Source organism: Leptolyngbya boryana PCC 6306 (genome assembly GCF_000353285.1).
Classification (GTDB): domain Bacteria; phylum Cyanobacteriota; class Cyanobacteriia; order Leptolyngbyales; family Leptolyngbyaceae; genus Leptolyngbya; species Leptolyngbya boryana.
Genome location: NZ_KB731324.1, coordinates 1,051,624 through 1,109,294 on the forward strand (window position 1 = coordinate 1,051,624; position 57,671 = coordinate 1,109,294).

The 57,671-nt window shown below is 47.0% G+C and carries 54 protein-coding genes and 1 tRNA gene (2 of these 55 only partly in view); 21 read left to right on the forward strand and 34 right to left on the reverse strand.

Annotated features, from left to right (window positions below):
* Nucleotides 1–761, forward strand: the 3' portion of a protein-coding gene (locus tag LEPBO_RS36190; RefSeq protein WP_017286420.1) for a GspE/PulE/PilB domain-containing protein. 316 nt of this gene lie to the left of the window's left edge; the window shows 761 of its 1,077 coding nt (coding positions 317–1,077); its start codon lies off the left edge, out of view; it ends in the stop codon at nt 759–761.
* Here the strand turns inward: LEPBO_RS36190 and LEPBO_RS0104895 are convergent.
* Both LEPBO_RS0104895 and LEPBO_RS0104900 read right to left on the reverse strand, forming a co-directional pair.
* A complete protein-coding gene (locus LEPBO_RS0104895; protein WP_017286421.1) occupies nt 752–1,060 on the reverse strand; it encodes a P-II family nitrogen regulator in 309 nt (102 codons plus the stop codon). The two genes, LEPBO_RS36190 and LEPBO_RS0104895, sit on opposite strands and share 10 nt — an antisense overlap.
* 4 nt (nt 1,061–1,064) lie before the next feature.
* Complete coding sequence (locus LEPBO_RS0104900) at nt 1,065–2,036, reverse strand: sodium-dependent bicarbonate transport family permease (RefSeq protein WP_017286422.1); 972 nt, start codon at nt 2,034–2,036, stop codon at nt 1,065–1,067.
* 142 nt (nt 2,037–2,178) lie between these two features.
* Here LEPBO_RS0104900 and LEPBO_RS0104905 point away from each other — a divergent pair, with 142 nt between their 5' ends.
* Entirely contained in the window at nt 2,179–2,478 is a 300-nt protein-coding gene (locus LEPBO_RS0104905) for a DUF6464 family protein (protein WP_017286423.1), read from the forward strand.
* A complete protein-coding gene (locus LEPBO_RS0104910; RefSeq protein WP_017286424.1) occupies nt 2,462–3,523 on the forward strand; it encodes a tocopherol cyclase family protein in 1,062 nt (353 codons plus the stop codon). Before LEPBO_RS0104905 ends, LEPBO_RS0104910 begins: the two co-directional genes overlap by 17 nt.
* A 146-nt stretch (nt 3,524–3,669) precedes the next feature.
* Here the strand turns inward: LEPBO_RS0104910 and LEPBO_RS45255 are convergent, their stop codons facing one another.
* Together LEPBO_RS45255 and LEPBO_RS0104920 are read right to left on the reverse strand one after the other, a co-directional pair.
* On the reverse strand, nt 3,670–4,134 hold the full coding sequence (locus tag LEPBO_RS45255; RefSeq protein WP_071596142.1) for an HNH endonuclease signature motif containing protein: 465 nt from the start codon (nt 4,132–4,134) through the stop codon (nt 3,670–3,672).
* Nucleotides 4,135–4,318: 184 nt separating this feature from the next.
* On the reverse strand, nt 4,319–6,175 hold the full coding sequence (locus tag LEPBO_RS0104920) for a hypothetical protein (RefSeq protein ID WP_017286426.1): 1,857 nt from the start codon (nt 6,173–6,175) through the stop codon (nt 4,319–4,321).
* A 235-nt stretch (nt 6,176–6,410) separates the two neighbouring features.
* Here LEPBO_RS0104920 and LEPBO_RS0104925 point away from each other — a divergent pair, with 235 nt between their 5' ends.
* A complete protein-coding gene (locus LEPBO_RS0104925) occupies nt 6,411–7,559 on the forward strand; it encodes a protein kinase family protein (RefSeq protein ID WP_017286427.1) in 1,149 nt (382 codons plus the stop codon).
* Nucleotides 7,560–7,669: 110 nt separating this feature from the next.
* Here the strand turns inward: LEPBO_RS0104925 and LEPBO_RS0104930 are convergent, their stop codons facing one another.
* On the reverse strand, nt 7,670–8,449 hold the full coding sequence (locus tag LEPBO_RS0104930; RefSeq protein ID WP_017286428.1) for a TIGR01548 family HAD-type hydrolase: 780 nt from the start codon (nt 8,447–8,449) through the stop codon (nt 7,670–7,672).
* Nucleotides 8,450–8,504: 55 nt separating this feature from the next.
* Here LEPBO_RS0104930 and LEPBO_RS0104935 point away from each other — a divergent pair, with 55 nt between their 5' ends.
* Entirely contained in the window at nt 8,505–8,852 is a 348-nt protein-coding gene (locus tag LEPBO_RS0104935) for a 30S ribosomal protein PSRP-3 (RefSeq protein WP_071596143.1), read from the forward strand.
* Between the two features lie 249 nt (nt 8,853–9,101).
* Nucleotides 9,102–11,390, forward strand: a complete 2,289-nt coding sequence (glgB, locus tag LEPBO_RS0104940) for a 1,4-alpha-glucan branching enzyme (RefSeq protein ID WP_026148429.1) — start codon at nt 9,102–9,104, stop codon at nt 11,388–11,390.
* 8 nt (nt 11,391–11,398) lie between these two features.
* Here glgB and LEPBO_RS0104945 read toward each other — a convergent pair whose 3' ends face one another.
* The 8 genes from LEPBO_RS0104945 to LEPBO_RS0104980 all read right to left on the reverse strand — a co-directional run bounded on the left by LEPBO_RS0104945 (nt 11,399) and on the right by LEPBO_RS0104980 (nt 24,352).
* The gene (locus LEPBO_RS0104945) at nt 11,399–11,941 is read right to left on the reverse strand and encodes a pilus assembly FimT family protein (protein WP_017286431.1); all 543 of its coding nucleotides are present in this window, start codon (nt 11,939–11,941) and stop codon (nt 11,399–11,401) included.
* Between the two features lie 92 nt (nt 11,942–12,033).
* Nucleotides 12,034–12,618: a prepilin-type N-terminal cleavage/methylation domain-containing protein gene (locus LEPBO_RS36195; protein ID WP_172410472.1), complete on the reverse strand. Its 585-nt coding sequence runs from the start codon at nt 12,616–12,618 to the stop codon at nt 12,034–12,036.
* A 31-nt stretch (nt 12,619–12,649) separates the two neighbouring features.
* Nucleotides 12,650–13,720 carry a PilW family protein gene (locus LEPBO_RS0104955; RefSeq protein WP_017286433.1) on the reverse strand — a complete coding sequence of 357 codons (1,071 nt, stop codon included), beginning with the start codon at nt 13,718–13,720 and terminating at the stop codon, nt 12,650–12,652.
* Between the two features lie 27 nt (nt 13,721–13,747).
* Nucleotides 13,748–14,503, reverse strand: a complete 756-nt coding sequence (locus LEPBO_RS0104960; protein WP_148668932.1) for a type IV pilus modification PilV family protein — start codon at nt 14,501–14,503, stop codon at nt 13,748–13,750.
* Nucleotides 14,504–14,629: 126 nt separating this feature from the next.
* The gene (gene hpsA, locus LEPBO_RS0104965) at nt 14,630–20,044 is read right to left on the reverse strand and encodes a hormogonium polysaccharide biosynthesis protein HpsA (RefSeq protein WP_017286435.1); all 5,415 of its coding nucleotides are present in this window, start codon (nt 20,042–20,044) and stop codon (nt 14,630–14,632) included.
* Between the two features lie 588 nt (nt 20,045–20,632).
* A complete protein-coding gene (rpmB, locus tag LEPBO_RS0104970; RefSeq protein ID WP_017286436.1) occupies nt 20,633–20,869 on the reverse strand; it encodes a 50S ribosomal protein L28 in 237 nt (78 codons plus the stop codon).
* A gap of 83 nt (nt 20,870–20,952) precedes the next feature.
* The gene (locus LEPBO_RS0104975; RefSeq protein ID WP_172410471.1) at nt 20,953–22,134 is read right to left on the reverse strand and encodes an aspartate aminotransferase family protein; all 1,182 of its coding nucleotides are present in this window, start codon (nt 22,132–22,134) and stop codon (nt 20,953–20,955) included.
* A 247-nt stretch (nt 22,135–22,381) separates the two neighbouring features.
* Entirely contained in the window at nt 22,382–24,352 is a 1,971-nt protein-coding gene (locus tag LEPBO_RS0104980; RefSeq protein WP_017286438.1) for a bifunctional aldolase/short-chain dehydrogenase, read from the reverse strand.
* A gap of 325 nt (nt 24,353–24,677) precedes the next feature.
* Between LEPBO_RS0104980 and LEPBO_RS0104985 the strand changes: the two genes are divergently transcribed.
* Nucleotides 24,678–24,884, forward strand: a complete 207-nt coding sequence (locus tag LEPBO_RS0104985; RefSeq protein ID WP_017286439.1) for a hypothetical protein — start codon at nt 24,678–24,680, stop codon at nt 24,882–24,884.
* Between the two features lie 466 nt (nt 24,885–25,350).
* Here LEPBO_RS0104985 and LEPBO_RS0104990 read toward each other — a convergent pair.
* Nucleotides 25,351–25,423 (reverse strand) — tRNA-Val (locus LEPBO_RS0104990).
* A 79-nt stretch (nt 25,424–25,502) separates the two neighbouring features.
* Here LEPBO_RS0104990 and LEPBO_RS0104995 point away from each other — a divergent pair.
* Nucleotides 25,503–26,051 carry a metal-binding protein gene (locus LEPBO_RS0104995; RefSeq protein ID WP_017286440.1) on the forward strand — a complete coding sequence of 183 codons (549 nt, stop codon included), beginning with the start codon at nt 25,503–25,505 and terminating at the stop codon, nt 26,049–26,051.
* Between the two features lie 30 nt (nt 26,052–26,081).
* Nucleotides 26,082–26,891, forward strand: a complete 810-nt coding sequence (gene mazG / locus LEPBO_RS0105000) for a nucleoside triphosphate pyrophosphohydrolase (RefSeq protein WP_026148431.1) — start codon at nt 26,082–26,084, stop codon at nt 26,889–26,891.
* Nucleotides 26,892–26,947: 56 nt separating this feature from the next.
* On the opposite strand, the gene LEPBO_RS0105005 is transcribed toward mazG, so the two are convergent.
* The 4 genes from LEPBO_RS0105005 to LEPBO_RS0105020 form a co-directional block, all read right to left on the reverse strand.
* Nucleotides 26,948–27,295: a type II toxin-antitoxin system PemK/MazF family toxin gene (locus LEPBO_RS0105005; protein ID WP_017286442.1), complete on the reverse strand. Its 348-nt coding sequence runs from the start codon at nt 27,293–27,295 to the stop codon at nt 26,948–26,950.
* Nucleotides 27,292–27,537 carry a DUF2281 domain-containing protein gene (locus LEPBO_RS43605; protein WP_017286443.1) on the reverse strand — a complete coding sequence of 82 codons (246 nt, stop codon included), beginning with the start codon at nt 27,535–27,537 and terminating at the stop codon, nt 27,292–27,294. The genes LEPBO_RS0105005 and LEPBO_RS43605 overlap by 4 nt, the downstream gene beginning before the upstream one ends.
* Before the next feature lie 217 nt (nt 27,538–27,754).
* Nucleotides 27,755–28,528, reverse strand: coding sequence for an ABC transporter permease (locus tag LEPBO_RS0105015; protein ID WP_017286444.1), 774 nt, complete (start codon nt 28,526–28,528; stop codon nt 27,755–27,757).
* Nucleotides 28,529–29,437 (reverse strand): ABC transporter ATP-binding protein, encoded by a 909-nt coding sequence (locus LEPBO_RS0105020; RefSeq protein ID WP_017286445.1) that lies wholly within the window; start codon nt 29,435–29,437, stop codon nt 28,529–28,531.
* 185 nt (nt 29,438–29,622) lie between these two features.
* Between LEPBO_RS0105020 and LEPBO_RS0105025 the strand changes: the two genes are divergently transcribed.
* Nucleotides 29,623–30,162 (forward strand): phycobiliprotein lyase, encoded by a 540-nt coding sequence (locus LEPBO_RS0105025; protein ID WP_017286446.1) that lies wholly within the window; start codon nt 29,623–29,625, stop codon nt 30,160–30,162.
* A gap of 21 nt (nt 30,163–30,183) precedes the next feature.
* Here LEPBO_RS0105025 and LEPBO_RS0105030 read toward each other — a convergent pair whose 3' ends face one another.
* Both LEPBO_RS0105030 and LEPBO_RS0105035 read right to left on the reverse strand, forming a co-directional pair.
* Entirely contained in the window at nt 30,184–31,002 is an 819-nt protein-coding gene (locus LEPBO_RS0105030) for a prohibitin family protein (protein ID WP_144056146.1), read from the reverse strand.
* A 98-nt stretch (nt 31,003–31,100) separates the two neighbouring features.
* Nucleotides 31,101–31,919 (reverse strand): TlyA family RNA methyltransferase, encoded by an 819-nt coding sequence (locus LEPBO_RS0105035; RefSeq protein ID WP_017286448.1) that lies wholly within the window; start codon nt 31,917–31,919, stop codon nt 31,101–31,103.
* A gap of 123 nt (nt 31,920–32,042) precedes the next feature.
* Here LEPBO_RS0105035 and LEPBO_RS0105040 point away from each other — a divergent pair, with 123 nt between their 5' ends.
* Complete coding sequence (locus LEPBO_RS0105040; RefSeq protein WP_017286449.1) at nt 32,043–32,663, forward strand: exopolysaccharide biosynthesis protein; 621 nt, start codon at nt 32,043–32,045, stop codon at nt 32,661–32,663.
* Nucleotides 32,664–32,724: 61 nt separating this feature from the next.
* On the opposite strand, the gene LEPBO_RS0105045 is transcribed toward LEPBO_RS0105040, so the two are convergent.
* The 5 genes from LEPBO_RS0105045 to LEPBO_RS0105065 all read right to left on the reverse strand — a co-directional run bounded on the left by LEPBO_RS0105045 (nt 32,725) and on the right by LEPBO_RS0105065 (nt 36,256).
* Nucleotides 32,725–33,147 carry a surface-adhesin E family protein gene (locus LEPBO_RS0105045; protein ID WP_017286450.1) on the reverse strand — a complete coding sequence of 141 codons (423 nt, stop codon included), beginning with the start codon at nt 33,145–33,147 and terminating at the stop codon, nt 32,725–32,727.
* A complete protein-coding gene (locus tag LEPBO_RS43265; protein ID WP_017286451.1) occupies nt 33,147–33,812 on the reverse strand; it encodes a hypothetical protein in 666 nt (221 codons plus the stop codon). The genes LEPBO_RS0105045 and LEPBO_RS43265 overlap by 1 nt, the downstream gene beginning before the upstream one ends.
* 257 nt (nt 33,813–34,069) lie before the next feature.
* A complete protein-coding gene (locus LEPBO_RS0105055) occupies nt 34,070–34,504 on the reverse strand; it encodes a CAAD domain-containing protein (RefSeq protein WP_017286452.1) in 435 nt (144 codons plus the stop codon).
* A gap of 344 nt (nt 34,505–34,848) precedes the next feature.
* Nucleotides 34,849–35,511 (reverse strand): YqiA/YcfP family alpha/beta fold hydrolase, encoded by a 663-nt coding sequence (locus LEPBO_RS0105060; protein ID WP_017286453.1) that lies wholly within the window; start codon nt 35,509–35,511, stop codon nt 34,849–34,851.
* Nucleotides 35,512–35,524: 13 nt separating this feature from the next.
* A complete protein-coding gene (locus LEPBO_RS0105065; RefSeq protein WP_144056147.1) occupies nt 35,525–36,256 on the reverse strand; it encodes an SIMPL domain-containing protein in 732 nt (243 codons plus the stop codon).
* A 645-nt stretch (nt 36,257–36,901) separates the two neighbouring features.
* Between LEPBO_RS0105065 and LEPBO_RS0105070 the strand changes: the two genes are divergently transcribed.
* Nucleotides 36,902–37,213 (forward strand): DUF6679 family protein, encoded by a 312-nt coding sequence (locus tag LEPBO_RS0105070; protein WP_017286455.1) that lies wholly within the window; start codon nt 36,902–36,904, stop codon nt 37,211–37,213.
* A gap of 125 nt (nt 37,214–37,338) precedes the next feature.
* Here the strand turns inward: LEPBO_RS0105070 and LEPBO_RS0105075 are convergent, their stop codons facing one another.
* Nucleotides 37,339–37,620, reverse strand: coding sequence for a hypothetical protein (locus LEPBO_RS0105075; RefSeq protein ID WP_017286456.1), 282 nt, complete (start codon nt 37,618–37,620; stop codon nt 37,339–37,341).
* A gap of 125 nt (nt 37,621–37,745) precedes the next feature.
* Between LEPBO_RS0105075 and LEPBO_RS0105080 the strand changes: the two genes are divergently transcribed.
* From LEPBO_RS0105080 to LEPBO_RS0105115, 8 genes are all read left to right on the forward strand, one after another.
* Nucleotides 37,746–39,218: an HlyD family efflux transporter periplasmic adaptor subunit gene (locus LEPBO_RS0105080; RefSeq protein WP_017286457.1), complete on the forward strand. Its 1,473-nt coding sequence runs from the start codon at nt 37,746–37,748 to the stop codon at nt 39,216–39,218.
* Between the two features lie 278 nt (nt 39,219–39,496).
* A complete protein-coding gene (gene rimO / locus LEPBO_RS0105085; protein WP_017286458.1) occupies nt 39,497–40,849 on the forward strand; it encodes a 30S ribosomal protein S12 methylthiotransferase RimO in 1,353 nt (450 codons plus the stop codon).
* 234 nt (nt 40,850–41,083) lie between these two features.
* Complete coding sequence (locus LEPBO_RS0105090) at nt 41,084–42,532, forward strand: DEAD/DEAH box helicase (RefSeq protein ID WP_036045359.1); 1,449 nt, start codon at nt 41,084–41,086, stop codon at nt 42,530–42,532.
* Between the two features lie 77 nt (nt 42,533–42,609).
* Nucleotides 42,610–43,392 (forward strand): 3'-5' exonuclease, encoded by a 783-nt coding sequence (locus LEPBO_RS0105095; RefSeq protein WP_017286460.1) that lies wholly within the window; start codon nt 42,610–42,612, stop codon nt 43,390–43,392.
* Nucleotides 43,393–43,510: 118 nt separating this feature from the next.
* On the forward strand, nt 43,511–44,437 hold the full coding sequence (locus tag LEPBO_RS0105100) for a LysR family transcriptional regulator (RefSeq protein WP_017286461.1): 927 nt from the start codon (nt 43,511–43,513) through the stop codon (nt 44,435–44,437).
* 82 nt (nt 44,438–44,519) lie between these two features.
* Complete coding sequence (locus LEPBO_RS0105105) at nt 44,520–45,581, forward strand: anthranilate phosphoribosyltransferase family protein (RefSeq protein ID WP_017286462.1); 1,062 nt, start codon at nt 44,520–44,522, stop codon at nt 45,579–45,581.
* A gap of 161 nt (nt 45,582–45,742) precedes the next feature.
* A complete protein-coding gene (locus tag LEPBO_RS0105110; RefSeq protein WP_017286463.1) occupies nt 45,743–46,051 on the forward strand; it encodes a 2TM domain-containing protein in 309 nt (102 codons plus the stop codon).
* A 57-nt stretch (nt 46,052–46,108) separates the two neighbouring features.
* Nucleotides 46,109–46,420: a DUF3181 family protein gene (locus tag LEPBO_RS0105115; protein WP_017286464.1), complete on the forward strand. Its 312-nt coding sequence runs from the start codon at nt 46,109–46,111 to the stop codon at nt 46,418–46,420.
* Nucleotides 46,421–46,515: 95 nt separating this feature from the next.
* On the opposite strand, the gene LEPBO_RS39785 is transcribed toward LEPBO_RS0105115, so the two are convergent.
* From LEPBO_RS39785 to LEPBO_RS0105140, 5 genes are all read right to left on the reverse strand, one after another.
* Complete coding sequence (locus LEPBO_RS39785; protein ID WP_017286465.1) at nt 46,516–48,186, reverse strand: sensor histidine kinase; 1,671 nt, start codon at nt 48,184–48,186, stop codon at nt 46,516–46,518.
* Between the two features lie 100 nt (nt 48,187–48,286).
* Complete coding sequence (ruvX, locus tag LEPBO_RS0105125) at nt 48,287–48,718, reverse strand: Holliday junction resolvase RuvX (RefSeq protein ID WP_017286466.1); 432 nt, start codon at nt 48,716–48,718, stop codon at nt 48,287–48,289.
* Complete coding sequence (locus LEPBO_RS0105130; RefSeq protein WP_017286467.1) at nt 48,719–49,969, reverse strand: GNAT family N-acetyltransferase; 1,251 nt, start codon at nt 49,967–49,969, stop codon at nt 48,719–48,721.
* Nucleotides 49,970–50,050: 81 nt separating this feature from the next.
* A complete protein-coding gene (locus LEPBO_RS0105135; protein ID WP_197693288.1) occupies nt 50,051–51,259 on the reverse strand; it encodes a F420-0:Gamma-glutamyl ligase in 1,209 nt (402 codons plus the stop codon).
* Nucleotides 51,260–51,332: 73 nt separating this feature from the next.
* Nucleotides 51,333–52,280 carry a DNA-methyltransferase gene (locus LEPBO_RS0105140; RefSeq protein ID WP_017286469.1) on the reverse strand — a complete coding sequence of 316 codons (948 nt, stop codon included), beginning with the start codon at nt 52,278–52,280 and terminating at the stop codon, nt 51,333–51,335.
* A 61-nt stretch (nt 52,281–52,341) separates the two neighbouring features.
* On the opposite strand from LEPBO_RS0105140, the gene LEPBO_RS36210 reads away from it, so the two are divergent.
* Nucleotides 52,342–52,821 carry a methylmalonic aciduria and homocystinuria type D protein gene (locus LEPBO_RS36210; protein ID WP_017286470.1) on the forward strand — a complete coding sequence of 160 codons (480 nt, stop codon included), beginning with the start codon at nt 52,342–52,344 and terminating at the stop codon, nt 52,819–52,821.
* Here the strand turns inward: LEPBO_RS36210 and LEPBO_RS40830 are convergent.
* The 3 genes from LEPBO_RS40830 to smc form a co-directional block, all read right to left on the reverse strand.
* Nucleotides 52,728–53,132, reverse strand: a complete 405-nt coding sequence (locus LEPBO_RS40830) for a hypothetical protein (protein WP_071596144.1) — start codon at nt 53,130–53,132, stop codon at nt 52,728–52,730. The genes LEPBO_RS36210 and LEPBO_RS40830 overlap by 94 nt on opposite strands.
* An 89-nt stretch (nt 53,133–53,221) precedes the next feature.
* Nucleotides 53,222–54,364, reverse strand: a complete 1,143-nt coding sequence (locus tag LEPBO_RS0105155; protein WP_017286471.1) for a PRC-barrel domain-containing protein — start codon at nt 54,362–54,364, stop codon at nt 53,222–53,224.
* A 92-nt stretch (nt 54,365–54,456) separates the two neighbouring features.
* Nucleotides 54,457–57,671, reverse strand: partial view of a chromosome segregation protein SMC gene (gene smc, locus LEPBO_RS0105160; RefSeq protein WP_017286472.1) — the 3' portion only. Its footprint extends 490 nt past the window's final position; the window shows 3,215 of its 3,705 coding nt (coding positions 491–3,705); its start codon lies beyond the right edge, outside the window — the gene reads right to left on this strand; the stop codon is at nt 54,457–54,459.

A 57,671-nucleotide genomic window follows, 5' to 3' on the forward strand; every position in this document is an offset into this window, starting at 1 on the left:
AACCGCTCCCCACTCCAGTGCTAGAACTCGAAAAGCCAAATCTTCACGAGAAAGAAACGCTAGTGCTTGAAGAAGATCCGGCTGAATTTGAAACCGAGCCGGAACCGAGCCAAGTTCCTATTTCTAATCTTTCCTCGAATCCATTGCCTGATTTAGCCGTCAGTACTCGATATTCAGAAGAACCGATCGCGCTGCTTAGCCAGCTTCCGCCCGCACGGCTGTTACAAGAATTACTTGGACGAGTGTTGTGTGAAGGTATTGGACGGCTGTACTTTGAGCGACAAGCAAGACATGGGCGCATTCTTTGGAGCCAAAATGGAATTTTACAGGCTTCGATCGAGGGTGTTCCTCTTCCCAAATTCCAAGCTTTATTAGACGAATTGAAAGAATTAACCCACCTTCCCCCGAAATTGGTGACTCAAGTTCGAGAAGTGGAAATTGAACGGCTCTATCAGCGCGATCGCGTTTTGCTACGACTGCGGCTGATGCCAACTGAAATGGGAGAGCAAGCAACCCTACAAGTATTACGTGGAGCCGCTTTGAAATTCCATCAACGCCAACAGGTCACGAACTTTAACCGCGACGCTCACACGATCGCTCAAAAACTCTACGAGAAAATGGATGAGTTGCTCAATGCTCAAGCGGCAAGTTCATTCATAACCGATCAATCTCAGTCCGATGTTGTGCCTGCACTCGATCAAGCGTTGCAAATCGTAGAGCAGCACCTCAGTCAACTCCGTACTCAAAATGGTCATAGATGAGCAGTACAGTTGAGCGATCGCACTTCCATCGCATCAGAAACATAGCAAGATCCGCCGAATCGATTCAAGATGGGTCGGATTTTTTCGATCGCGCCTTTCACCTGTTCCGGCGTACAAAATGCAATGATATACGCCATATCAATTAGAGTGGCATCAGTTTCATTTGTGCCAGAAACCCCACTACTTTCAACATTTCGGATCACAGTGTAGCGATGAATTTCTGACTGTTTCAGGCTTTTGAGGATTTTAGGAAGCTCGATCGAATCTGAAAGAATCTCAATCCGTTTGACAGCGTGCATAGGTTTACCAAAGTAATGTAATTCCGTATTCGTACAGGGGAATGCCGAGCAAAATATTAAATGGAAATGTGATTGCAAGCGCAGCAGAAATGTAAAAGCTAGGATTCGCTTCAGGAACCGTGAGTCGCATCGCTGCGGGAACTGCAATATAAGATGCACTGGCACAAAGAACGGCAAATAAAAGTGCATCACCCGCAGAAAGCGCGATCGCTTTTGCTAAGAAAAGCCCGATCGTGGCATTCAACAAAGGAATCAACACGCCAAACGAAACCAGAAAGAAGCCCGACTTCTGTAAATCCTGGATTCGCTTTGCGGCGACCAATCCCATATCCAATAAGAAAAACGTCAGCACTCCGTAAAACATATCTTGAGTAAAAGGCTTCAACGTGTGCCAGCCCTGTTCGCCCGTGATAAACCCGATCGCAACACTGCCAATTAACAGAAAAACTGAGCCATTCAAGAATGCTTCTTGTAGGACTTCCGACCATTGAATCGATTCCGAATCCCCGCTGCGATCGGTAAACACATTCACTAAGATTAATCCAATAATGATTGCTGGCGACTCCATTAATGCTAACGCTGCAACCATATAGCCATCATATGGAATCTGCAATTGATCCAAAAATGAACCAGCCGTAATAAAAGTAACGGCGCTAATCGAACCATAAGTGGCTGCGATCGCGGCTGCATTGTAAGGATCTAAACGAGTTCTTAAAATAAAAAACGTATAGATCGGAACCAGAATTGACATCGCGATCGCGGCTGCCAATGTGATCACAATTGGCTGTGTAATTCCGCTTCTCGCTAGCTCGACACCGCCTTTAAACCCGATTGACAACAGCAAATAAAGCGAAAATAACTTTGGAATCGGTGCTGGAATGTCGAGGTCAGATTTCACCAACACTGCCAGCATTCCTAGAAAAAAGAACAAAACAGGCGGGTTGAGAAAATTGGAAATGATCAGGCTAAAATCCATTCAATTTTTCGATTGGGGTTGCCCGTATAGAATACCGCGTCCACTTGTTCCGACATAGACTCTGCCAAAATTTCAGCGATCCTCATCAAAGATTTTATGAAAAGCGCTAGCCGTCTCTAGATTGATCCCTCAGAATAGACTTATGCTTTCAGTCCTCTTGATTCTCGCGATCGCGCTTCTTCCGACGATTCTGACGTTTCTGCTCCGGCATCGACTGGAACTTCAAGCTCAAGAACGTCTCCAAGCCGCAATGGCAGCAGCCGAACGACAGCAGCTTCAATCTCTGCTGCGACTTCCGCCTGATTATCATTATGTTGAAGGTGTGGGCGCGCTGATTGGCGATTTTACCTGCATTTATAATGCTCGATCGCCGTATATTCGCTGCGCGGTCAATCCCACAGGTCCTTGTGAAACATGCCGATTGTATGAATCGAAACTCTAGTCCGCTCCCCACGCCACACAGTGGTTATCACTGGGATGGCAGTTCCCGCCGCTTTTTTGAGGGCTGGTACTACCGTGTAACGCTGCCTGAAATTGGGCAAACGTTTGCCTTTATGTATTCGATCGAAGATCCGCAAGGGGGGCAACCAACTAGCGGCGGCATGGCGCAAATTTTAGGCATTGATGACGAACATCTATGGCGCACTTTCTCGAATCCGCATGATTTCTGGGCAGCAAAAGATTGTCTGGCGCTCGGACATGCGAGACAGCCCACCGGATTGCTAGCTCCAGATCAGTTCGATCGCACGATTTCCGAAGGATATCAAGCGACGAATACCTGGCATCAAGGTCGGCTGAAATCACCGGACGGCAAGTTTGCGGAATGGCAGTATTCAATTTCGCCGATTTACGGTTGGGGCGATCGTCAATCAACTGCCAGTTGGCTCTCTTCACTTCAGATTTTTGAACCGGGCTGGCAGATTCTCATGGCGCATGGGTATGCCACCGGATGGATCAATTGGAATGGGAAAGACTATAAATTTGTCAATGCTCCAGCATATGGAGAGAAGAATTGGGGTGGCGCATTTCCAAGTAAATGGTTTTGGCTAAACTGCAATGCTTTTGATAACGAACTAGATTTAGCACTCACAGCGGGTGGTGGGCGGCGTGGTGTGCTGTGGTGGATGGAGTCGGTTGCAATGGTCGGCATTCACTACCGAGGTCAATTTTACGAATTTGCGCCCTGGAATGCCGAGGTCAATTGGGTAATTCGTCCTTGGGGCTATTGGCGAATGGATGCTCGCACTCGGGATTATCGTGTGACGGTTATTGCGACAACTGATCTACCTGGAACTCCACTCCGCGCACCGACGATCGATGGAATGCAGTTTGTTTGTCGCGATACGATGCGAGGACAAGTGACGATCTCGCTATGGGATAAAAGCGATCGCTTAATTCTAGAAGCAACCAGTTCTCTCGCCGGACTTGAAACGGGCGGCTCACCGTGGGATGAGACTTGGGCTTCGGGATGCGGTCAAGTTTTCTAAAAGATTTCATGTGCATCTCAAAATTATCTTGCTATAATCTCGACTTATCCGGGGCTGTAGCTCAGCTGGATAGAGCGAGCGCCTCCTGAAACATCGGGCACCGTAGAGGAAACTCTGCGCGTGAATGTGGTCAAAGTCGGTGAACCCTAAAGGGTAAGCAAACCGTGGTCAAACTCCCAGTGATGGTTAGGACAGAGAGCCACTAGATTGTTGAGGTCATTGATGATAGCAATAGGTGTGAGGTCTGAAAATTCCTGAATAGGTTTAATGTGGCAAACTTCGTAGTGTTTGTCATATTCACAGACAACACAGCATTTTGGTCTATTAGACTGGCGGTAAATATGTCTAGCGACTTGACGAACCCTAGCGGAATGCTGGTACTTCGCTCTTGCTTTCAGTTCGCTGAGAGTTAAGCGCGTCCAATCTACATATGAAGGGTTACAGTCATCGCAGGTAGTTCTTCTACCGAAAATCTGAATCCTACAATGTTTGCAGCTTTTTGCCTTTGCGGTTTTCTTCTTCGGAAATTTCCGATTGTTGAAGGAAGCAGCACACGAAAGACTACAAAATGCTGGATTGGTAGTTATGCGATCGCAATGTTTGCAATTCATGGGAATACCGAGCCAAGCCTAATCGAAAGTTAGGAAGGTGTAGAGACTAGACGATCACCACCTAAGAGCATTTTTGCTTAAGGTGAAGGTATAGTCCAGAGAGTGGGGAAACTCACACAAATCTGAAGCGCTAGGTCGAGGGTTCGAATCCCGCCAGTCCCGTTACATTTTAGTTCCATTGCATTCAAGGGCTTGCAGTTGGAGAAGCATCAGGTGTTGGAGCGTCAGATGTAGATGGATTTGGGCTGCTTTGTTCAGGTGCAGTATTGTTTGGATCTGGGCTGGATTGAGTGTTTTCTGATTCTGGCGGAGCGGGATCTCCAGAATTAGGACTTGCTTTCGGAACCCGTTGAGGCTGAAACGGAGAGCCAGAACGGAAGGGAGAACGATTGCTAGAACCAACCCCGATCGCGCTCATCACCGCTGACTGGGTGACTCTCTCTCCGGCTGCGTTTTGAGCAGTCAAGGTCACAGTTTTACTTTCTCCTGCACGTAGCGTATAGGAGGTAGAACCACTTGGCTCAACATTTCCCAAACCAGGCAAAAGCTGGACATCGGTGCTCCCTTGAACTGCCCAAGACACAACAATCTGTGCTGATTCTCCTTCTCGCACTGAAAAACTATGTGTAGGTTGACTGGTGGCAGGTACGCCATTGATCGAAAATGCCAGCGAAATTTGTGCAGGCTGTGCAGAGGGAAAGCTCGGTTCAAACTGAGGCTCATTACTTCCTGGCTTAATTGCGATCGCGTTGGTTGTATATTCTGCGATCGGCACTTGAGCATCGGCTGCTGATTTTGAGAACAGCTTCAGCTTATATCTCAAAGTTCCCGCCTGATTTGAGACAAAGGGGATATTCTGACAAGTAATCGTCGTTGGAGTAGGAACTTGCTGGAGAGACGCAAACCACGGCAAATTGGGCAATGGCAACTGCCACAATGCAGAAGAATTATTTTTCGCAGCAGCAGTACGACATCCCTGCTTCGAGTCAGCTTTGACTTTCAACTCTTGCGGAATCGAAGTTGAGAAATCATAGCGAACCATCTGAACTTCTGCCCCTTCATTTAACTGGGAAATGACAACTCTACCGAGCCTTTCAGGATTGTTCAACTTCCAATTTAATCGCACGGTATCACTTTGCCCGGTCGCATTGAAACTCAGGATTTCTGGTGCTGCGATCGCGGGACGATTAAATCGATACAACACACCTAAGGCAAACAGAGCAGTTCCTGCTCCCATCAATGTCAAGAGAGCGAGCACCCATTTCGGTTGCGGGAGCCAAACTAGCTTGGATTGAGTCAAATAGCGAGAACCTGCATCGGCTAACCCATCCACTGGAATTAACGTCACTCCAACAAGTGATCGCACTGGCTTTCCTCGGAGTGGACGCTGCCATGAATGATGAGGAAAAACTTTTAATGTGATCGTCTTCTCTTGACCTGGTGCAAGTTTCAAAACGTTGTCTACTAAATCCGTTTCAACTCGAAATAGGTTGCGTGAATCTTTTACTTCAAGTCTCAAAGTTCGAGTCACATTGCCTCGATTCCGAACCATAAAATTGAAGATGGCAGATTGGTTCGGAATGGTTCGACTTTCAGGAGTCAACCGAATATCGAGATGCGTATCCGGTAACAACTGAATATAAATCACATCCAACATGACCAGATCCGGCGCACCCATTGAGATGAGTTGTAAGGTCGGAAAGTAATTTCCAATGGCTGCATCAGCGGGTGGATGCAATGTGAAGTGAATCTCTCCATTGGCTTGAGGATTCAGCGCCAGCTTCTCAGTCAGTTGAATAATTCCAGGGGCATCCTCAGTCGCTTGGCTTAGATACTCGATCGTGAACCAATTCGTCGGAAGTTCCGAACATTTTAAGAAAATCAGATCTGCACTCGCAGATTGATTCGTGACTTGGATCTTAAAAACGACAGATTTTCCCGGTTGAAGTTGATAGGGTGCTTCAGAAGTTGTTTCAGGCGCGATCGTGAAACTCAAAGCTTGCTTCAGCAGACGATGGCGCTGAGAAGGTTGTCTTTTCATCACGTGATTTCCTCCGTGCTCAACGTCGAATCAGAAGCAATGCGGTTTAACTCTATTCCTACCAAAATCAAGTGAATCTGTCTCAAGAACATGGCATAACACCCGGAAATACGATCGCTAATTCTGTTTACAATAAATAGCCATACCATCAGGAACCATGCTAGGGATTGACATTCCGCACCTGAATTCTGATGACCCGTCTCCAAGCAGTTTCGTCATATAGATCCCACTTGTTATGAGCAACGATAACCTCAACCATTCTCGATCCGCTCCCGTCCAATCTCAAACCGAGCAGATCGAGAATGGTTCCACCTCGCTTGAGGGAAAGATGCTGAGTGGTAGAGAAGGACAATATGCTATTCAGCATCAACTTCAAACTCGTCCTGGCGTGCGAACTTATACAGGTAAAGATTTACAGACACAAACTCCAGTCATTATCAAAGAGTACTACTCCTTCTGGTGGACGATTTCCGACATTCAGCAAATCGAATTACAACTTGAACAGCTAGAAGCGATCGACTTTCACAGTGGGGGCGTTCAAGACTTTCGACTATTGGTTCCTCAAGAAAGTATTGCGTCTTCAAAAGATCATCGTTGCTATTTAGTTCTGAAATCGCCCCAATATCGACCGCGATCGCTGCGAAGTTATCTAGAAACACAAGACTATCTCCCGCCGAAAGTCGTTCACCATTTCCTCTCTCAAGTTTTACAAAGCCTCTGGTTTCTACATAGTCTGCCTCTTTATCTAGAAGACAGTGATGAGGTACAGAAAGGCATCGCTCACGGCAATTTAAACTTAGATAGCATTCTGATTGCGATTGATCCCGCGATTCAGAATACTCAAATCTCGCAGTTTCAAGTGTATCTACAGGATTTACAACTGTGGGAAGCGGCAATTTGGCATACGACTCAACCCCAAAGCCAACCCGCCTTCAAAATCAAAAAACAAAAGGATTTGCAAGATCTGGGTAAAATTGCGGCTCAACTGTTGCTCGGAGAACTTGATCTCCCAGAAGCTTGGAATCCGCTAAACGATCCGCGTTGGCAAGACATCCCCCACGACCCCTTAAAGCAATTCATTCAACAACTGATTGGCTCAGAATCTTCCACTTTCTCTGGTGCAAAAGCTGCACGCAGTTGGCTGCTTTCAATTCCTGTTGACGTTGAAGCTTCTCCCACTCCATTCGAGGCAGATCCATTAACAGAAAGAAATTCGGTTCCCGAACTCGAAGAAGATATAGAAGAATCCGATGCCCCCCCGACTTATTTTAAGGTGGCATTCGCGATCGTCTTCTCTGCCCTCATTCTCAACATTGGTGTTCTCTGGATGAGAGGCGAACCTTTCAAAGCTCCAACGTTCAATCAGGTTGGAACCACCCGCTAATTCTCGATGGCTATTTTTTCTCTCGCCGCCCCTGAAATTGTTCAAAGAGCGGCATAAGACTGCCTAGCTGTTCTGCATCAGCGAGTGGACTGCACATTGTCAGAGTGCGTTCACACTTCACCAACTAACTCCCCTACAACTTCCGGTTTCAAATCCTGAACGTTATCCAAAACGATGTGCGCTCCTGCCTGCCTCAATGTCTTGCGATAATCATTCTTTCGTGTCTCCGTCTCCTGCACATGTGGCGGCAAAACGCCCACGGCAAACCACGATCGCGCATGATCTCTTTCCCTCGCCTGCGAGATCGTGTACATATCCGCCACCGTATCCCCGACATAAATCACCGGGCACTCACCACAATCCAGTCGTTCTAGGGTCAAAAACAACCCCGTCGGATCTGGCTTGCCGGGTGCATCCTCCATCGCAATCAACACAGGCTCTACCAACTCCAATCGCTGCTCAAGCACATACCGAGCCGATCCCTGGGTTGCCCCACTAAAAAACCCCCAAGCGATCCCTGCCTTCGTCAGCGACTCCAAATAAGCGGCTTCTAGCAACAAAGGCTCCCCGCAAATATATCCATTCCAGTTCACCGGATCTGTACCTCGATACCGAGACTGAAAAAATTGCACGATCGTCGAATACGCTAATGTCACTTGCTCGCGCGCCTGTCCTTGCGCCTCAAAATGCCGAAAAATTAACTCTTGTGACGCTTCCCAATCATTATTCCAAACCCCCTCGCCCTTCAGCGCATCAATCTCCTGCGACGATGGACGAAATGCCCCATCGGTAAAATGCTCCACCGTATCTGCCAATGCTCGCCGATACGACCCGCTGACATCTCGCACAACCCCATCAATATCGAATACCACAGCCACCACAGTTTTCATCCCCCAGAATTCTTCTCAAGAGATTTCTTATCATCTATCAAAACAGTACGGTAGAATAGCTGATCGTAGTAATTTACGCTTGGGACTGCGCTGGAGGTCGGATTTGACAAAGTTTATTCTAAAAGTTCTGTGGCTCGACGAAAACGTTGCGCTGGCAGTCGATCAAGTGGTTGGAAAAGGCACAAGCCCGCTCACCTCTTATTTCTTCTGGCCCCGGAACGACGCATGGGAACAACTCAAGACTGAATTAGAGAAAAAGCACTGGATCTCAGAAGTCGATCGCGTTGAATTGCTGAATAAAGCAACTGAAGTGATCAACTACTGGCAAGAAGAAGGCAAAAACCGCCCCATGGCGGAAGCCCAATCGAAATTCCCAGAAGTCACCTTCACGGGTAGCGCCTGAGCTGAGCTATCTCTAAACCTAGCTTTGTAAGAAAATAACTCCTAACTTCAATTTCGCAAGTTAGGAGTTATTTTTAGAAATCGCCGCAAATGCAACAATTCTGTCTATGATTCAGAAGAAGCTTGTGACAAAAGAATTGTGAGTTTTACAATGATTTGCTACCGTTTATTACAGAACCTTTACATATAGAGTTTCACAGCGCTGATTTCTCACGGTTATACACAATTTTAATTTAAGGCAGGTAGCTTCATGTCAATGACGATCGCCCCAGACCAGGTAGAGCGGATTGTATGGAACCAGCATCACGACCCCTTCGAGGTGCTTGGTCCTCATGCGATTGAGCAAGATGGTAAAACCGTCTGGGTCGTGAGAGCCTATCAGCCGAATGCAGATTCTGTTTCAGTCATCCTGCCTGAATCTCGCACCGAATACCCGATGCAATCGCTGCATCATCCGCATTTTTTTGAATGTACGATCGATGTGCCCGAACTCGTCAACTATCAGCTTCGCCTCAAATCCAGCGAGCACGATCGCGTCATCTACGATCCCTACGCCTTCCGCTCTCCTTTCTTGACTGAATTCGACCTTCACCTCTTCACCGAAGGCAATCACCACCGCATCTACGAAAAACTCGGCGCACACCTGACGACCCAAAATGGGATCGCTGGAGTCTACTTTGCCGTCTGGGCACCTAACGCCCGCAACGTCTCTGTTCTCGGCGACTTCAACAACTGGGACGGACGACAACATCAAATGCGTCGTGGCTCCACAGGAGTATGGGAACTCTTCATTCCCGAACTGACTGTTGGCGCTCACTACAAGTACGAGATCAAAAACCAAAACGGTCACATCTACGAAAAATCCGATCCTCACGGTTTCCAACAAGAAGTCCGTCCCAAAACTGCCTCGATCGTGACTGATCTCGATGACTACACCTGGCACGACGAAGACTGGCTCGAAAAACGTCGCCACACTGACCCCTTAACCAACCCAATCTCCGTCTACGAAGTGCATCTCGGCTCTTGGCTCCATGCCTCCTCTGCCGAACCTGCTCTTTTACCGAATGGCGAATCCTCTCCCCCTGTCATCGTCACCGACCTCAAGCCTGGGGCACGGTTCCTGACCTATCGCGAACTCGCAGACAAACTTATTCCTTACGTCAAGGAACTTGGCTTTACCCACATCGAACTCCTACCCATAGCCGAACATCCCTTCGACGGCTCGTGGGGTTACCAGGTCGTCGGACACTATGCCTGCACTTCCCGCTTCGGAACCCCCCAAGATTTCATGTATTTTGTTGATCAATGCCATCTCAACGGCATCGGTGTCATCGTTGATTGGGTTCCCGGTCACTTTCCCAAAGACGGACATGGACTTGCCTTCTTTGATGGAACTCACCTCTACGAGCATGCCGACCCCCGCAAAGGTGAACATAAAGAATGGGGCACTCTCGTCTTCAATTACGGTCGTAACGAAGTTCGCAACTATCTGGTTGCCAATGCACTCTTCTGGTTCGACAAATATCATATTGACGGAGTGCGAGTTGATGCTGTTGCCTCAATGCTCTACCTCGACTACTGCCGCAAAGACGGAGAATGGGTTGCAAACCAATACGGTGGACGCGAGAATATCGAAGCCGCGGATTTCCTGCGTCAGATGAATCATCTTCTCTTCAGCTACTTCCCGGGTGCATTATCGATCGCCGAAGAATCTACGTCTTGGCCGATGGTTTCCTGGCCAACCTACGTCGGCGGTCTAGGATTCAATCTCAAATGGAATATGGGCTGGATGCATGACATGTTGGACTACTTCCACATGGATCCCTGGTTCCGCCAATTTCATCAAAACAATCTAACGTTCAGTATTTGGTATCACCACAGCGAAAACTTCATGCTGGCGCTTTCCCATGATGAAGTCGTTCATGGCAAAAGTAATATGATCGGCAAAATGCCTGGAGACGAATGGCAAAAATTTGCCAATCTTCGCTGCCTCTATGGTTATATGTTTGCCCACCCTGGTAAAAAGACGCTATTCATGAGCATGGAATTTGCTCAATGGAACGAGTGGAATGTTTGGGGTGATCTAGACTGGCATCTCCTTCAATACGAACCCCATCGCAAACTCAAGCAATTTTTTACTGTTCTCAACTCTCTCTACCGATCTGAACCCTCTCTCTATGCCCAAGACTTTTCTGAAGCAGGCTTCGAGTGGATTGACTGTAGTGACAACCGTCACAGTGTAATATCTTTCATTCGCCGAGATAAAGATTCAGGCGATTTCATCGTTGCTGTTTGCAACTTTACTCCTCAACCTCACAGTCACTATCGAGTCGGTGTGCCTGAAGCGGGATTCTACACTGAACTCTTAAATAGCGACGCTCGTGATTTTGGGGGGAGCAATATGGGGAATCTAGGCGGTAAATGGTCAGACGAATGGGCTTATCATAATCACCCTTATTCAATCGATCTCTGTCTTCCACCCCTATCTACCCTGATTCTTAAACTCGATCGCCAAAAATCACGAACCCTAAGCTCCTGATAAACAGCTCATTCACAAGGGTTTCCTTGCCGATTGGGACGATTCTCTCCTAACCGAGTCGTCCCAAGTAAGTTAGAAACAAATACGCACCGTTTGCGTGAGCCACCAGATATAGGCAACAGTGTTACACGTCCACCGAGTCGCCCATTCGCTGCTGACAACTCACCACGATGATTGAAGACCATCTTGTAGACATTGCCATCTTTGATCAATGTGGTGTCTGCATCCGCAAGCGAGAGCTTGACACCATGATTAAGAGTCTGCCAAGTTTGTGCCATAGGACTGGAATTCGCCGGATGTATCGCCCATTCAACCGGATAGTCTTGTCGCTTAAAACTTATTTGGTAATCAATATGCTTCTGTTTAGCTGTACTCTGTGCTTGCCGAAAAACGCTTTCCACCTGGCTTTGTGCTGAGGTTAACTGTTGATTGCTCAGCCATGCCAGCAAAGCTGGCGCTCCAATTACAGCTAGAATACCAGCAATCACTAGGACTATAACTGCTTCAAGCAATGTAAAACCATGCCTAGAAATCTTATTCCTACTCTTCATGAAAGCAATTTAATTCTTAAAATCTTGAAATACAGCTAAATTTAGGCTAGTCATCATAAATAATTGCCCTTAAATTTATTTAATATTGATGGTCACGATGTTCTATTAGGCGGGCACGCACTGTCTGATGCTTCTTCAGTTGCACCTAGCAAAGTTGTGACTCTAACACAGCGTCTTGGATTCGCGCTGCGAGTTGTCCCAATTGTCACTGTATAGAGTGGTTGATCTAGCGCTGCCGTTGGCAGATTAGTAGTGATAACACTGCCATAGATATTAAATATTAATGGAGGTGGAGAAGCAAAATCGCCCTGCGCCACTGAAAGCCTGAGTGCAGAAGCATCTCCTATATTTTCCCATGTCGTAATTTTTGTACGATCGACCACCGGAGCGTTAGTGTCGGAGATAGGAACAATAGCATATCTAAGTGATTGCCCAATTCGATTCTCAAACACGATTGCTTGAGCCACTTTTGTACGACTCGCTTTAGATTGAGCGTTCCGAATTGCTTGGGAAACCTGAGTTCGAGCGGCGCTGACACGCTGTTGGTTAACAAAGGCGACCCAATTGGGTGCAGCGATCGCAAACAATATGCCAGTGATGATGACGACCACTAAAATCTCAATCAATGTAAATCCATCTGTACTCGATCGTGAATTCAATACTCTTCGCCTTTTCATACCTTTAATCACCATTGATTTAGTGAGCGAACTATTCTGCTGCTTTATCCGTTACACCACGAGTCAGCACACGAGTTTCCAAAGAGATGGGGATAACCGGACGAGCTAGATTTACCCCAGCAACACCTGGTCTCCCAGCAGCATCACCTTGAATCCGAATGACCACTTCCTGGTTGAGTGCGCCTTTATTCTCAGTTCCTTTTACATAGACGTAAAAACCACGGGGCGGTTCGTTACTTGCCGAACTTTCTCGCCTTGGAGTTACTTCATATCCATTCAGAATTGGGGGCTGCGCCTTGTTGCCTGCTCCGTCATACAATCCAATTCGATCGACAAAATCTGTGAGCACAAAATTACTTGTCGTTCTACCAGGTCTACTAGCTTGTAGAGACAAAGGTGAAGATGCCGTTAATGTGGATATATTGAGTGGCCAGCTAAAGAAATTCGTTTCTTTACTAACCGGATCGACCCATCCCGTGTTGATCTGAGGAGGAATTTGAGCACCACCTTGAGCAGTAAACTGCGGTAGCTCATAGCGCCTAATCCTAGCACGACCGACTGCACCTGTTGTCTGTTCCGAATTTAGAGAATAAACAACAAGACTATACATTCGCCCTGACAGACAGGGAACTCCCCGAACCTCTGCTGGAAGATCTCGTGGATTAGCAAATCTATCTGCATTATTTTTGCAGCGATCTCTCAATATTTGAGGTAATGCATCAACTCGCCAAAATGCCAATACCGGAGTATTACTAGCGTTTTCAGAAATATTCTCGGGTAAATACCTCCTTAATCCAGGACACTCTAAAGTACTGCCTGTAGGGCGCTCAAGAAGGCAGTTACCGTCATATACATAAACTGCTTCTCGTACATCTCGTGCAATGTAATCAATAGCTGCCTGCAAATCTCTCTGGGTATCGCTTCGGGCAGCTTCTCGTGAGTTAGCCTGAATTAATTGAACGACCAGAACAAGCAGACCAGCCGAAATTATGCCTCCAATCACCATCGCAACGAGCAGCTCTAGCAATGTAAACCCACTGCGTTGAGTTTGGCGATAGAAAAAACGTAGCCAGGTGTGCTGTTGAAAGAATCCTCTAGACATAGTTTATCTACCCAGGGTTGACAATTTCTAGCAAATGCCAGTGAGTTGACCGTCTGCTGGTTGACACAGTTTTTGATAGAGTTCCAAATGACTGCCTTCAGTACTCCGAACGACTGTTGAGTATAAGACTGCTAAGGGGCGATCTAGTTGATTCCCCAATCCGTTCGTTGCTCGCAACGCAGCAGGCTCAGTTTTGCCTCTTCCAGCAAGTAATGCTGGCTCTGCCACAGCAGCGTATACGCGAACTCCCATGACAAATGCAGCAAGATTTTGAGTGCTTCTACCCTGGAACTGATTTCCCTGCTGATCTAGACCTTGGCTACGAAAAGTCTGCATCAGATAATCTGCAATACAGTCGCCGTTGGTATCTACTCGGATGAAAGCATTGATTGAACGAGATGGAGTGCCGTTCCAAGTAGATCCATTTGAAGTTACGTCATCATTGCCGCTCGTTCCAGTACCACAATCACGGGTCGAGATAACTTTTTTGCCTGATGCTTCTGTATTAGGTGCAGCAGGAAAATTACTCGAAGTTCGCTTTCTTACATCTGATTCTGTTGCACCTGCTGAGTAGGGAGGAAGTAGATTAAATTGAGCAATTTTCACTTCATTCCTCTCCACTAGGACGCGGACTCGATCAACCTCTCCTTGAGCAACCTTTAGAGCTTGCTCTGCACGCTGAGTTTGAACACGCGTTGCAACTGCCCAAAAAATAGGAGGTGAGATGCTAACAACCGTAATTGAAATAATTACAATTGCAAGTAATCCTTCAATGAGAGTCAAGCCTTGCTCAGCATTTGAGTGCTGTAGATTTTTTCGATACAACCTTAGCATTTGCCTTAGCTGTACGGAACTGAATGAGCAATGCTTGATCAGCTGGTAATTCTGCAGCATTTTGGTCTCTCCTCATTATTTAGGACAGTTCGTTGAAAGGCTAAAAGCCGTTTTTGCTGCATCGCAAAGAGATGTAATGTAGGGATCATTTGCAGGTGGCTCAACGTAAAACTCACTGCGACTACTGCTTGGGCTTACGAAGCGAGATGCTGCTGGTCCCGCAGCGCTGAATTGAAGACCTACATCATAGCCCCAAAAACGGTTGGGAGGGACATAGTAAGCTATGTTCTCTCTATCCACATTAGTCGTATCTGACGGCTCTAGATTTTCGAGTTCAAAGGGGGCAGTGGCATAGTTCGTATACTGGAGCTGAATGAAAGAGCCTGCAAAATTTAGGGCTGTCTTATCCCAACTCTCAAGGAATCGCGGGAAGTTCTGCAAACCCCCATAGCCTTGCTTTAGACGAGAAGGGCTAATTCCACTGACAATAATCGAATTGATGCGAGATGCCGCTGCTGGAATGAGCGCTCTACCGGAGCTATCAGTGCCATATCTGAAATATGGATTAGAAAACGCGACGTTGTACGGAACAGGCGGCAGCAGTTCATCACGTTTCGGAGTTGAGTTTTGTACTGGGGTTAGCTCTGGAAGTGAAGAGTCTTTCGGATCTCTTGGTGCACCAGTGGTGTCTCTAGGACGAGCTACAAGAGGTTGACCAGCTCGCGAAATCTTGACTGGAGCTGCAAAATCGACCCAGTTACCATCGCTATAGTCGTTTGAACTGCTTCGACGAGGGGCGGTTGCATTGTATCGCGAGTTTTCTCGTACCCAGTCCCATCCACTGTCACGAGTTCCGTCTATCTTTCTACCTAGATTGGCTGAAGGACGATTCTGATTATGGAAAGAGGTAAATCTTGCGCTTTGACAACCGGGATCGAATAATCCTCTGTTAGGTTGATGATAGTACGAGCGATCTGAACTCATCTGACTAAAGCTAGCGCTATCAAAATCAGGAACTGGATAAGAAGACCCTGTAAAGCCTGAGTTTCTGATGCTGTTTGGAATGAACTGCACAAACATATCCGAAATCGTACCATCGCAGAAGTTATCTGACAAAAACGAAATACTATCTGCCAAAATCTCTGTGGGTCGCCAGCGATCAGTATTGGGAGCTGCGAATCGGGAATCGCGCTTAGCGCGAGTAGAGTAGAACTGGTTCGGGTTGTACGTCGCACTGTTGGGTAATGGTACGTCAAACTCTTCTAATCTTGTACCCAGCGTATCGTCTGCTCCATCTTGATGGAGGTTAAAGTCTCCTTCAATGTAAGTAGGTTGATCTGTAAACAGAGATAGACCACGATTGTTATCTACTGCATCCACAATGACTCCTTCAAAACTGCGGTTTCGCATAAGCTGCACACCATTCCGTAAGCGGAAGCCGTGGACACGACGATCAGGATCAGGGTATTCATCAATCGTTTTGATAGACTTTCCATTGCTCTTGATAGGTGGATCAACAGGGTTTGCAGGATCGCGTAGATTCATTTTGCAGTCTGTCCCTGTGCATGATGGTCGAGAGATAGCATCTTCTCGAACTGCATCCTCACGGAAAGCGTAAACGATGCCGCTAAGTGGTAGCCAAGTATTATTCTTTGAACTAACTCTTGTGCTCCGAAGCATTCCCAAATCGATATCCAGAGTTCGAGCTAGCATTAACTGACGACCATCGAAAAAGGCGCGATCAAGGAATGGAACTGCAATTGTATCTAACTCATTCACATTACCTGCTTTGGGAATTAGAACTAGGTTCGTTGAGTAATTCGCTCGAGTATTACTATTAGGAGAAGCTTCCAGAGAACGAACACTACTGGGCGGAAGATAGGGAAGTTTCCACTTATCTAATGCTCTAGGTGTTAGCGCGACATCTGCAACAGAGTAATCTTCAATCGGAAAAACTTGCTGTGTGCTAGGTCTCCGACTGAGGAGACTATCAGATGGCGTTGCTGGGAAAGAGACACTTGGATGACCTGCTCTTCCCAGAGCTTTCGTATCGCTGATGCGCTTGAACTGAGATTTCATGCTTGCAATATACTGATCCTGCGCTGGAGAAGCTTCTCCATTTCCAATGTAAGGTTCTCGAAGAGGTTGCGCGTGGTTGTATCCTGTAGTTGTTTCTCCATCGTGATCATGAGTCACTTCTGGGAAGAGATAGTAAAGTGATGGAAACTTGGGTAGAACGGTATTCCCACTGTCGCTAATTGTTCCACAAAGTCGTGACAGAGCTAGCCGATATTGAGAAAAACGAGTTCGTGTAAGGTCGTCGGTTGAACGAGCATAAGTAGGAAAATCGGTAGATGGTGCAGAACTCAGCCTGCCTGCGGCTAGAACAGTTGAAGCTTTCTGCTGGAGTGAGGACGAAGTTCTGTCAATGCTTAGAACTAGGTCATCACCGTTAAGTGTAAATTGATCAGGGTCGCAAGCAGCGGGCAAACGTTGGAATTTATTGCTAGTCGCATCTGGATCTGCCGCGAAACCTGGAGTAATGACAGCGTACTCCCCAAATATTGGCGATTCTTGGAATCCAAAAGTACGATCGCGGCGGATTTGATGATTCAGCATAATCATTTCTGCCATACGCATCTCGTCCATGAATTGTTGGCTATCAGGCGCAAGATTTTTCCCGCTTGAAGACAGTAGATATGCTCGCAAAGCACCAATAAAAGCTTCTGGAGGAACTGATTGATAGTCCTTAAGACGATATTGTTCGAGTTTAGCGGTGTTCGTGGCTGCTGAATAGTCGTAAGTTCTCAGGCGTTCTTTAGGAAGAACTTCTGGATTATTACGGGCTATTTCTCCATCCATGAGCAGCCGTAGATCATCTGCCAATACTGCCATCACCCTTCTCGTGGATCCAGAAAGCGATCTATCATTTGACGGATTGCTGGGATCAAATTTCTGAATTTCATTAATGTTGTAAGCCAACATCCCGATCGTACAAGCTGCTGTTTGCAAATAAGTTTTATCTGCGATGCTTAAACCGTCATATCCCTTAGTTCCAACATCAGCTAGCGCTCGCTTCAAACTTGAGAAATCCCCCCACATTGATAATTTTGGATAGGGGTGAATGATTGTGTCATTCGGTGTTGGTGGAAATGCTCCAGTTTTGGGATTGCCGCTGGAATCTTTTTCGTTTGGATTGTAGTCTCCTGCAAAATTTGCGAGGTTGTCTAGTGCTTTGCGTAGAGGACTATCTGTATTCTCGATCGCTGCTTTAAATCCACTAGCACTTCCGCCTGGAGTATCAAATTCCCAACCGTTTGTGCCCATACCTGTAAAGAAATTGGTCAGGAGAGAGCCATCAGTTGTTTCATCTGTACCTTTAAATCCAAAAGGTTTAAAGATGAGCGACTGGCGGAGAGTCAGCAGCGTACCAGGATGAGATGTTGTTGCAAGACATGCGACTGGGTAGTCTTTCCCATTCTCATCAGATGCAGAATGATAAATCGCTGTGCTTTGAACAGAAGAGAGATTATCTCTCAAAGTGCGACGGTGTAAGTCAATGTGAGAAAGCCGCCCAGTTGATGTCGCAGGATATGGTTTAACTGTTACTGGATAAAGGGGATCGCCTTCATGCTCGTATACATTCTGGTCGATAAATTTGCCAGAAGTACCACCAGGATTGCCAACATAGCCATTTTTATCTTTGTCGTCTGGAGCATACCAAGTAAACAAATTACCAAGTTCCAGACGTTGCCCGACGATAATTCGCATCCCTACTGAGCGTGCCCGACGCTCCCAATAGCCATCTAGACCTACATTGGCTGCATCTTTGTCAGCGGCATCTGGTTCATTCTTGAGCAGCGCTGATTTATTTGATGGGATGGGCTTCCCAAAATCTCCAGACGGGACGGTTTCTTTTGCATACTTCGGCTTGGGACCCCAGCGATCGTCAGCACGATATAAATCGTCTACATAGGGAGCAGGTTGAGAACTAGCATATATACGCTGATCAACTTTTCTTGGAGGCGAATCGGTACTAAAACCAAAGGCCGGGAGATCCCTATTTCTAAGATTCAGGTATGGCTCGCTTCGATTATTACGAACATTTTTGGTTACGCCTGAAGGGGGAGCAACATTCGTATATCCATCTTCTGTTAGCACAACCTCAGGGTCAATTGTAATATCAATTGGATTTGATGCTTGACTTGAGGCTGTATCTTTGTTGAGTGTTGCCCAGGTTGCCCTATTAGTTGGCGTATCAGTGTGGAGGTGGATGACAGCGCTATCGTCGGTTCCTTGGTTAGGACCATCTTTCACGACTCCAGCAGCAACTAGACCCAGTAAATCTCGATTCGTTTCTCCAGATTCTGGAACTACGTTTGTGACTGTAATTTCCGATGAATCAGGATAGTATAAACAGGATGCAGGCGCACTAATCAAGTAGGCTGTAAAGTTCTTATTCCCAACGATTAAGCTGCCTTCGGTGTGCATTGCACCGTTCCAATTAAATGTAGCGCCTGGGTAAATCTCCAAATCGTGACGGAACCAAGCTCCCCATTTGTTGCCGCGATCGATTTGGCGATCTTGAACAAATTCCAAAGTCGCCTTGGTATCTCTTGAGTTGCCAGGAATGACTAGAGCATCAACTTGGAAGTTTTTACGCAGAATTGCACTACTGACTTTGTCGTCAAACCATCCGTCTGGCCCTGATGCGGATGTGTTTGCAGAACTAATGCTGCATCCTAGCGCTCCATCGGCTCTGAGTGGAGCTTGCCGAACGTACATATCTTTCGCTTTGTCAGCATCGCTCATTTTCAATAAGCGAGTTGCAATCGTCTCAATTGTGCTAGTTCTTCCTGTGCCAACTGTTTGTGCAGGAGGAGTGTTTAGAATGATTGAATAGATTGTAGTAGAGTCTTTAGAACTATCAATCTTCCCATCACCATCAGTGTCTGTTTGAAAAGCCCAAACGTTTTGAGCTTTGCCATCTTTAAAGATGCGACGCTCATCGGGAAAGGTATAAGGATCAATGGTTGGTTTACCGTCTTTGTCTGCTATCCGAAGAGTGCTAAAGTCTCTGCTATCGCGGTCTTTCCCATTGTTAAGCAGCATTGCTTCTAAAACGGTTTGTGCAGGCACACCGCTGGGAAGTCGAGTATCTTTTGTAGAGTCAAAGAGGAACTCCAGTTTGGAGCGAGCGCGATCAATTGCTGGAGTTGCAGCGTTATAGATAACGCGTTGTTGTGCTTCTCCAATCACTTGGACATTGCGATTATAGGCACGGAACGTCAGTGCTCCGACAGTGAGCGCTACGACCAAAATCAACAGAACTGTTGTTGGCAAGATGAAGCCTGCTGTTGAGAGATTGCCTCGCCGTTGATATAGCAAAACATAGCGGAGAAGGCGATTAACAAAGGTCTTTGTAATCTTGCGGTAGAGACTTCCAAGACGGTGAAAGAAACCCTGGAGATTAAGTTTGTGATTTGACATAGCTGCTGAGTTGGCAGAAAAAAGTGACGATCGTGCGGTACTCGATCGGAAGGGGAATTCACGATCGCAGATGAGCATTCACAGGGGCAACTAATGCTAAATCGACGAAACCTACTAGTTTAGATATCGTCCAATATTTGCCCGTGGAATAGTCAAGTCAGAGCTTTGTAACTTTGTCAAAACTCTATACTTTGGTGGAGCTTTCTCTACTGTCTTCATAATTGAAAGCAGAGTCAACCGAGAAGACACGCGCTCAAATCGAACGAAGTTGAGACAGTTCCGATAAGCTACGGAAAAACTCAGATAAGCCCTAGGTAGATTGCGGAGATTGTCCCGAATTCTGGGTTGAAGAAGAAAGCGAGGGAAGTGGATGCAGGTATGTTACCCATTTCATTGAGGATGACTACCAGGGATTGAAGAATTAGTGGATGAAAAATAAAACTGGAGTTGAGCTATTCGTTGCTCAACTCCAGTTTACAAAGTATAGACATTGCCGCAAGAACACCTAAAATCAGCGATCGGAGGGTCAATTTTTGTCTTACAAGAATTGACGATTGCGAATTAGTCTATCGGTTTTTGGCAGATGAATTACAGGCGGCTGAGATCGATTCCAGCTTCTTTGGCAAAAGCGTCTAGGCTCTTGTGCTCTAGAGTTTTGATTGCCTTAGTTGAAAGACGTAGTTTGACCCAGCGTTTCCCACTTTCCCACCAAATTCTTTTGACTTGCAGGTTTGCTTCTTGTAATTTTTTCGTGCGACGGTGGGAGTGGGATACTGCCATTGCGTTGTTGGCTTTTTTGCCAGTCAGTTGACATCGACGTGCCATAGTTTGATCTCCGATTGATTCTAGATTAGGATTTCTCACAGCCTTCTATTATATGCAATTGAGGGCTTTTGGCAAAAGTGAGATTAGTTTAGAGTCGTTAGGGCACGATCGACCGCCGCGATCGCGCGATCGATTTCTTCAGAAGTGACGATAAGCGGCGGGACGAATCGCAAGACTTTTGGGCCTGCGGGGACGAGAAGAACGCCTTCCTCGATGGCGATTTTGACGATATCGGCTGCGGTGAAAGTGCTGTCGGAACTGAGTTCTAGACCGTCAATGAGTCCCCAGCCGCGAACGTCGGAGATTAAATGAGGAAATTTTTGGGCGAGTTGGATAAGTCCTGAACGCAGTTGTTCGCCACGAGCTTGAACGTTTGCCAGAAGATTTTCGCGTTCGAGTGTGTGGCAGACAGCAAGAGCAACAGCACAGGCAAAGGGATTACCGCCAAATGTGCTGGCGTGATCCCCTGCGCTGAAGACGTTGCAATGAGATTTGCAGAGCATTGCACCAATGGGAACTCCGCCACCCAGACCTTTCGCAGATGTGAAAATGTCAGGTTCGATATCGAGATTTTCGTAACCCCAAAGTTTACCGCTGCGACCCATACCGACTTGGACTTCGTCCATGATTAGGAGAATGCCTTTTTCGTCGCAGAGTTGGCGAACGGTTTGGAAATAGGCGCGATCGCCAGGACGAACTCCTCCTTCACCTTGTAAACCTTCGAGCATAATTGCTGCGACTTGAGGTTCGTTGCGATCGAGATCCGCGATCGCGCTCTTTAGCGCTTCAACGTCATTGTAGGGAACGTAATGAAACCCAGGGACTAGGGGATCAAAGTTTTGTTGATATTTGGGCTGTCCAGTGGCGGTAATGGTAGCAAGGGTGCGCCCGTGGAAACTCGCGTTCGCGGTGATGATGATGGGATGAGTAATGTTACGGACTGTGTGAGCGTATTTGCGGGCAAGTTTGATGGCAGCTTCGTTGGCTTCAGCGCCAGAATTGCAGAAGAAAGCACGATCGGCACATGAATGCTCAACGAGCCATTTGGCGAGGTCACCTTGAGGGGTGTTGTAATAGAGATTGGAAATGTGGACAAGAGTTTGAGCTTGTTCGGTGACGGCTGCAATCATAGCGGAATGAGCGTGACCGAGAGTGCAGGTGGCAATTCCAGCGACGAAATCCAGATATTCTCGTCCTTGGTCGTCCCAAACTCGGCAGCCTGACCCACGCACAAGGGTTAGGGGAAAGCGGGCGTAAGTAGACATGACGTATTCGTCGAATTCTGCGCTGGAGAAGGGGGAGGATTTTACAAGGGTTTCTGGACTCACTGGCTTTTATCCTTGAATTTGGGGTGAAAAGAACATATTAATAGAAGTCTTTCGGGAGTGGGGAAAGGAATGAACTTTACGATAGAAGTTTGCTGACTTTATTTCATGAAACGGACATCTATATTTCGTGAAGGTTACGGTAAGCAAAGTTTGGAGAATGTTCTGAAACTGCTGAACGATTTCTCTAAATGACGCGATCACTTCCCCCATCCAGTGGCACTTGTGCTCCTATCGTTTTGGCAAAGGTTTTACCCGCCATTGCTGCAACCATGATGGCAACCTCGTGCGAGGTGATTTCAGTTTTTAGGAGATTGCGAGTTTTATAAGCGTCTACAGTGAGTCCATAACGGGCAGCTCGACTTGACAGGACTTCTTCGCTCCAAATGCTTGTATCGTATACGCAGTCAGGATGTACCATATTGACTCGAATTCCAAAGGGAGCGAGTTCTAAAGCTGCAATTCGAGCAAGTTGGGTTAGCCCGGCTTTGGCAACGGAATAGGCGGCGGCTCCTGGGCCAGGCGCGAGGACGTTGCGAGTTGCAATAATTACGATCGCAGGATCAATACCCTGTTTGAGAATCGGAATGCAGGCTTGTAAAAGTTGCTGATGGCTGGTGAGATTGACCGCTAAGCTTTGTTTCCAGATATCGGCAGAGAGATCCTCAATCAGTTGACTGCTTGGGAAGATGCCTGCGTTGGAGACCAAGATATCGAGTCCACCAAAGCGACGAACTGCTTCTGTAACTGCATGATTCAAGATATGCGGTTCAGTCACATCGCCTTGAATACCGACAAAATCTGGTTTGTTCATTTGTTCAACGATCGCAGGGTTCAGATCGAGTCCGATTACGACTGCGCCTAGCGATCGTAGATATTCTGCACAAGCCCGACCAATGCCGCTGGCTGCTCCAGTTACAAGCGCAATTTTTCCCTGAAATTCAGGTTCAGCTTTTGCTTTTCCCAGTTTGGCTTGTTCTAATTCCCAGTACTCCATGTCGAATAGATCGTTTTCGGGTAAGGCTGTCCACCCTCCCAAAGTTTCGCCTGCCTGAATGGCTCGAATGGTGTGGTCTACAATGTCAGTCGTGATTTGAGCTGCTTTGATACTGCGGTCAAATGTGAGCGTTCCATAACCACTCCAGACTGCCCAACGTGGTGCGGGATCGAGACATGTCAAAGACCCATTGGTATGACGATCGAAGTAATTCCGATATTGTTCGGCATAGGTGTGAATGTCGGTTTCCGGGTCTGTTCCCAGGATCACTGGAATAGGTTTGGTGCGGATGACGTGATCGGGAGTGATCGGGCCTCTCGTGGCGATCTCGTTTACATTCGTCAGTCTGGAGAATCCGACGGCTTCTGCAGTTTGATTGAACTGTGCGAGCATTGGTTTGCCCTGGACTTGAGAAATGGTTTTGCGAATCGTGGCTAGCGTGATCCAATTTGGATCTGTAGCGGGGGCTGTAGCGGGTGTGCTCACGCCTTGATCTGTGAGGTATGTTTCAGCTTGGGTGACGAGATGAATCATCTGATCGTAGGCATCACGGGCTTTGTCGGCAAAGGTAAAGATGCCGTGGTGCATGAGGATCATGCCGTCATAATTGTCCCAGTTGAGATTGTGAGTGATTTCCCAAATTTTGCGGGCTAGGATAAAACCTGGCATGACGTAGGGGATGACCAAGATACGATCGCCGTACAATTCTCGAATTCGGGCTTCTCCGTTTGGGCTGTTTGTGATCGTGACGACTGCATCGGCATGGGTGTGATCGACATAAGCGAACGGGATAATGGCATGTAAAATCGCTTCGACTGAAGGAGTTGGAGCGTGGGGATTGAGCATTGCTGCTCGCTGCTGAGTCACCATTTCGGAATCGCTCAGGTGCTCTCGCTCGGCTAATCGCTTTAATACTTCTAATCGAACAGGAGCAAATCCCGCTGATTCGATGGTGGCTAGATCCCAACCGCTGCCTTTGACGTAGAGAACTTCTTCTAGATCACCAAAGAAATTGGGAACCGTGACTTTAACAGAAGTGTTGCCTCCTCCGTGCAGCACCAAGTCCGGTTCTCGTCCCAGGAGTTGCGAGGTGTAGACCCGCATCGCTAATGGATCGCTGGCAAATGTCTGAGCAATGGTATCGTCCCATTGATTTTTCATAGCTCTATCGCTCCTGAGTCTTTACAGCAGGTTTTACCTGCAGAAGTTCAGGTTCTCAGCCTAAATTGAAAATGTCAATCTTCTGAAGATGGGCGATGAGGGACTCGAATCCCTGACATCCTCTTGGTCAGGAGGAATCATTTGACACTGTTGGGTTGTTAACAACATTAGAACTGCTTGAGTACTCATCTGCCTAAATCGTTTCTCTACTGAGATGAAACCTGGCGCTACGATCGCAGTTAATTTTGATGAATTGCAACCGATTGAGGCTCACCTTTAAGAGAGACTGATCGATATGACCTATCCTCTATTGAATGAATGACCTATGAATATAGAAAACGATTCTAGCGATCTTGTTGCTGATATTCTGGAACGCTTTCAAACTCTGATCAATGAAAACCTCAGCGAAGATGAGATTGAAGCTCGCCTCAAAACGGATTTTACAGAGGAAGAGCAAAAGATTATTAGTGAGACTTTTTTGAGCCTGCTCGAAGCAGGGGAGACCGAGCGCCACTTTCCATTAGATGGCTGAAGGGATAGAAGTAATATCGCGAAATTCGATTCCTACTTTGAGTCTTGCTGCTTTTGCATGAGGATCTCACTCAGAATTGCCTGAATTGACAGCACACAGAATGAGTTGGCAGAAAAAATCGTTGCTGACCTATGTGCACAGATGCAAGTCATATCACAAGGCAACGCCTTGCTCTCCCCGTTTTGGGATTCTATTCCCTTTACTATGGTTTTTGTCTCAATATCATGTAGGTAGGCACTGTAGCCACCTAATCAATCCAAAAATCTTCCCAATTTCTTAAATGAGCCTATAGGAACGGATAATATTTTGGCACTATTTTATTTTAACAGGAAATAATGGTCAGTTGTAAGCGAGTTTTAGCGGGAATCGATTTTTATTAACACACGCCCCAACTTCTCCAAAACCAATCGCTCCCCTTATCTTGGTTATTTTTGGAGACGGTAAATCTTACAACCTTCAAACATGATGGGCGATGAGGGGCTCGAACCCCCGACATCCTCCTTGTAAGGGAGGCGCTCTACCAACTGAGCTAATCGCCCGCGCTTTGCGTGCTTAATTAATATAACAGATAATTCAAAATCTATTACGATTTTATCCAGATTTCTTTTTTGATTTGCGATGCCTTCTGGTCGGACACATGACAGCATTACTTTATGGAGCTTACCGATCGTGGCAGGAATCACGTTCGGATTAACTCAAAGCGGCAATCTGACGCTGCTCGTTTCCGGGGGATTTCTCTTTGCAGGGTTGATGTTTGGCCCAGATTTGGATATTTACTCGCAGCAGTATAAACGTTGGGGCATTCTGAGATGGATTTGGTTGCCTTATCGGCGGGGATTGCGTCATCGATCGCTGATGTCACATGGGGCAATTGTTGGGACAATTGGGCGAATTCTGTATCTCAGCGTTTGGATTGTCTTATTTGTGAGCGTCGGAATTGTTTTGAGCGCGATCGTACAACAGTTCTTTGGGGCGATTCCCAATTGGCAAAATACAGTTCAGGTTTCGATGAGCACTGTGATGCAGCAGAGTGTGAGTTTTATTCAACGCGCCCCGATCGAATGTCTTGCGTTAGGGATTGGATTAGAACTGGGGGCAATGAGTCACAGTTTGAGTGATTGGATTGGGTCTCGGATCAAACGCTGGAACAAGCGACGAAAGCGCTAAAGTGATTGAGTGAAAAATCTGGGAAGCCCTATGAATTCTTCAATGTCTGAAACGCTAGAAGCCTTGCAAAAGCTGATCGAAGTCGTTGCCCAATTACGAAATCCAGAAGGCGGATGTCCCTGGGATTTGGCACAAACGCCGCAATCCTTGATTCCGTATGTGATTGAAGAGGCGTATGAAGTGGTCGATGCGTTGCGGAGTGGAGATGAAGCTGCGATCGCAGATGAACTGGGTGATCTCTTACTGCAAGTCGTTCTCCAGGCGCAAGTCGCACAAGATCAACAGCAGTTTGATTTAGCGATCGTGGCAAGAAACATTACCGAAAAACTGATTCGTCGTCATCCGCATGTTTTTGACAATTTAGCAGTCGAGAGCGTGGATGAGGTGCATCAAAATTGGGAAAAAATCAAAGCAACAGAAGCTCTGAGCGAGACGAAGCTGAGCGATCAGTTGAAAAAATATGCGCGATCTCTGCCACCTTTAGTCGCTGGCATGAAGATTTCTAAGAAGGCGGCGAAGGCTGGATTTGAATGGGAATCGATGGATGGCGTTTGGGAAAAGTTTCAAGAAGAATTAGCAGAATTTCAACACGCGCTCCAGTATGAGAGTAAAGAAAATCAGCAGGCAGAACTGGGCGATCTGTTGTTTACCGTGATTAATTTGGCGCGATGGGCGAATCTCGATCCAGATGCCGCCCTTCAGGGGACAAACGATCGATTTATTCAGCGCTTGGTGCAGATGGAAGGGGTCGTCGATCGACCTTTATCAGAGTATTCGCTGGATGAATTAGAACAGTTCTGGCAGCAGGCAAAAGCGAAATTGGCAAAAAAAGAAAGCTAAGCTTTGGCAGTCTTAGATCTTGCTTGGGAAGGAAATATAATAGATGCCTGGAAATTCTATAAACCTAAACAATATCGAACTGTAGCTTCAATTTGCTGCATTTTTTCGGTAGAGAGTTGTCCAGATGATTCAGGCGGGAATCGGGTTGGATCAATCGATCTCATTTGAAAGCAAAGAAAAACTGTTTCTAGAGGAAGTCCGCTTTCTGCTGAGGAAACACGAACATTTGTTGGATAATCACGGCGAACATTTTCTCCTTTTGTTCCAACTACGACTGTCGCAACAAGATTTGCCTGATTAATCGCATTGATCGATAAAACGAGAACAGGACGCTTACCCGATTGCTCTCTTCCTTTTACGGGATTGAGATCGACAAAATAAATTTGCCCTCGCTGGATACTCATGAATCTGCAAGACCATCCATTTCGGTCACTGCAAATTCTGTATTGATTGCAGCAAGCTCGGTCTGAATGTCTGGGTCATCTGCCATTGCAGTAATTTCTTGATCCCAAACTGAGCGCTGTAATACTTTCTGAGCGCGTTGCATCAGAAAATCAACGAAGTCCTCGACTTCAACCAGTTTCTCTTGGGGAAGTTGGCGAATTTTTTCTAGTAATTGCTGCTCAGATTCTGCAAGCTTATCCATCTTTGCTTCATCGCCTTGAAGATATGACAATTGTATCCCGGAAACAAGAACTGGAATTATGGGTATTGCTCCTGGTTCTCGAATGGGTGGTGAGAATGCGCTGCTGATTCGTGGTTTCTAAAGAAGTGCAATCAAAACTGATGCACCACCTATTATTCTGTTAACCAATCCTGATGTTTGAACTAATGAAATTAATAGTGCAAAATCTTTAAGTTGGTTAATACCCACTAAGTCTGCCGCGGCGTTTGGTTTCGCGTTCTGACCAGCGAAAGAGAGTAATACCAATCACAAAATAAATGAGTCCATTGATCAGGGCGATCGCGAAAGTTCCCCAATTCAATCCTGCTTGCCGTGCCATCATATCCCGCATCAAACCTGCACCTGTCGTCATTGGAATCAAATAGCCTAAAATCTTTTGCGCTCCTGCCCAAGTTTCAGTAGGAATTGTCAACACGAAGAGCAGTGAGAAATTGAAAATGCCTGCAATCTGCTGAACTGTTTTGAAAATCAGTGCCAAACTTCCGATCGCAAATGCTAATCCATATGCACCGAGAATCACAGTGATTAATGGCAGAATCAACGCTGCTGAGAATGATAGCCATCGTCCCGTGAGTGCCATGATGATGAAAAGGACGATCGTAATGACACCGCATTGAAGTAACAGATCTGAAACTGCTCTGAGCAACAGGATCTTCGTGATATTGAACGGCGAGATGAATAGCTGCTCTAAGGTTCCGACTTGGGCTTCGCGCTGTAACGTTGCATTGATACCATTCATGATGAAAATGACCAGCGACCACAAGGTATAGCCGACAATTACAGCATCTAAGCGATCTCCGAATCGAAATCCTGATCCTGCAATGTATCCAACACTGAGGAAAAGCCCGTAGAAGGTAATACTGAGTGCGATGACTCCGCCTAGAACTTCATGAGCATAGCGCTTGTACTGAATCCAACTCCATTTGAGTTGTGCAACAAATAATTCCAGCATTTATTTCTTTACCAATTTCAAGAACACATCTGCGAGGTTGGCTTGATCTTTTTCGATTCGCACGATCGCGCTTGGTTTTAAAATCTCTAAGCCTTGATACAGCAAGTCGATTTGCCGGATATAAATCGTTTTTCCTTCAATCACGGCATCGATCGCGGCTAATTTACTTCTGCGATCGGGGTCTAATTCCTGCTCTAATTCAATTCGATACGAGTCGCCAGAAAACTTTTGAATCAAAGTTTCTGTGCGTTCTTGAGCGACAATTTCACCCTGCTTAATAATTGCAACTCGATTAGATAATTCTTCTGCGATGTCTAGCTGGTGTGTAGTAAGGAGAATGGCTCGACCCTCTCCAGCGATTTCTCTGACCAATCGTTTTACAGTTTGAGTCGCTTCAATATCGAGTCCTAGTGTTGGTTCGTCGAGAAGAAGTAATTGTGGCTCATGAATTAGCGCAACTGCGATCGCTAATTTTTGCTGCATACCGCGTGAGAGATTTTGCACGATCGTCGATCGCTTATGCATCAGTTCAAATCGCTCGAGCAAAACTTTCGCCCGTTGCCGTGCCACATAGCCGCTTAATCCGCGCAGCACTCCAAAATATTCCAGATTTTCTTCAGGAGTTAAGCGCCAATAGACATTGCGATTGCCTTCGAGTACGGCTCCGACTGACTTTAGCGCGATCGACTGCTGGTGGGGATTCCGTCCTGCAATTTTGACTTGTCCTCGATCGGGCAAAACTAACCCAGCAATCATCTTGATTGTCGTGGTCTTGCCCGCACCGTTTGCCCCTAAAAATGCCAGCACTTCATGGCTTTCGATTCCAAAAGATACATTTCGTACCGCTTCGACTGTCTTGCCTCCGCTGCGGTAGGTTTTCTGTAACTGGTCAACTTCTAAAACTTGCATCAATGTTCAATCGAAATGGCTCTGTGACTATGATGACAGATTCAATCTTCTGTCTTTGGTTTGTTTTTCTATAAGGCAATCCCAATTATATTAATATTTGTGAAATGGTATTGTCTAAATTCCACAAAAATGGTCTAGATTCTTGGCTGATACCGTGTTGTTCATTTCACAAAGGAGCAGTTTTTGTGACTGTGGAGCTACTACTCTCTTCTCAGGCTGATGATCAGTTGATTTCAGCTTTTTTCCGACAATCTCAGGGGCAATGGCGATCGGAGCGACGATATTACACGTTGCCAGGTGGCGAAGTCAAAGAGGTTAACAGTTTGCTGACGATCCGTTTTTTAGAACAGGGCGATGCGGAGCTGATAGAACTTGCCCGACTGCATGGACTTGCCGATGAAACCGCGATGACTTGCGGTGCGGCAGTGAGTTGGGAAAGCGAAAATAGCGCTTCGGGACGTGTAGAGTCCAAAGGCTCGACCCTGTTTGGGGTGATTGGCTCGGTGTTGTATCGCGATCGCGGTTTTGCGACATCCAAGCCGATTACGGCTGGATTTTACTTCACCAATCCAGATACGCTTTGTCTGAGAACAGAGTACAAAGGCTCTGTGTTTGAAGAAGAACTCAAACTGGTGGGTGACAAATACCGCACCCGACAGACCATCATTTCACGCGCAGGTGAACAACTGATGATTGGTCAGTATCTGGAAAAACGTCTCGCTTAAGTCATGAAGCGTCTGTGCGAATTAGGGCTGAAGGAGTACAGGCGCTTTTTGATCTCCTCCGACAATAATCACTTTCGAGTTTTGCGAAGCGGCTAATTGCTGCATAGCTTCGATTTGCTTAAAGCGCAACGCTTGTTCACTTAATCCCTGCGACAAAATTCGTTGTGCATCCGCATTTCCCTGTGCTTCAATGCGTTTACGATCGGCTTCCTGCCGCTCCCGCTCCAAGACGAATTTCATTCGTTGTGCGTCTTGTTCTGCTTTCAGTTTTTCTTGTACTGATTTCTCTACGCTGTCTGGCAGTTTCACATTGCGGATCAGTGCATCTTCGATAATGATGCCGCGATCGCTCAACGCTTTGTTGAGATTCTCCCGAAGTTGTTGCGCTAAGGCTTGGCGATCGCTGGTGTAAATCGTTTTCGATTCAAAATTTGCGGTTGCACTCCGCATCAGCGATCGTACTTGGGGAACCAGCACGATTTCTTCATAGTTCATGCCGACCGTTTGATAAAGCTGTTTTGCTTTTGCTGGATCAATTCGATACAAAACACTAATATCGACATTCAGCATTAAGCCTTCTTTTGTCGGCGTTTGTAATGTCTCTTTGAATTCGCGGGTTTGAGTCGAAAAAGTGACCATGCGAGCCGTTGGATTCTTGAGGTGAACTCCTGGTGTAAGCGGTTGTTCTGAGACTTGACCATAGAAATCGACGATGCCAATTTCTCCAGTCGAAATCACTGTGATAGAACGTAGTAATGTGATCAATCCACCCATGCCAAGGAGCGCGGCAATAACAATCAACGGAATCTTCGATCGCAGATTCAAACTCATAGATTGCATATTTTTTTACCTTTTGATTGAGATGGAGTTAAAGTACCCAAATCGCTAGCCTTGCAATGAGATACAACTGCGATCGCGGACTTTCCCAGCTTCAAAGGTTAAGAACTGGATAAGGTTTTCTGTGCGAGTTGTGTAAGTTGTTTAACCTGTTCAAATTCAGGTGCATTCGTTACAGTTTCAGACTGTAACCAGAGAAGAAATTCAATATTTCCAGCAGGTCCTAAAAGTGGCGACCAAGTTAATCCTTGATAGTACCAACCCAAAGATGTTGCAGCGTCTAAAACTTGCACGATCGCACTGGCTTGATCTTTGAAATCTCGCACGACACCTTTTTTACCAATGCGATCTTTTCCTACTTCAAACTGGGGTTTCACCAGCAACACTAATTCTCTTGGAACTTGTAATAATTCCCACAATGCGGGCAGAATTTTTGTTAGCGAGATAAACGAAACGTCAACCACAGCTAAATCAGGAATGGGTTGATCTGCTTGATATAATTCCTCAGCTTTTAGATGTCGAATGTTTGTTCTTTCTCGTAAAATCACGCGCGGATCTTGACGCAAACTCCATGCCACTTGTCCGTATCCAACATCAATTCCATACACCAATTTTGCGCCGGATTGTAATAGGCAATCTGTGAAGCCCCCGGTTGAAATTCCGCCGTCCAAACAGACTCGATCGCTGACGTTAATCTGAAATTCTTCGAGCGCTTTGATCAGTTTTTCTCCTCCGCGTGAGACGAAACGCGATCGCGCTTTTACCTCAATTTCAGCATTGACTTCAACTTCCGTTCCCGGTTTATCAATCAATTGCTGATTCACGCGCACTTCCCCAGCTTGAATTAATCGCTGAGCCTGCTGGCGCGACGTACACAACGCACGATCGACAAGTAACGTATCCAGTCGTTGTTTAGACATTTCAAATCTTGAGCAAGCAATGTCTGCTCATTATTACGCAATCCGGGGGACGTCACACGTCCGACAAACCTATTTAATGTCAGGAAAGTAATGTTGAAGAAAATCGCTTGAGCCAATTTCCGTATGAGACTAGCCACTCGACGTTCCGAACTCCATACGTCAAAACTCTTGCAAGACTTTCTGCGACAACATGATGGCGAAACCATTCGGTTAGGCGATCTGATTCGAGGATTGGGTAAGCGATCGTTTGGACCGACACTCTTGATCTGTGCTTTACCGGAAGCCTTACCGTTACCGATCGCGGGAGTCTCTGCCTTTATCGGGATGCCCTTGGTTTTGGTTTCGCTTCAGTTAATGCTGGGCTATACAACCCCGTGGTTTCCGAAATGGATTGCGAATCGATCGATAAAACGAAAAGACTTTGAGAAAGGTGTAAACATTGTTTTACGTTATCTGGCTCGATTCGAGAAAATCATTCGTCCAAGATGGAAATTGATCACAACTCCGATCGCAGAACGGTTATTATCAATTTTCTTCTTTCTACTGGCTTGCGTGATTGTTCTGCCGATTCCCTTTGGAAATTTCTTGCCTGCGATCGCGCTCGTCATTATCAGTCTAGGACTGATTGAGGGCGATGGTTTAGTGATTGTCGTTGGAATTATTACTGCTTGTCTTGTGCTGGCAGTCATGGCAGGTGCGATCGTCGCTTTCTTTTCCTGGAGCATGACCGTGATCAAGCTCTGAATTCAATACTCAAAGAACTCCGAAGTCTAAACCCCGGAGTTCTCAGCACTGTAGCTAGGATCTAGGTTTTCTGTGCATTGCAGACGTAATTCATCACTGTATGAGCACTACTTCCCGCCCTTGGCTGAAACATCATTCCAGCTTCGCCATAATCAAACTTCTGAATCAGTTTGCGATTCTTCGTATAGGCATTCACCTTGCGTAACCGTTGCGCCTTCGCTCCACAATCTAACGACCAGCGAACTACTGCGCCGTGCACCGGCTGATCGACCTTCGTATCCAAAAACGCATTATTCGGCTCAGGAAATTCTCGATACTCCCAATACCAAACGATATTGCCATTGCGCTGAATCGTGCTGGTATCGACGAAAAACCGATCTTTTGCCTCGTTTTCTGTCACTTTTGTCCATTCCGCAGCACTTGCTGCCGGAGCGATCGCTGCACAAATTAAGCCAGCGATCGCCAAATTCAAAACAGCTTTCATTATCTTTGACTCGGTTGTTCAGTAATCGGGCTATTGGGATTGCTTCCGCGCACGGGAGGCGTAAGATTGCGAATCGCTTGTAAGGCAGATTGATCTCTCGGACGCTCATCTAATGCGCGCTGAAAATAGAGCCGTGCCGTCTTCTGATCTTTGCGCTGCGCTGCCTCAATCCCGGCTGCCATATAGCGATCGTAAAACGTCTTGGCAGTGGGTTTTCCAGGCTCCGTCACCTGATATGCTTTCACAACTTGCTGGACATAGGGAGCCGTTTCACGCGCATTGAACTTCGTTGGGTCGCCCGTCATCCACCAAGCTGCCAGGCGTTGCACCGCAGTCGTCTCATTCGTGTCTCTTGCGTATTGTTTAACCGCATCGCGCATGACACAAGTGACAATCGAACGTGCTGCTGCTGCATTGGCTTGAAACTCAGTCGGAGATAACTCTTTTCCTCCACATTGTTTTGACCAACGTGTGACATTTTCAGGTTTTACCTGCCAATCACTGTACAGACCTGTTACAGGTTTTTCTGGCTTAGAAGCTTGGCGCATGGCTTCAACAAGCCGAACAATCTGAGCATCCGTCATCTGAGCCGAGACAGGTGCAGCGATCAGACTTAGTGCAACGATAAAGCTTGATCGCGCTACAAGTTGCTTACAAAATTGCATAACCGCCTTTAAAGTTTTGCATTAAATGGAAATTAGGATCTGAGGACTATTTTGGTTGGATTAAAGTGCCACCCTGCGACAAACCGTATTTTACTTGAAGATCAGAAAATGAATCAGAATTTCAGCTTCAAAAAACTATGGAGGAATGGTGGAAAAAGATCAAGCGTGCGCTTAACAATTGCTTAAGTTTATGCATTACAAAAAAAAGGAGAGAATCAATTTCCCTCCTTTTTCATAGTTTGTCCGAATCGCCGTTTTTACTTGTTCACGTGACCCACGACTTGATCTTTCAACTTGTTGAACTCCTCGCCCAACTCACTCCGATTCGAGGCTTTGAGCAAATAGCGATAAATGAACCAAACGCTATATCCTAAGCCGATTAATTCAAACGTCGGCTCCAACAAAGGCACTTCATTAATTGCCCCAAGCAGTGCAAGCGTTAATTTCACAGACACGATCGAACCAAAAATCAAACCTGCAACCACGAGGGGTTTGCGTTGTTCTGAGAAAAACTTACCCAACAATTCTGGCAGAGTTGACAAAACCGTATAAGTTTTGTCTGCGATCTCGCGCCATTGCTCAGAGGATACACCAGATGACACAGGCGCTAGAGTTCCAGCCTCATCCATTTTGATTTTCGTTGGTGTTTCGACAGCGGTGGGGGTTTCCATTTCTTTCACTTCAGGTTCCATACTAAATTCCTTGGAAACAATAACCTAAATTCGTCTCGCTGGGCTAGACCTCCCAGTAATACGGACAGTAGCAGAATTCAAAATTGATTTTCGCTATCTCTCAAACATAGCGAAAGTTCAGACAGGAACTTGTCACTAGCAGGATAGATCATGACTTAAGAATTTGAATTCTGTAAACCCTACTTTTGATGAATTTTGAATCTGAACTAGAAGGTTCGAGTCCGGTCAAGTTTCACAATATAGTTAATTTGTTCTAGTCAGCTTCAGTTGACATTATCATATGTCGCGATCGTAATTTCAGCGCGTATTCTCACTTATTTTTTCCGAGCTTTTAGTTCTTAAAACTACAGTATGTCCCCATCTGTAATCGGTTTGGGGAAATTAGGGGATGCGCAAAACTCAAGCATGGCTTGCCAAATTTCAGGTTCTTGATCCGTCAACCCGTGATCGCTCTCCAGTTCAATGAATTTCACCCACGATCGCGTTTCTGCAAAGGTTCGACTCTGCGCGATCGGAATAATTTCATCCCGAATGCCATGCACAATTAAGGTCGGGATCGGTTTCTGAAGTTGCGCTTCGTCGTATTGCTCTAAATCTTCGACAATTCCGTAATTCAAGAAGCGCGATCGCTGGTCGCCATAGTGATAAATCGACAGTGGATTTCCCGATCTCCATTTTTCTAATTCTTTTGGATCAAATCGGGGGAGCCAATGTTCGAGGTAATTGAATGCTGGGGCAAGCAGAATAATGCGATCGACGAAATCACAGCCTTCAGCAATCCAAGCGGCTGTTAATCCGCCAAAGCTCGAACCAATTAGGGTGACAGGTTCATCGATCAAGGCTCGAACTTGTCGGATTTGGCGAGTCAGCGTGAGATTTTGAAAATCCCCTTGATTGAGATCAGGAATTTCTAGAGAGAGACGAAGGGATTGAAAGCGATCGCGAAGACGTTCGGCTTTGATCGATCGCGGACTCGACGCAAACCCATGTAGATAGAAATATTTCATCTCTCTCAAGAATTTAATAACTAATTTGCAATGTCACTGAGCCTTCTACTCGTTGTTCTCCACCGATCACCGGACTCGGAGCTGCTGAAACTTTCGCATCTCGCATCTGCATTAACGCCGCTTCCCGAAAAACTGGAGTAGGAGGCGTTGCGCCATTAATCTGAACACTGACGATGTCTTTGCGCGTCAGATTCAATGCACTAAAGACGGCATCTGCCTGAGTCTGCGCGTCTTGGGTTGCTTTGCGCAGCGCCACTTTCTGTGCCGCTGCGATCGCATCATCCGAAGCCACAAAACTCACGCTATCAATCCGAGTCGCCCCTGCGCGCACTGCTTCATCTAAAATTCCACCCGCGCGCTCATTTGACGTACGAAATGAAACTGTATTAGAAGCCGTATAACCAATCAATGTCTGACGATTATTCGCGTAGTCATAACGAGGACTCAAATTAATCCCAGTCGTTTCCAACTTCTCAACCTGACGCGATTTCAAGAAATTGACAACCGAATTCGATTTGCGTGCCACTTCCTGCTGTACTTCATTCGCAGTCTTACCCTGCACCTCAACTCCCAACCGCACTTGTGCCAGTGTCGTCTGGATATCTTCAAATCCACGACCCGAAACCGTCAATGTCCGCATGAGTTTCTCCTGAGCAAAGGCAGGACTGATCATTGCAAAGCTCATCATTCCAACTGCGATCGGCACAGCACTCAGCCAGTGAGATTTCCGAACTAAACTCATCATCACCAATATCCATTGCGTAAGAATCCTTTTACTGTGCCATCGAATTGAATCCTTGCCGCGCTCAGTTACGCTTTTCGCAACCTGATTCAGAGTTTAGAAAAGTTAAGTTTTCTTAAACGGTGTAGCAATATTGCCGTACCCCTCTATGTTTGTTTATTAAGGAACCCAGGAACGCGCGAAATCGTTTATGATTAGTAATCATGTTCTACGCAATTTACCAGTAGTTCGCTAAAATAGTAGGGTAGAATCTAATACTCAAAAAGATTAGTTCTATCTCTTGATTTATCACTGATCGGGAACGCTAACCACAGATGGCAAATTCATCGATGCCCCTCTTAATCTTGCCGGATTGCCGATGTTATGTTGCCACTGTCTTCTTTCCACTTGAATGAGTCTGACTCGATTCAAGAGTTGCGCCTAGTCCCTTTACTGCTTCAACAATGACTTTAAGAGTGTCGCCTCCCCAGTCTCGCCTTCCGAGCCTCTCTCTTTTTACGCTTCATCCTCGATCTTTGATGAGAAAGCTCCCTTGCGATCCCTGCGATCCAAAAAATCCCTAAAGTTCTGTTCAGTACGAGACTGCGGAGAAAATCAAACTGCGGTCTAATTTCGATTACATAGAGTTATTTCGCTCAGGAGAAGCACATGCTACACCGCAAGATCTATCAACTCTGTTGTGACGGTCGCGAAGTCTGGATCTTCTTGCGGGATCAACAGCGCTGGATCGAACGTGCCAAAATCCTTGATATCGAAGGTGATCTGGTCACACTGCGCTACGAAACCGAAGAAGAAGATGAAAATTGCTCTTGGGAAGAAATGGTCCGCCTCGAAAGCATTGGGGCGGTAACTCAAAAGCTTGCCTCTGTTCCAAAAGGCTGTGTCGAACCCCTGGTTTCCGATGATTGTCCTGAAGCGGAACAACTCTCAAACCCACCCTTCGACAAACGCGAAGACTAAGACTAATTCAGCTTCGGCAAATTTAAGGCAAGAGAGGAAAGAGCAATCTTTCCTCTCTTTGCTTTTTAGTTTTTTTAGCGCCTCATTTCGTTGCAATCGAGGTGTCTCTGAAGCAGACGAGAAACTCAATTCCAAGGTTTTTCAAAGTAGTCCGGGCAATCGATCGCATCTTCAGACAGCGCGCTCATTGGATGAACTGGGCATTTGAGATTGTAATCGCCTGTGAAGAATTGACAATCTGGGCAAGGGATTTGATGCATGTGTTTAGCTTCATTCACGGCATCACGAGTTGCTGTGAACACCCGCCAAACCAGCATCAAGACTAAGCTCCATGCCATCACAAAGCAAATCGGAACCAGAAACGGACGAAACCAGATGATCAGATGCGCCAGAAATTTAAAGAGCATAAGTTAAAAATAAAGCTGATCGATTCGGGCAGTTTAGGATAAATATTAATAGAGCCTGCTGGCATCTATCCCTGGCTTAAGGGTTATTTACCAAGTTTCGCGATGCCCCTTCACAGACACTACTTATGAGAGTTTCTCTTGCCTCCAGTCCCGCGCAATCTAAGCAGCTTCGTCACCAGCTTGCTCACCCTGAAGATTCCCTCTCTTATGAGTTGGGCAAAGCCGTCCAAGAACTGCCCCCGGTCTACACGCGATTCATGGCAGGCAGTATTAGTGTCCTTGTGCTAGGCACGATCGGGTGGGCGCACTTTAGCGAAGTGGAAGAAGTCGCGAATGCTCAAGGTAAATTAATTCCCTCGACTGAGGTTCGACCCTTCCGCGCTCCCAGTGTGGGGACGATTACCAAGATCAATGTTAAGCCTGGACAGATTGTCCAAAAAGGGCAAACTTTAATGGAGATTGATCCAGGTGCGACTGAAACCAATGTCGCGAGTTTGCAGAACGATGCGAGAAAAATTCAAGAAGACATTCGCCGCTTAGAGGCAGAAAGCCAAGGCAAAGCTTCGACTGGGAATGAATTACAAGATCAGTTGATTGCATCGCGTCAGCGTGAATTCAGTGACAAGCAAAATGCAGCGATCGCAGAAGCGAATCGGCAAAGTGCAGCCATTTCTGAAGCGCAAAATCGTCTAGAGCGGTTTCAAGAGAATCTGGTTAATGCGCGTGCCACATTGACCAATGCGACAGCCAGCAAAGCTGATGCGCGCGCAAATTTGGAGATTGCCCAAGAACGCCGCCAACGCTTACGATCGCTCGAAAATACGGGAGCTGTTCCCCATTTAGAGATTCTGAATGCAGCCGCTCAAGTCACTCAAGCGAGCCAACAGTTGACCAGTGCTGTGAATCAGATCAACGAAGCCCAAGGACAGATTGTTTCGCTGGAAAAAGAAATCGACGCGCAGCGAGACCGAATTCGCCAAGCTCAGCAAGCCTTTGAGTCTGCGAAAAGTACCGCAATGGGCTTAGCACCTCAGCGCCAGTCAGAAGTTTTGACTCAGTTAAAACAGCGTCGAGAAGAGTTAACCCGCAAACAAGGTGAAATCGCCGTTGCAACTCAGCAGCGCAAAGATCGTGAAGCCTTAACCGCACCCTTCACAGGTGTGGTGTACAACCAGAAAGCCACATTAGGTCCGATTCAGCAAGGTGAGGAACTGCTCTCGATCGTGCCTGAAGACAAAGACTTAATTCTGGAAGTGAAGATTCTCAACCGAGATATCGGCTTTATCCGTCCGGGAATGAAAGCGAAAGTCAAACTTGCAACTTTCCCATATCAAGAGTTTGGCATCATTGAAGGCGAACTCGTTTCTGTGAGTCCAGATGCGGTCGTTGAAAAAGATGCGAATGGGCAAGATCTAGGCCCGGTCTTTCCAGCTAAGGTGAGAATCGATCGTAAGGCGATCCAAGTGCGCGGCAAAGATGTGGAACTTTCCCCAGGGATGGCGGGAACGGCGGATATCGTGACTCGGAAGAAATCGATTCTGTCTTTCTTGACTGAACCCGTCACGAAGCGGTTTAACGAAGCCTTTTCTGTTCGCTAATTCTCGACTGTTTCAGGAATCGGGGATCTGCTTGGATCCTCGATTTTTTGGTTTTTTCAAGACTTATGCAAAAAATCTTAATTTAACAGAACGTAATATTTCACATCTGCGCTATGATAGACCATAGTGTAGCGAAACGATTGCGTCTGACCACTCCCCTCAACCTTCGAGCGGAAGTAGCGTGAGGAAACTCCCGGAGCGATCGAGCTAACCGACTAGGAGCTATCGCTGCGATTTTTCAGGATTCCGATCGACTTACTTACCCCCTCCGAAGTTACATGGGCAACAAGCCAACTATTGCGTTCTCTCATTTAGGCTGCGAAAAAAATAGAATTGATACCGAACATATGCTTGGTCTACTGGCTCAAGCCGGATATCAAGTTGATGCTGACGAAGAGTTGGCAGATTATGTTATTGTCAATACTTGCAGTTTTATTCAAGCCGCACGGGAAGAATCAGTGCGGACACTGGTCGAATTAGCGGAAGCTGACAAAAAAATTGTGATCACAGGCTGCATGGCGCAGCACTTTCAGGAACAACTTTTAGATGAACTGCCCGAAGCCGTCGCCCTCGTTGGGACAGGTGATTATCACAAAATCGTTGATGTGATTGCACGAGCAGAAGCTGGAGAGCGTGTGAAAGAGGTTTCACAAGAACCGACTTACATCGCAGATGAGACGACCCCTCGCTATCGCACTACGACCGAAGGCGTTGCTTATCTCCGGATTTCAGAAGGATGTGATTATCGATGTGCGTTCTGTATTATCCCGCACTTGCGTGGAAACCAGCGATCGCGCACGATTGAATCAATTGTCCAAGAAGCTGAACATTTAGCCGCTGAAGGCGTGAAAGAGATTATCTTAATCTCGCAGATCACCACCAACTATGGACTTGACCTTTACGGTGAGCCAAAGTTAGCCGAACTGTTGCGCGCCCTTGGAAAAGTGGACATTCCTTGGATTCGGATGCACTACGCTTATCCGACCGGATTGACCCCGAAAGTTATCGAAGCGATTCGCGAAACGCCGAACGTTCTCCCTTACCTCGATTTACCTCTGCAACATTCCCACCCGGAAGTGCTCAGAGCCATGAATCGCCCTTGGCAAGGTCGGGTCAACGACGGCATTATTGAGCGGCTCAAAGCTGAGATCCCGAATGCTGTTTTGAGAACTACTCTGATTGTCGGATTTCCTGGAGAAACCGATGAACATTTTGAACATCTCAAGCAGTTTATTCAGCGTCACGAATTTGATCACGTTGGAGTGTTTACCTTCTCTCCTGAAGAAGGTACTCCCGCCTACGACTTGCCCAATCAGTTGCCCCAAGAGGTAATGGATGCGCGTCGAGATGCCTTGATGCAACTCCAGCAAGCGATTTCTCTTAAACAGAATCGTGCGCAGATTGGCAAAGTCGTAGATGTCTTGATCGAACAAGAAAATCCGCAGACCGGAGAACGAATTGGGCGATCGGCTCGATTTTCTCCTGATGTGGACGGACTCGTATATGTCGAAGGCGAAGCGGCGTTGGGCACGATTGTGCCAGTGACGATCGTGGATGCAGACATTTACGACTTGTATGGTCGAATTGCCACGGCTGCGGACTTGATCCAACTGCCTGCAATGACTGTTTAATCGCTGTGTTGAAACGACGATGTTCCCGTTGTCGCATAGACTGACCGAAATGTTAGACCTTCACTGTTTCTAGCTTTTCATCTCTTTTCCCCGCGCCTTTAAAGTTGGCAATTAACACGTAGTTCGGCTCGAACTGCGACCCGATTCAGACGGTTTTGGTTTATGAAAAGACCGTCTTGAGGTCGAGAATGTTGCCTCTGATGGCGCACGACCATGACTTTTACAGGAGACTCAATGACCCTTTCTTTTCATAGCCTCGGACTGTCTGAAGACCGGATTCGCCATCTCGAAGAACTCGGATTTACTGCTCCGACTGCCATCCAAGCCCAAGCCATTCCTCATTTACTCGCTGGGCGTGATGTCGTCGGTCAAGCACAAACCGGAACTGGGAAAACTGCGGCGTTCGGGCTTCCGATTCTGGAGCGGATTGATACAAAATCCCCCACAGTCCAAGCGCTGATTCTGACTCCGACTCGCGAATTGGCGATGCAAGTTTGCCAAGCGATTCGTACGTTCACTGACGATCGTCGAGTTAAAGTCGTCACGATCTACGGCGGACAATCGATCGATCTACAAGTTGATCGCTTACGTCGTGGCGCTCAAATTGTCGTCGGAACTCCCGGTCGAGTGATTGATTTGCTCGGTCGTGGTGATCTAAGACTCGATAATCTCAGCTGGCTCGTTCTCGACGAAGCAGATGAGATGCTGAACATGGGCTTTATTCAGGATGTTGAGAAGATCTTGAATCAAGCGCCTGTTGAACGTCAAACGACGTTCTTCTCGGCAACGATGGAACCTTCGATCCGTAAGTTGGTCACCAAGTTCTTGCGCTCTCCGGTGACGGTGACGATCGAACAACCCAAAGCCGCTCCTTCTCGCATTAATCAAGTTGCTTACACGATTCCTCGCGGATGGACAAAAGCTCGGGCAATTCTACCGATTCTCGAATTGGAAGATCCCGAAGCCGCAATTATCTTCGTGAGAACTCGTCGGGCAGCCGCAGAATTGACCAGCCAATTACAAGCCGCTGGACATAGTGTGGATGAATACCACGGTGATTTGAGCCAAAGCCAACGTGAACGGCTATTGCTCCGGTTCCGCCAGCAGCAGATCAAATGGGTGGTCGCGACCGACATCGCGGCACGAGGAATCCATGTGGATAACTTGACCCATGTGATCAACTACGACTTGCCGGATAGCGTTGAAAGCTATGTGCACCGGATTGGTCGGACAGGTCGTGCGGGTAAAGAAGGCACGGCAATTTCGCTGGTGCATCCGCTGGATCGTCGCAAACTGCGCGATATCGAAAATCACGTTCGCCAACGCTTAGAGATTAAGCCAGTTCCGACTCGTGCGGAAATTGAAGCTCGCTACTTAGATAAGCTGCAAGCTCAAGTGCGCGAGACGCTAGCAGGAGAGCGAGTCGCATCGTTCTTGCCGATTGTGTCTCAGTTGGCCGAAGATTACGAACCGCATACGATCGCGGCTGCGGCATTGCAGATGATCTACGATCGCACTCGTCCCGCTTGGATTACCATCGGGACTGATCCGACTCCTGAAGAAGAAGCTTCTTCGAGAGGCGGTGCGAAGCAGAAGCCTGTGAAGCGTTCTAGACCTTCTGGAGGACATTCTGCTTCAGGTAGTTCTGGTCAGCGTCGTCATCCTGCGGCACGATCGAAGTAATCTACAATAGATTCCTGTGTATAAAAGACTCCGACTTCTTTAAGAAGTCGGAGTCTTAGAGCTTTTGAACCTTCTTTATGCCAGTTGTTCTTTCTACAGATTTGCTTGCCTTCTATCGTGACCTGAGCCAGCGGACTCTCACCGTCGTTGATCTGGAAACCTCTGGGCATAAACCGCCTCGCAGTCGAGCGATCGAGGTGTCGGTTCTGAATGCAAATTTGAAAGACGGCATTCTGAATCAAGAAACGTATTTGATCAATCCTGGCGTGTTGATTCCGCCGATCATTACGAATATTACGGGCATCACGCAAGACATGGTGGATGGTGCACCGCCGCCGGATGAGGTGTGGCTCAAGTGTTTGCCCTTGTTCGAGCAGGGAACTTTAACGGCTCACAATATTGGATTTGACTATCCGTTTATTCGAGCAGAATATGCGCGGTTGGGGATTCCATTTTATCGATCGCAATCCGAGCAGTTTTGCACTGTTCAATTTGCACGCTTGATGCTCTCAGAGTTGCCTTCTCGGAGTTTGCCGAACTTGGTTAAACATTTTCAGTTTCCAGTTGGCGCATCGCATCGCGCGGAAGCAGACACGATGGCATGTTGGCTACTTGCAGAAATGCTCTTGAAAGAGATTGCAAATGAAGATGATGAAGCGGTTTTAGCAAAAATTGGACAGCAGCTTCTTTCGACGAGTGAGGCTGCCAAACTGATTGGCGGCTCGCAAAAATCAGTGCGATCGCGGCTTGAGCAAGCGGGTGCTGAACCCTATATTTCTCGAACCGGAACACCGTTGTATCGCCGTGCAGATGTTGAGCGTCTTTATTGGCAAAAGCACCAACTTTCTTTGTCGTCTTGAACGGTAAAATAGCAGAACTAAAAGAAATGCAGATTCAATCTTGTTACGGTATCAACTCTTACTAAACTTCGTATCTAGATCCGCTAAGGTCACAGAACTGTGACTCAGGTTAGAAGTCATGCGTCTAGAGCAATTGCAGGCGTTTTTGGCGATCGTTGAAACCGGAAGTTTTCAACAGGCTGCCCGAAAATGTGCGGTCACTCAATCGACTATTAGCCGTCAACTCCAGGCATTGGAAGCTGATTTAGGGATGCCGCTGTTTCATCGGACGACTCAGGCAAAATTAACGATCGCGGGAGAACAGTTTCTACCTCACGCCCGCAAAATTTGCCAGGAATGGCAGAATGCCATCAGTGAGTTGGAAGAGTTGCGATGCGGCAAACAGCCAGAACTATGTGTTGCAGCCATTCATTCGGTCTGTGCGTTTCATTTGCCGCCTGTGTTGCAGCAATTTTGTCAGGACTATCCTGACGTTCAGCTTCGCGTCACTTCGTTAGGGAGCGATCGCGCGTTAAAAGTCCTGAAAGATGGCTTGGTAGATTTGGCGATCGTGATGAATAACCGCTTTCTCACTGCGAGTCCAGAAATGGTTGTAGATGTTCTTTACGACGAGCCTGTTCGGGTTCTGATGGCAGCCGATCATCCTTTGACGAAATTTGATCAAGTGCCTTGGTCAGAATTGGTTCGCTATCCGCAAGTTGTTTTCAAAGATGGATACGGAATGCAACGGCTTGTCCAAGAGCAGTTTCAGCGGCAAGGAGTTACGTTGAAAGCAGCTTTGGAGCTGAATACTTTAGATGCATTTCGCGGTGTTGTGCGGCAGGGAGAATTGATTGCTTTGTTACCGCAAGGCGCGATTCAGGATGTGCATTTAGATTCGACTTTAGTGATTCGATCGACTAGCGATCCGGTTTTAGTGCGACAAGTGGTGTTGGTGACGACGCAAGATCGATTGCAAATTCCACCGATTCAACGATTTCGGGCATTGGTGCAGGAAATCATGCATCCTGCATTTCTGAAGCGAAGTCCGAGTGCGATCGTGTGAAGGCGTTTGAGCAGGAAACAATCTGGTATTGTGGAACCCTTTGGAAGGTTGCAGCGGTTCATTCATTCTGTAGGCAAGCACTATGAGTTACGAGTTCCGGGAGTTACTTAAAAAAGTTGGCAGTGGGCCGCATACAAGCGAAAATTTGACGCGCCAAGAGTCAGAAACTGCGACTCGCTTGATGCTGCTGCAAGAAGCAACCCCGGCTCAGATTGGGGCATTTATGATTTCTCATCGCATCAAGCGCCCAACGGGTGAAGAACTAGCCGGGATGTTAGATGCCTATGATGCGTTAGGTAAAAAGCTGCCCCCGATCGCATCCAAGATCCCAGTGATGGTGATGTGTAACCCCTATGATGGTCGATCGAGAACTGCGCCTTTAAGTCCGCTTGTTGCGATCGTTTTAGCAGCAGCAGGAGTTCCAGTTGTACTGCACGGCGGCGATCGCATGCCAACCAAAGAAGGCGTTCCGTTGATTGAGCTTTGGGATGGGTTAGGCGTGAATTGGAAAACCGTGTCGCTGGAGCAGATTCACGCAATTTTGCAGCAAACTGGATTAGGATTTGTCTACTTGCCGCATCATTTTCCGTTGGCTCAAGGATTGGTGGAGTATCGAGAGCAAATTGGCAAGCGTCCGCCGTTTTCGACGCTGGAATTGATGTGGAATCCGTATGCAGGCGAGTCGCATTTGATTTGTGGGTATGTTCATCCGCCGACTGAAGGCATGTTTCGCGATGCCTTTGCGCTGCGAGGAACCACATTATTTACTACGGTCAAAGGATTAGAAGGCAGTTGTGATTTGCCGCGCGATCGAACGGCGATCATTGGGATGGCAGCGGGAGAAAAGTTCGATCGCTTAACGTTGGTTCCTCGCGATTATGGATTTGCCGCAAAAGAATTGCCGTTAGTCTCGAATGAGGATCTGATCGATCAGATGCGGGCAGCGATGAGAGGTGAGCCTTCGGAACTGATGCAAGCGACCATTTGGAATTGTGGATTTTATCTCTGGAGAGCCGGAGCCTGCACGAGTCTTGAATCAGGATTTTCGCAAGCGCAGGCGATTTTAGAACTAGGACAGGCGGAGCGGAAATTACAGCAAGTGATTCATGCGATCGAAGCGTGTCGCTCAGTTCTCAGTAATTAAAAAGCCTTGCAGTCTATAGTAGTCCTACATATGAGGTGGGGAGTAGGGAGTGAGGATCTTCTACTCCCTACTCCCCACCTTTTTTAGTCCTTACCACTCAAACAGACTCGCTATACGCTCACACACCTCGCTAAAATAGAGGCGTTGCTTATGAAATTGCTATGCCTCCTCGTTGGTCTCGAATCCCTGATCGTAAAGACGCAGACTATCGCCAACTCGACGATCGTATGACGTTTGCGACGCATGTTGCTTTATTTGCGGCTGCAAACTCTGGCATGTGGTTTTTCAGAATTTTACAAAAAGCCGATTGGTCATGGTCAGTTTGGGTGACAGGTGCTTGGGCTAGTGTCTTAGTGGCGCATGCGATTTATATTTTTGCGATCGCAGACTACTCTGAACCTGTTGTCGCAACTTCTCAACCGAAAGGCTTTAAACCTAAAGAGAAACCCTCAAAATCACCCAAGAGATAGGAGAATTTGGCATCGTAGATTCAGTATGGTTTGAAAGTTGAACCCTGAAAAAGTCTTATGGCAAACTCCACAACTTCAGAAACAATCGAAGCCTTAGCTGCTGAAATCGGTGAATCAGTGTATATCGACATTGCAAAATGGCATCTCTATCTCAACGATGCTCATTTGCATACGGTTTTAGCAGAACGGCTTTTTCCGCTTGTCTCGAGTGGGACAGCGATTCAAGAAGATGACGTGCTGAACATTGTCCAAAGCATTCTGGTGAAAGTTGGCGGAGGGAAACGCGAAATTCCCTTGCTCGATCTACTTCCTATGCAGTGCCAAGTCAGCTTGATCGATACGTTGGAAGAGTTTCAACGCAATCTGTAGCAGACGGTATTAGGCAAAGAATGGTGAGTCCGCTTCTGATGGACTTGATTGAAGGGCGTCTGAATTCTATTGACTATCTTGTCGAAGCTAGAGTCTTATGTAGTTTGTCGAATCGGAATCTGAATCAGAAATTCTGTCCCCTCTCCTTCTGTTGAGCAACACTCTAATTTGCCGTGGTGCTTCTCAACAATTAATTGATAACTAATCGACATTCCCATTCCTGTTCCTTTCCCTACAGCCTTTGTCGTAAAAAATGGGTTGAAAATTTTCTGCTGGATTTCTGAGGAAATTCCTGTGCCGTTATCGCTGATCGCAATTTCGACCGATTCTCCAACGACTGAGGTGCGGATCGTGATTTGAGGTTGGGAAGTTGATTCGAGTGCGTCGATCGCATTACTCAAAATATTCATAAAGGCCTGGTTGAGTTGCCCAGCTTGACACTCAACTTTCGGGAGTTCACTATAATCGCGCTGAATGTGAATTTCTGGGCGATCAGGAGATGCGTTCAAACGATGACACAGAATTAGTAGCGTACTTTCAATCCCCTCATGTAAATCGACCGCTTTAAATTCAGCTTCGTCGAGCCGGGAAAAATTTCGCAACGATAAGACAATCTCTCGAATTCGCTCAGTTCCCGATTTCATCGAACCCAAAATTTTTCGCAAATCTGACTGAATGAATTCTAGGTCAGATTCTTCTGCCACAGTATGAATGGCTGCCACTGGCTCGGGGTAATGCTCCTGGTAAATTTTTAGAAGATCTAGAAGTTTGTCAGTATATTCTTTCAAGTAGGATAAATTTCCGTAAATGAAAGAAACGGGATTATTGATTTCATGAGCGATTCCCGCGACAAGTTCTCCAAGACTCGACATTTTCTCAGCTTGAATCAATTGGAGTTGGGCTTGAGTCAGGTCTTGTAAGGTCTGCTCTAGTTCTTGAGTGCGTTCCTGCACTTTTTCTTCAAGTGTATCTTTAGCAGCTTCGAGGTCTTCGATCATCGTGTGAATTTGTCGATCGATCGGTTGCGCAATCGATCGACTTAGAACCCAAGCCACTGCACCTGCTGTAACAGGAATCAGAACCATCAGAAGTCCTGCCCAGCCTTGGGCAATGGTAACCTCTTCGGCCGCATCCTGCTGAATCTGTGCGGCAATTTTTTGACTATCGTTCAGCAACGATACGAGTGGATATTCAGTTGCTTGAAAGTCGGCGCTTTCCTGTCCTTTGGCATCAAGGAGCTGCTTACGTGCTTTGAGAGCCGCTGCAATCTTCTGCATTTTGGACTTATCGAAAGGCTTCAGGGATAAATTTGCCTGTTCTTGTTGTGGGTCAGCAATTCTAAACTGAAAAAATGCTTTCTCCGTGAGTAAAAACTTCTGATGGGTTTGCTTCCACCGTTGCCAATCCCAGAGAAAGGTCTGCTCAAATTTCAGGGTGCCTTCAAATTTTGACGATTGAAACGCCTGGTTCATGCCTTGATTGATTTGTTCCCAAGCCGTTTCAATTCGAGTGAGGGCAATGGTGCGCTCCTGGGGAGAAAGTTCATGCTGAAGTAGAGTATTTTGTGCGGCTGCAATCTGAGATCGCCCTTCGATCATTTTCCAAAGCCCATTCGCTTTAATCAGGCTCGTATGGCTCAGGTGAGTCGTGCTCTGCATCAACCGATTAATCGTATTAGAACTACTTGCAAGCCCAATTAACGAGATCGACGTTGGAACCAAAAAGGCAAGAAATAATTTCGTCTGGAGATTGATGCGCCTAAGCATATAAGATTCATTTCATGAATAGAAACGAAAGTAAGTCCGTATCTTTCAACGTACCCAGAATTTTTTTGCAAATCCGCAATTCATGTTAAGTGTAGAAAAATTAAGCGCGAGTTGCTCTTCGCTGATCTAGCCATTGCTGAAGAATGATAGCGGCAGCTTTACGATCGATTAATTCCTTGTTTTCTTGTAGCGAAATTCTGGCTGCCTTCATCGATTCTTCCGCTTCAAAGCTGGTTAATCGCTCATCGATAAATTCATACGGCAACGCTAAAGCATTGGAAATGGTCGCCGCAAATTTCTGAATATGGAGCGCCTGTTTTCCAAGCGTTCCATCCATTGAATAAGGCAATCCGATGACAAGAATTTCAATTTGTCGATCGACCACGATTTGACGCAATTCTTCGATTGTTTGAGGATAAGATTTGCGCCGAATCGTGGTTAATCCTGTTGCAATTAACCCTGTTCCATCGCAGCCCGCAACTCCAATGCGTTTCTGACCCACATCTAATCCAAGGGCTGCAACTCTTTCCATTTAGCAACAGGGATCTTCACGGTGCGGGTCTTGAGCCATCTTGAGCAATTCCTGCACATTTTTTGGCGTTTCGGACTTTGGTTCTGGCTGATCTGGAGACGTAATTTTCGTCGATTTCATCATCGAGATTCGACCTGGCACCGGCTTCCGAGTAGGCTGCAAGCCTTGCAGCATCTCTGCCAACTGTAATCCTTCTGCGATCGATTTTGTTTCTCGAACTTTATGCCAAACTGAGCGAGACATCAAAAGCGTATGTCCAATCCGCTCTGCGCCAATGCTATCTAAATAGCCCTCACGCTCGGGTTGATAATCCGGTGATGCAATTTGCAGCTCTTGAGCCGGGAGATCCTGCATGATTCGCGCCATCTGCGCCATCAATTCAGGATAGAGCCAGGTGTAAGCAGGATTGACGGTGAGCTGTGCCGTATGCGGTTGTGAACCGTCGCGGCTGAGTCGTAGTTGGAAATATCCGATTGCCGCTTTGCGCTGCGGCTCAAACACATATCCACTCACAACTTCAGTGCGCGTCAAAATCTGCTTTGCCCACTCGACCAAGCTGCCAAATACACTGGTCTTAAAATCTTGGATATGTCGATCGAACACCTGCCGTACCAGCGGTGGCATTGCCATCGTGTCCAACTGATAGAGCAGTTGAGCATCGGCATTACTGACGGGCAGTAAATTCGGTAAGTCTGGCTCACGCTCAGCTAGCGTCTGAAGTTGCTCGGTCGAAATCGACCAATAGGTCATATTCGCCAAAGGTTGAAATCCATTATGGCGATACAGATCTAAGGCTGACTTGTCGTTGACATCAATTTCTAAAACCCAGGTTCGCGCTTGCCAAATTCGCTCGAGACAGAATCGAATGAGCAGCGATCCCACATCGACTTTCGTGAGAACTTGTGCTTCTGCCTGGTCAGATTCCACGATCGCAGGAGTGACCATGACGCGATCGACTCTCCAAGTGCTGCCTGTCCGATTAAAAGGCGAGACTCGAATCATGCCCTGAATCTTTTGATTCAATTCAGCCACATGCACACAAGAGAGCGACTGAAAAGGATTGGGAAACAGGCTGAGCACCTTCAGAACTCCGTACCAATTCCGCAGCGATACCGTTTTCTCGCGCACGGTCGAGCAGTGGGGCAAGTTGATTTCTGGCGATTGCTGAGCAAGTTGATCAATCGCATCGAGATCACGATATTGGACAGGACGGATGACAACGGAAGCAGTCTTCTGAGGAAGTCGAGACATAAGGATATCAGCAGCAATTCAACCCCAGGTTAAGCGTTGGGCAAGGGCATTAGGTAAACCTTAAGGGGTATTTATTTAAGGTTATTTTGCCGATTGCAGCCCAACAGTAGCGCGTTCTGTAAAGGTATCGGTCGGACGAATCAGAACTACAGGAGTCTGTTCGTTGGCATTCCCAGCAGGATTGCTGATGAGAGCTTGATGCAGCAAGGACGTAGATACGCCTGACGATGCTGCTAATATTTTAACTCGTTTCAAGTCGTTCACATCCACAATTGCCGCAGATAGCCCAGTTTCTCGTTGAATGCGATCGCATAATTCCTGAGAGTTTTCAGGACCCATGACGATAAATTGGTCATAGGGCGGAATTGTTCCAGTCACGTCATCGATCAATCGCGCTTGTTCACCTGCGAGGCGGTAGAACATGCCTTTCACCCCAAAAATTTTCGCGATCGAGCCAACAATAAATGCAAACAGTACCCGTGCTTCGCCTTCGATATCAATCAGCGATTGCAGTCCGCAAGCAGTCGCCAAACTGGAGGTCGGATGGAACATGTAAGACAGCCGAGTTGCTAACCAACCGGGTTTGATCTCGCTGGGATGGCGGTAACGACCTTGCATAATCGCGATCGGAGATTCACCGATCGTCACAATATCCCCGGGTTGAGCATGAGGCATGACATACCGTTTCACGACACTCACGGGATCATCTAAGTGCGTCAGCAAATGGGTCTTAATCGGCAACACATCAGCATTTTGTGCGGGTCGCCAGCGTTTTGAGTCTTCGACTGCCGGGAACTTCAGGGGCACGATGACATGGCGAATTTTGGGGAATCGACCTCGAGAGCCATAGGAAACGTAATGCAGTTGAATCCAAGCGACTTTTAATTCGCTGAGGTTGGCGCCTTCGATTTCGACAATCACTTCGATTGGGTCATGTCCCATACTCTTAATGATGTGGGCTTCCCAATAGCCATCATTGCGAGGTTCTGCGCCTTGGAAGCGGGGAATGATCCGAGTTTTGACTTGAATCCCCTCTAGGCTCCCCGAAGAAAGGAGTTGAACTTCTGCATGAACCGTAGGAGCCATGACTTCTAAACGGCGCGTTAAATTGGTCAATTCGATCTGACCGACTAGAACGTATCGCTGGGGTTCGTAGACTGCGAGTTCCCATTTGCCTGAGGTCATCTCCAGTGTATTGCTTGGACGCTGCCAATATTGAGCTTCGAGCAGCAACAAGACGAGCAGAACGAATCCGACAAGACCAGCGAGAATGCCAATTAGAATAACCACAAAAGCTCCTTGTACCGTTGCCAGAAAAAGATATACGTGACGCGCACGATCGTCAACATATTGCCATACAAGATTATGATGTTTCGCGATTTTTTGAACGTCGTTCTTCGCGATTGCGGTCTTCCCAAAACCATGCTTCATCGGATTGTTTTTTAGCCGATTCGATTCTGGGGATCGCCCAACTTAAGTATTCTGCGTGTCGATCGCAACCGAGCCAGTTCCGTCCGAGTTGTTCGGCAACGACTGCAGTTGTGCCGGAACCCAGGAACGGATCGAGAATGCGATCGCCTCTTTGAGAAGAAGCCAAGACGAATTTTCTTACCAATTCTTCGGGTTTTTGAGTGGGATGAGGTGTTTTTTCGTTCATGCCATTGCAGGTCGTTGGCACTTCAATTACATCTCGCGGTTTTGCACCTTTTGGGTGAGGCTGCCACAGCTTTGTTACTTTTTTACCTTTGCCGTATTGGCTAGTTTCGGCTTGAGGATGTTCGGGATATTTCAGGGTGTGTTCGCCGTAACGAGTGCGGATGTTCTCAATCGATAGGGTGAATTTTCTTGATTTGCGAAAATGCAAAATGCTTTCATGCGATCGACCCCAATCATTTGATAAGTTCGCTTTATTTTTGTAGTGCCAAATCAGCCAACGGCATCCTTGAAAAAATTGCGAGGCGGGTAGTTTTAGATCAGCCAATATTTCAGAAAAGCCACAAATATAAAACGTTCCTGTCGGCTTGAGAATTCGGGCGACTTGTTCAATCCATTGCAGTGACCATTCGAGATACAATTTCTGAGATTCAAAACTGTCCCATTCTGCTTTTTTAAGATTGTAAGGCGGATCGGCAAACACTAAATCGATCGACTCAGAAGGTAGTGATTTCAGCCATTCAACCGCATCGCCGAGCCAAAGCTGACCGTTATCATGGGTGTAGAAAAGTTTAGGAGATGATATTTCTTTTCCTGAATGGGTCACTGTATGATCAAGCGATTTAAGATGATCAATAGCCGATTCAAACTGCGGCATATCTAACAGAAAAATGGTGCATTAGCACTATATCCGATCGATTCATTCTTTTTACTTTGTGATGCAATATTCTGTCCATCCACCGAGCGAATTTATTTGTCAGCATTCTGAGAAGTTATTGCCAGATTGGTCTGACCCAATTCGCTCGATCGTGGTGGTTCTACAGCCTGCCGATCGCGAGTTAACAGAACACTGCCCGGAAGCGGATCATCAAAAGCAAGTGTTGCGATCGCAGTTTCTCTCTTTTGGTTTGAAAGTGACAGAAATGCTCCGCCAACAAGGGCACTTAGCGGATTTGTTTGATCCGAAAACGGGGTTGCCGATTTTGTCAGAATCCGGGTCTTTGCGGCTCGATGATGTGGCGGTTGTGCGATCGACATTAGGATATGCAACAAAAGCGATCGGCAATTGCTTCACCGTGATTCATCCCCGCTGGGGCAGTGCCGTTTATCCTTCGATTTTGATGTCTTCTGCAAGTCGAGAATTAGTTGAATCGATCGTCGCAGGTTTGCTGGAATGCCACCATTCTTTGAGAGGCTGAGGCAGTTTGCACCAATACAACGTCATGACGATTGGCTCGTGCGCCTCACGTCCGACGATTTCGACGCTGTAAGAAGGACTGTTGCGAGTTGCCAAATCGACAATAAACCGTCGTCCAATTCTGCGCCAACTGGGTTCTTTTCCACGCCATTCGATTCGGCAGCAGGGGTAGGGAAGCTGTTCTCGATCGAATAAGCGACAGCAAGCGCCAATTACGCGATAGGTAAAATGTCCACCGGGGCTGGAAAAAGTGTGCCCATGAGTAAATGGATGAGATGTGGAAGTAGAAGTGAGTTCAGAGCTGTTTGACATATGAAATAAACAGTGGGGCAGGCAAAGATGCCTGCCTCTGGATTTGAGTGGGCAAGATACCTACCCCACGGTAGACATGAGAGATCAGCTTAGTAGCCTTCCTCTTCATATTCGGGTTGTTTTTGTTTCGGCTTCTCAGGAATGTTGAGCGGAATCCGTTCAGATTCATCCTCTGTGTCTTCAGCCGGGACTTCTAGCGTGTCTTCATCCTCTTCGGCTTCAGCTTGAGGCTGTTCTGCCCAAGGATCTTCATCGAGATTGCCGGGTTCAAAGCTGTCTGGAGTAGGTTGAGTTCCCGGTTCTGTATCCACGACCGGGGTGTAATCTACAACGATCGCTTCTTCTTCCTCTTCGTCTACCCAGGTTGATTTGGTGTCGAGATTATCCTCTTCATCATCGACGGTTGCCAAACTGCCCCAGTTATCCAATTCGTCTTCTTCGTCTTCTTCGTACGCTTCTGGCGGTGGATAGGCTTGCGCTTCGCGATATTGCTGACGCGGAGGTTCTTGATTTCGCTCGATCGGAATCGGTTCACGATAACGCGGCTCGTCGTCATAGCCCAAATCGTCATCGCTCCAGGTTTCTTCAACGGGTTGTTGAATGCGTGGCTGCACATTTACTTGAGTCGGCTGACCCGAAGGAAGCTGATTTTCAGGACGGGCTGGAGCCAAATATTGCGGTTCGTCTTTTTCCCAGGGGGCACGACCAATGCCGAGACGTTCAAGCACGCCGACGCTGAGTTGATTCATGCGGTCTTCCGAGCCTTCGACGACGATGAGGCGATCGGGACCACTGCTGACGATTTCATCGATCGAGAGTTCGTAGGTGCTAACAACTTGATCGGGAATGAGTGGCAGTCCAATTGATGCGATCGTTAATGCATCTAATCTGCCGCTATCGATATCAAATCGGAAGCCTCGAACTTTTCCAAGCAGTTCACCCGTTTCAGTAATGACTTCGTATCCGATCAAATTGCTGTAGCCTTCAAGATCGACATCTTCGATCACATCTTCGTCATCGACTAAGATCACATCCCCAATCTGGCGAATGCTATCGAGCATCATCGGTTGAGCAGTGCCGTAGAACAGATTCGGGCGCAAACTGAGGGCAACAACCGCTTGGCTGTCAATGTCCACCCAAAGCTGACTCACCACGCCAAGCCGTTTGCCTGTGGTGCGTGTAATCACCTGAGTTCCAAGTATGTCGGAGCGTTGGCGAAATTCTTCTGTCATTGAGTCCCGAATCCTGTCTATTTACGCTTTTTTCTAATTATCAAACCATATGAAGGATCAAACGATACGGAATGCCGAACGTGATCCGATTCTTAAACACTTTGAGGAAGTTTGATACCCAGGACTTGGGTAAAGGCTCCTCGTGCTTGAGTAACCCCGATCGTTCGCTGAGCGCGTTCGATCATCGGACGACGCAAACTCACGACAATAAATTGAGCTTGTTGCGCCTGCTGCTGAATCATTTTAGCTAATCGCTCGACGTTTGCTCCGTCTAGGAACATATCAACCTCGTCAAACGCGTAGAACGGGGAGGGACGATACCGCTGAAGGGCGAAAATGAAACTCAGAGCAGTCAAAGATTTTTCACCCCCAGACATGGAGGCAAGCCGTTGCACAGGTTTGCCTTTCGGGTGAGCGATCAGGTTCAATCCGCCGTTAAATGGATCGTTTGGATCTTCAAGCTGTAAGCGTCCGTCGCCATCCGATAAGGTGGCAAAGATCTTCTGGAAGTTCAAATCAACCGCTTCATAGGCTTCCATGAAGGCACGCTGTCGCAGAGTGGTAAAGTTCTCAATTCTTAACAGCAACTCAGTACGTTCTTCTTGTAACGTTTCGAGTTTTTCGGTGAGTTCGTCTAACCGGGCTTGGGTGCGATCGTATTCTTCTAACGCCAACATATTCACAGGTTCCATTGCCTGAAGGCGTTTTTGCATCGAACGGAGTTCGTGCTGAAGTTGTCCGAGATCGCGAGTGGCATTGTCGGGAATTTCAGGAACCGGATCAGGCAGTTCGGCGCGTTGGGCTTCGAGGGCTGCTTGCTGTTCAGCGAGGCTAGCTCGACGAGATTGCTGAGTTTCTAGCGTTTGATCACGTTGCCAAATGTGCTGCTGCTGGCGATTCTGAAGTTCGCGGAGCTGTCGATCGACTGCATCGCGTTTGTATCGTTCTTCGCCTAAGGTTTTATCGAGTTCAGCAAGTGTGGCTTTGAGTTCGGTGATCTGGGTATTGACGGCAGTTTGTTGATTTGTATTTTCTGATTGCTGCTGCAATTGTAGAGTTTGCTGGGTGCGAGACTCCTGAATTCGGAGTTGTCCTTGCTCGATTTTTTCCTGTAATAGTTTTCTCTGAGTTTCAAGATCTTGGGAGCGTTGTTCGATCGCTCTTAAATCTCCCTCTTTCTGGTTCAGATCGGTTTCTAATTCCCGAATGCCCGCTTGAATTTGCTGCCATTCGCTATGAGACTGCGATTGCTCTAATTCCGCCAAGGTCGTTCTTAATCGGGCTAAATTCGCCTCTTGAACTGGAAGTTCCGACTCTAAGACTTGTAAGCGAACTTGCGCTGCTGCCAGTTCTTTTTGATTGGTTTCAAGCTGCTGGGTGAGTTGAATTTGTTGTTTTTCCAAGCGATCGAGTTCGACTTTGGCTTGATCCGCTTTGACTTTCAATTCTGCGTGTTGTTGACGCGCATCGCTGAGAAATTTGGTGCGGTCTTTCTGAAGAATGGTTGCTTTCGCGATCGAGCTTTCACAATGTCCCAAAATCTGATCGATTTCTTGCAGTCGCCGCTTTAATGCTGCGATTTCCGGTGATTCTGCGGCTTGACCTTTGCCAAATCGTAACGACGATCGAGCGCCGCTACTTCCCCCGGTCATTGCTCCACTCGATTCGAGTAATTCGCCATCTAAGGTCACAATCCGATATTGCCCGATATGTCGTCGCGCATCAGAGAGTGTCTCAAAGACAACAGTTGTACCGAAGATGTAAGCAAATACGTCGTAATAGCGATCCTCGAAGTCGATTAAATTAATCGCGTAATCAATGCAGCCCTGCATCGATCGCATCGTGGCACGATTGGGAATATGAGGCGGCTTGAGTTTATTGAGCGGTAAGAATGTGGCTCGTCCAGCCCGTCGCTGTTTGAGAATATCAATGGCTGCTGCTGCGATCGCATCATCTTCGACCACAATATTTGCCAGTCGTCCACCCGCAGCGGTTTCTAAGGCAAGCTGATAGCGCGAGCTGACCTGTCCGAGTTCTGCAACTAAGCCACACACTCCGGATAGTCCCATTTTCATGATGACTTGCGAAGCCTGAGTGCCTTGTGCTTCTTGCACCGCTTGAGTTTGGGCTTCTAATTTATCTAAGGCGCGTTGCTTATCTCGTTGTTCAGCCAGTAATCGTTTCTCAGTTTCTTGTTGAATCTGCAACTCTTGTTCAACTTCCGCGAGCGCTTGCGCCATCGATTGAACTTGCTGCGTCGCGGCTGCAAATCGTTGAGTGATATCTGCTGCTGCGATCTGCTGCTGATTCAATTCGGCTGTAGTTGTTCTGAGGGCTTCTGTTTGCTCTTGAACTTGGCGATCGAGTTGATTGGTTTTTTCTCTCAATCCAGCTTGTTCAGCCCGTTGCGGCTCCAAAGCTTTGATCAAGGTTTCAATGTGATGGTGCAATTGGGTTTGTTCTTGTACCCAAGCTTCTGCATTGGCAGCCGAAGCATTTGCCTGTTCGCGTTTCTGCTCAAGTACTGCCTTGGCTTGATCACGCTTCTGAGTTGCCGCAATCAGCTCTTGGGTTTCGATGGATTCTTTCTCACGGGTCAGCGCTGCCAAGGTTTGCATGTTTTCCTGGAGGTCTTGCTGCGCTTTGGATAAAGTCGCAATCAAATCCTGGCTTGATTTCTGCAAGTCTTGCTGTTGACGTTCTAACTGGCGCAGTTCAGCTTCTCGCGCTGCGAGGGTCGATTGCACTGCGATTTGTTCTTCTTCACCGAGCGATCGCACATGTGCATTCAGTTTCTCTAATTCAGCAGTCACTTGATTGATTTCAAGTTGCAGTGCTGCTAGCTGTTCAGTCAAATCAGCGATCGCTGTTTCATCGGATTGAATTTGCTCTTGTAATTTGCGAACGCCTTGCGCGGCTTGTTCGTAACGGATGACGACTTCCCACTGCTCTTTCGCTTGCAGTTCTGCGCGCAGTTTTTTGTATTTCTCGGCTTTGATCCGATCTTGAGCTAAGCGATCGCGCTGCTCGATCAATTCACGCTCGACAATGTGAAATTTATCTTCTTGATCTTTTACCGCATCGAGCTTGTCTTTCGCTTGGTTGATTTTGCGATCGAATGAAGCAACTCCTGCCAATTCATCAATGATTTCACGACGTTCTCGCCCGTTCATCGAAATGATCCGAGTTACATCCCCTTGTAAGACAACGTTATATCCCTCAGGATAGATCCGCATCCGGTTCAACTGCTCATGCAGTTCTGTTAACGTACAGGGTTCATCATTGATGAAATAGTTTGACGTATACG

Coding starts and splice junctions, on each gene's coding strand:
- LEPBO_RS0105060 (WP_017286453.1), bottom strand. CDS start 35,511: ATGAAATATTTCTATCTACATGGGTTTGCGTCGAGTCCGCGATCGATC.
- LEPBO_RS0104920 (WP_017286426.1), bottom strand. CDS start 6,175: ATGAAAAGACAACCTTCTCAGCGCCATCGTCTGCTGAAGCAAGCTTTG.
- LEPBO_RS0105015 (WP_017286444.1), bottom strand. CDS start 28,528: ATGCTGGAATTATTTGTTGCACAACTCAAATGGAGTTGGATTCAGTAC.
- LEPBO_RS0105055 (WP_017286452.1), bottom strand. CDS start 34,504: ATGGAACCTGAAGTGAAAGAAATGGAAACCCCCACCGCTGTCGAAACA.
- LEPBO_RS40830 (WP_071596144.1), bottom strand. CDS start 53,132: ATGTCAAACAGCTCTGAACTCACTTCTACTTCCACATCTCATCCATTT.
- LEPBO_RS36210 (WP_017286470.1), top strand. CDS start 52,342: ATGCAATATTCTGTCCATCCACCGAGCGAATTTATTTGTCAGCATTCT.
- LEPBO_RS0105020 (WP_017286445.1), bottom strand. CDS start 29,437: ATGCAAGTTTTAGAAGTTGACCAGTTACAGAAAACCTACCGCAGCGGA.
- LEPBO_RS0105095 (WP_017286460.1), top strand. CDS start 42,610: ATGCCAGTTGTTCTTTCTACAGATTTGCTTGCCTTCTATCGTGACCTG.
- glgB (WP_026148429.1), top strand. CDS start 9,102: ATGTCAATGACGATCGCCCCAGACCAGGTAGAGCGGATTGTATGGAAC.
- LEPBO_RS0105155 (WP_017286471.1), bottom strand. CDS start 54,364: ATGACAGAAGAATTTCGCCAACGCTCCGACATACTTGGAACTCAGGTG.
- ruvX (WP_017286466.1), bottom strand. CDS start 48,718: ATGGAAAGAGTTGCAGCCCTTGGATTAGATGTGGGTCAGAAACGCATT.
- LEPBO_RS0104945 (WP_017286431.1), bottom strand. CDS start 11,941: ATGAAGAGTAGGAATAAGATTTCTAGGCATGGTTTTACATTGCTTGAA.
- hpsA (WP_017286435.1), bottom strand. CDS start 20,044: ATGTCAAATCACAAACTTAATCTCCAGGGTTTCTTTCACCGTCTTGGA.
- mazG (WP_026148431.1), top strand. CDS start 26,082: ATGAATTCTTCAATGTCTGAAACGCTAGAAGCCTTGCAAAAGCTGATC.
- LEPBO_RS43265 (WP_017286451.1), bottom strand. CDS start 33,812: ATGCAATTTTGTAAGCAACTTGTAGCGCGATCAAGCTTTATCGTTGCA.
- LEPBO_RS0105080 (WP_017286457.1), top strand. CDS start 37,746: ATGAGAGTTTCTCTTGCCTCCAGTCCCGCGCAATCTAAGCAGCTTCGT.
- LEPBO_RS0105065 (WP_144056147.1), bottom strand. CDS start 36,256: ATGATGAGTTTAGTTCGGAAATCTCACTGGCTGAGTGCTGTGCCGATC.
- LEPBO_RS0105070 (WP_017286455.1), top strand. CDS start 36,902: ATGCTACACCGCAAGATCTATCAACTCTGTTGTGACGGTCGCGAAGTC.
- LEPBO_RS0105100 (WP_017286461.1), top strand. CDS start 43,511: ATGCGTCTAGAGCAATTGCAGGCGTTTTTGGCGATCGTTGAAACCGGA.
- LEPBO_RS0104975 (WP_172410471.1), bottom strand. CDS start 22,134: ATGTCTACTTACGCCCGCTTTCCCCTAACCCTTGTGCGTGGGTCAGGC.
- LEPBO_RS0105075 (WP_017286456.1), bottom strand. CDS start 37,620: ATGCTCTTTAAATTTCTGGCGCATCTGATCATCTGGTTTCGTCCGTTT.
- LEPBO_RS0104900 (WP_017286422.1), bottom strand. CDS start 2,036: ATGGATTTTAGCCTGATCATTTCCAATTTTCTCAACCCGCCTGTTTTG.
- LEPBO_RS0104930 (WP_017286428.1), bottom strand. CDS start 8,449: ATGAAAACTGTGGTGGCTGTGGTATTCGATATTGATGGGGTTGTGCGA.
- rimO (WP_017286458.1), top strand. CDS start 39,497: ATGGGCAACAAGCCAACTATTGCGTTCTCTCATTTAGGCTGCGAAAAA.
- LEPBO_RS0105005 (WP_017286442.1), bottom strand. CDS start 27,295: ATGAGTATCCAGCGAGGGCAAATTTATTTTGTCGATCTCAATCCCGTA.
- LEPBO_RS0104925 (WP_017286427.1), top strand. CDS start 6,411: ATGAGCAACGATAACCTCAACCATTCTCGATCCGCTCCCGTCCAATCT.
- LEPBO_RS0105140 (WP_017286469.1), bottom strand. CDS start 52,280: ATGCCGCAGTTTGAATCGGCTATTGATCATCTTAAATCGCTTGATCAT.
- LEPBO_RS0104905 (WP_017286423.1), top strand. CDS start 2,179: ATGCTTTCAGTCCTCTTGATTCTCGCGATCGCGCTTCTTCCGACGATT.
- LEPBO_RS0105045 (WP_017286450.1), bottom strand. CDS start 33,147: ATGAAAGCTGTTTTGAATTTGGCGATCGCTGGCTTAATTTGTGCAGCG.
- LEPBO_RS0105105 (WP_017286462.1), top strand. CDS start 44,520: ATGAGTTACGAGTTCCGGGAGTTACTTAAAAAAGTTGGCAGTGGGCCG.
- LEPBO_RS45255 (WP_071596142.1), bottom strand. CDS start 4,134: ATGAATTGCAAACATTGCGATCGCATAACTACCAATCCAGCATTTTGT.
- LEPBO_RS0104895 (WP_017286421.1), bottom strand. CDS start 1,060: ATGCACGCTGTCAAACGGATTGAGATTCTTTCAGATTCGATCGAGCTT.
- LEPBO_RS36195 (WP_172410472.1), bottom strand. CDS start 12,618: ATGAAAAGGCGAAGAGTATTGAATTCACGATCGAGTACAGATGGATTT.
- LEPBO_RS0104955 (WP_017286433.1), bottom strand. CDS start 13,720: ATGTCTAGAGGATTCTTTCAACAGCACACCTGGCTACGTTTTTTCTAT.
- LEPBO_RS0105030 (WP_144056146.1), bottom strand. CDS start 31,002: ATGCAATCTATGAGTTTGAATCTGCGATCGAAGATTCCGTTGATTGTT.
- LEPBO_RS0104995 (WP_017286440.1), top strand. CDS start 25,503: ATGCCTTCTGGTCGGACACATGACAGCATTACTTTATGGAGCTTACCG.
- LEPBO_RS0104985 (WP_017286439.1), top strand. CDS start 24,678: ATGAATATAGAAAACGATTCTAGCGATCTTGTTGCTGATATTCTGGAA.
- LEPBO_RS0105090 (WP_036045359.1), top strand. CDS start 41,084: ATGACCCTTTCTTTTCATAGCCTCGGACTGTCTGAAGACCGGATTCGC.
- LEPBO_RS43605 (WP_017286443.1), bottom strand. CDS start 27,537: ATGGATAAGCTTGCAGAATCTGAGCAGCAATTACTAGAAAAAATTCGC.
- LEPBO_RS0105035 (WP_017286448.1), bottom strand. CDS start 31,919: ATGTCTAAACAACGACTGGATACGTTACTTGTCGATCGTGCGTTGTGT.
- LEPBO_RS0105040 (WP_017286449.1), top strand. CDS start 32,043: ATGAGACTAGCCACTCGACGTTCCGAACTCCATACGTCAAAACTCTTG.
- LEPBO_RS0105115 (WP_017286464.1), top strand. CDS start 46,109: ATGGCAAACTCCACAACTTCAGAAACAATCGAAGCCTTAGCTGCTGAA.
- LEPBO_RS39785 (WP_017286465.1), bottom strand. CDS start 48,186: ATGCTTAGGCGCATCAATCTCCAGACGAAATTATTTCTTGCCTTTTTG.
- LEPBO_RS0104980 (WP_017286438.1), bottom strand. CDS start 24,352: ATGAAAAATCAATGGGACGATACCATTGCTCAGACATTTGCCAGCGAT.
- LEPBO_RS0104910 (WP_017286424.1), top strand. CDS start 2,462: ATGAATCGAAACTCTAGTCCGCTCCCCACGCCACACAGTGGTTATCAC.
- LEPBO_RS0105130 (WP_017286467.1), bottom strand. CDS start 49,969: ATGTCTCGACTTCCTCAGAAGACTGCTTCCGTTGTCATCCGTCCTGTC.
- rpmB (WP_017286436.1), bottom strand. CDS start 20,869: ATGGCACGTCGATGTCAACTGACTGGCAAAAAAGCCAACAACGCAATG.
- LEPBO_RS0105110 (WP_017286463.1), top strand. CDS start 45,743: ATGCCTCCTCGTTGGTCTCGAATCCCTGATCGTAAAGACGCAGACTAT.